This window comes from Pontivivens nitratireducens (genome assembly GCF_011290545.1).
Classification (GTDB): Bacteria; Pseudomonadota; Alphaproteobacteria; order Rhodobacterales; family Rhodobacteraceae; genus Pontivivens; species Pontivivens nitratireducens.
Map to the genome: position 1 here is coordinate 2,476,057 of NZ_CP049811.1, position 57,671 is coordinate 2,533,727.

At 61.0% G+C, this 57,671-nt stretch carries 45 protein-coding genes and 4 pseudogenes (1 of these 49 running past the window's edge); 22 read left to right on the forward strand and 27 right to left on the reverse strand.

The window, feature by feature from the left end; genetic code table 11:
• Positions 1-22 precede the first annotated feature (22 nt).
• Positions 23-1,151 (forward strand): annotated as a pseudogene (locus G8E03_RS12255) (IS3 family transposase).
• A 92-nt stretch (positions 1,152-1,243) separates the two neighbouring features.
• Here G8E03_RS12255 and G8E03_RS12260 read toward each other — a convergent pair.
• Positions 1,244-3,946 carry a cation-translocating P-type ATPase gene (locus G8E03_RS12260; protein ID WP_166192325.1) on the reverse strand — a complete coding sequence of 901 codons (2,703 nt, stop codon included), beginning with the start codon at positions 3,944-3,946 and terminating at the stop codon, positions 1,244-1,246.
• A gap of 306 nt (positions 3,947-4,252) precedes the next feature.
• Between G8E03_RS12260 and G8E03_RS12265 the strand changes: the two genes are divergently transcribed.
• From G8E03_RS12265 to G8E03_RS12285, 5 genes are all read left to right on the forward strand, one after another.
• Positions 4,253-5,968 carry a PHA/PHB synthase family protein gene (locus G8E03_RS12265; protein ID WP_240910342.1) on the forward strand — a complete coding sequence of 572 codons (1,716 nt, stop codon included), beginning with the start codon at positions 4,253-4,255 and terminating at the stop codon, positions 5,966-5,968.
• 193 nt (positions 5,969-6,161) lie between these two features.
• Entirely contained in the window at positions 6,162-7,559 is a 1,398-nt protein-coding gene (locus tag G8E03_RS12270; RefSeq protein ID WP_166192330.1) for a bifunctional enoyl-CoA hydratase/phosphate acetyltransferase, read from the forward strand.
• Entirely contained in the window at positions 7,556-8,740 is a 1,185-nt protein-coding gene (locus G8E03_RS12275; protein WP_166192333.1) for an acetate/propionate family kinase, read from the forward strand. Before G8E03_RS12270 ends, G8E03_RS12275 begins: the two co-directional genes overlap by 4 nt.
• 182 nt (positions 8,741-8,922) lie before the next feature.
• A complete protein-coding gene (locus G8E03_RS12280) occupies positions 8,923-9,351 on the forward strand; it encodes a hypothetical protein (RefSeq protein ID WP_166192336.1) in 429 nt (142 codons plus the stop codon).
• Between the two features lie 98 nt (positions 9,352-9,449).
• Positions 9,450-10,304 (forward strand): universal stress protein, encoded by an 855-nt coding sequence (locus G8E03_RS12285; protein WP_166192339.1) that lies wholly within the window; start codon positions 9,450-9,452, stop codon positions 10,302-10,304.
• 146 nt (positions 10,305-10,450) lie between these two features.
• On the opposite strand, the gene G8E03_RS12290 is transcribed toward G8E03_RS12285, so the two are convergent.
• Genes G8E03_RS12290 through G8E03_RS12330 form a run of 9 tightly spaced genes read right to left on the reverse strand, consistent with a single transcriptional unit; the run spans position 10,451 to position 17,360 of the window.
• Entirely contained in the window at positions 10,451-10,849 is a 399-nt protein-coding gene (locus tag G8E03_RS12290) for a CBS domain-containing protein (protein WP_166192342.1), read from the reverse strand.
• Positions 10,846-11,013: a (Na+)-NQR maturation NqrM gene (locus G8E03_RS12295; RefSeq protein WP_166192345.1), complete on the reverse strand. Its 168-nt coding sequence runs from the start codon at positions 11,011-11,013 to the stop codon at positions 10,846-10,848. Before G8E03_RS12295 ends, G8E03_RS12290 begins: the two co-directional genes overlap by 4 nt.
• A 10-nt stretch (positions 11,014-11,023) precedes the next feature.
• The gene (locus tag G8E03_RS12300; protein ID WP_166192348.1) at positions 11,024-12,028 is read right to left on the reverse strand and encodes an FAD:protein FMN transferase; all 1,005 of its coding nucleotides are present in this window, start codon (positions 12,026-12,028) and stop codon (positions 11,024-11,026) included.
• 2 nt (positions 12,029-12,030) lie between these two features.
• Positions 12,031-13,248 (reverse strand): NADH:ubiquinone reductase (Na(+)-transporting) subunit F, encoded by a 1,218-nt coding sequence (gene nqrF / locus G8E03_RS12305; protein ID WP_166192351.1) that lies wholly within the window; start codon positions 13,246-13,248, stop codon positions 12,031-12,033.
• Positions 13,245-13,844, reverse strand: coding sequence for an NADH:ubiquinone reductase (Na(+)-transporting) subunit E (gene nqrE / locus G8E03_RS12310; protein ID WP_166192354.1), 600 nt, complete (start codon positions 13,842-13,844; stop codon positions 13,245-13,247). Before nqrE ends, nqrF begins: the two co-directional genes overlap by 4 nt.
• Positions 13,841-14,494 carry an NADH:ubiquinone reductase (Na(+)-transporting) subunit D gene (locus tag G8E03_RS12315; RefSeq protein WP_166192357.1) on the reverse strand — a complete coding sequence of 218 codons (654 nt, stop codon included), beginning with the start codon at positions 14,492-14,494 and terminating at the stop codon, positions 13,841-13,843. Before G8E03_RS12315 ends, nqrE begins: the two co-directional genes overlap by 4 nt.
• A gap of 1 nt (position 14,495) precedes the next feature.
• Complete coding sequence (gene nqrC / locus G8E03_RS12320; protein ID WP_166192360.1) at positions 14,496-15,296, reverse strand: NADH:ubiquinone reductase (Na(+)-transporting) subunit C; 801 nt, start codon at positions 15,294-15,296, stop codon at positions 14,496-14,498.
• Entirely contained in the window at positions 15,289-16,137 is an 849-nt protein-coding gene (locus tag G8E03_RS12325; protein WP_166192363.1) for an RnfABCDGE type electron transport complex subunit D, read from the reverse strand. The genes nqrC and G8E03_RS12325 overlap by 8 nt, the downstream gene beginning before the upstream one ends.
• On the reverse strand, positions 16,134-17,360 hold the full coding sequence (locus G8E03_RS12330; protein WP_166192366.1) for a hypothetical protein: 1,227 nt from the start codon (positions 17,358-17,360) through the stop codon (positions 16,134-16,136). Before G8E03_RS12330 ends, G8E03_RS12325 begins: the two co-directional genes overlap by 4 nt.
• Positions 17,361-17,525: 165 nt before the next feature.
• Here G8E03_RS12330 and G8E03_RS12335 point away from each other — a divergent pair, with 165 nt between their 5' ends.
• Positions 17,526-18,629: a polyheme membrane-associated cytochrome C gene (locus tag G8E03_RS12335; RefSeq protein WP_205793103.1), complete on the forward strand. Its 1,104-nt coding sequence runs from the start codon at positions 17,526-17,528 to the stop codon at positions 18,627-18,629.
• Between the two features lie 55 nt (positions 18,630-18,684).
• Here the strand turns inward: G8E03_RS12335 and G8E03_RS12340 are convergent, their stop codons facing one another.
• From G8E03_RS12340 to G8E03_RS12360, 5 genes are all read right to left on the reverse strand, one after another.
• The gene (locus tag G8E03_RS12340) at positions 18,685-19,632 is read right to left on the reverse strand and encodes a 1-phosphofructokinase family hexose kinase (RefSeq protein WP_166192369.1); all 948 of its coding nucleotides are present in this window, start codon (positions 19,630-19,632) and stop codon (positions 18,685-18,687) included.
• Positions 19,633-19,699: 67 nt separating this feature from the next.
• On the reverse strand, positions 19,700-20,941 hold the full coding sequence (locus G8E03_RS12345) for an ABC transporter permease (protein WP_166192372.1): 1,242 nt from the start codon (positions 20,939-20,941) through the stop codon (positions 19,700-19,702).
• Complete coding sequence (locus tag G8E03_RS12350; RefSeq protein ID WP_166192375.1) at positions 20,938-22,050, reverse strand: ABC transporter permease; 1,113 nt, start codon at positions 22,048-22,050, stop codon at positions 20,938-20,940. Before G8E03_RS12350 ends, G8E03_RS12345 begins: the two co-directional genes overlap by 4 nt.
• A gap of 8 nt (positions 22,051-22,058) precedes the next feature.
• Positions 22,059-23,570: an ABC transporter ATP-binding protein gene (locus tag G8E03_RS12355; RefSeq protein WP_166192378.1), complete on the reverse strand. Its 1,512-nt coding sequence runs from the start codon at positions 23,568-23,570 to the stop codon at positions 22,059-22,061.
• A 9-nt stretch (positions 23,571-23,579) separates the two neighbouring features.
• Entirely contained in the window at positions 23,580-24,605 is a 1,026-nt protein-coding gene (locus G8E03_RS12360) for a BMP family lipoprotein (protein ID WP_166192384.1), read from the reverse strand.
• Positions 24,606-24,705: 100 nt separating this feature from the next.
• On the opposite strand from G8E03_RS12360, the gene G8E03_RS12365 reads away from it, so the two are divergent.
• From G8E03_RS12365 to G8E03_RS12380, 4 genes are all read left to right on the forward strand, one after another.
• Positions 24,706-25,974, forward strand: a complete 1,269-nt coding sequence (locus G8E03_RS12365; protein WP_240910343.1) for a cation:proton antiporter — start codon at positions 24,706-24,708, stop codon at positions 25,972-25,974.
• A 126-nt stretch (positions 25,975-26,100) separates the two neighbouring features.
• Entirely contained in the window at positions 26,101-26,817 is a 717-nt protein-coding gene (locus tag G8E03_RS12370) for a VIT1/CCC1 transporter family protein (RefSeq protein WP_166192387.1), read from the forward strand.
• An 82-nt stretch (positions 26,818-26,899) separates the two neighbouring features.
• Positions 26,900-28,036, forward strand: coding sequence for a site-2 protease family protein (locus G8E03_RS12375; protein ID WP_240910344.1), 1,137 nt, complete (start codon positions 26,900-26,902; stop codon positions 28,034-28,036).
• Positions 28,037-28,132: 96 nt separating this feature from the next.
• Positions 28,133-29,629: a PAS domain-containing hybrid sensor histidine kinase/response regulator gene (locus G8E03_RS12380; RefSeq protein ID WP_240910345.1), complete on the forward strand. Its 1,497-nt coding sequence runs from the start codon at positions 28,133-28,135 to the stop codon at positions 29,627-29,629.
• Here the strand turns inward: G8E03_RS12380 and G8E03_RS12385 are convergent.
• A complete protein-coding gene (locus G8E03_RS12385) occupies positions 29,596-30,345 on the reverse strand; it encodes a response regulator (protein WP_166192399.1) in 750 nt (249 codons plus the stop codon). The genes G8E03_RS12380 and G8E03_RS12385 overlap by 34 nt on opposite strands.
• A gap of 164 nt (positions 30,346-30,509) precedes the next feature.
• Between G8E03_RS12385 and G8E03_RS12390 the strand changes: the two genes are divergently transcribed.
• Complete coding sequence (locus G8E03_RS12390) at positions 30,510-31,184, forward strand: helix-turn-helix domain-containing protein (protein ID WP_166192402.1); 675 nt, start codon at positions 30,510-30,512, stop codon at positions 31,182-31,184.
• 80 nt (positions 31,185-31,264) lie between these two features.
• Here G8E03_RS12390 and G8E03_RS12395 read toward each other — a convergent pair whose 3' ends face one another.
• From G8E03_RS12395 to G8E03_RS12410, 4 genes are all read right to left on the reverse strand, one after another.
• A complete protein-coding gene (locus G8E03_RS12395) occupies positions 31,265-32,035 on the reverse strand; it encodes an SDR family NAD(P)-dependent oxidoreductase (protein ID WP_166192405.1) in 771 nt (256 codons plus the stop codon).
• A 99-nt stretch (positions 32,036-32,134) separates the two neighbouring features.
• Positions 32,135-32,857 carry a DUF5765 domain-containing protein gene (locus G8E03_RS12400; protein ID WP_166192408.1) on the reverse strand — a complete coding sequence of 241 codons (723 nt, stop codon included), beginning with the start codon at positions 32,855-32,857 and terminating at the stop codon, positions 32,135-32,137.
• Between the two features lie 3 nt (positions 32,858-32,860).
• Positions 32,861-33,160, reverse strand: a complete 300-nt coding sequence (locus tag G8E03_RS12405; protein ID WP_166192411.1) for a chaperone modulator CbpM — start codon at positions 33,158-33,160, stop codon at positions 32,861-32,863.
• A gap of 3 nt (positions 33,161-33,163) precedes the next feature.
• Positions 33,164-34,093, reverse strand: a complete 930-nt coding sequence (locus G8E03_RS12410; protein WP_166192415.1) for a DnaJ C-terminal domain-containing protein — start codon at positions 34,091-34,093, stop codon at positions 33,164-33,166.
• Positions 34,094-34,427: 334 nt separating this feature from the next.
• Between G8E03_RS12410 and G8E03_RS12415 the strand changes: the two genes are divergently transcribed.
• The 4 genes from G8E03_RS12415 (at position 34,428) to G8E03_RS12430 (ending at position 39,955) form a co-directional block, all read left to right on the forward strand.
• A complete protein-coding gene (locus G8E03_RS12415) occupies positions 34,428-34,946 on the forward strand; it encodes an HdeD family acid-resistance protein (RefSeq protein WP_205793105.1) in 519 nt (172 codons plus the stop codon).
• A gap of 96 nt (positions 34,947-35,042) precedes the next feature.
• Positions 35,043-36,110, forward strand: a complete 1,068-nt coding sequence (locus tag G8E03_RS12420) for an HlyD family secretion protein (protein ID WP_166192421.1) — start codon at positions 35,043-35,045, stop codon at positions 36,108-36,110.
• The gene (gene rbbA / locus G8E03_RS12425; RefSeq protein ID WP_166192424.1) at positions 36,107-38,848 is read left to right on the forward strand and encodes a ribosome-associated ATPase/putative transporter RbbA; all 2,742 of its coding nucleotides are present in this window, start codon (positions 36,107-36,109) and stop codon (positions 38,846-38,848) included. Before G8E03_RS12420 ends, rbbA begins: the two co-directional genes overlap by 4 nt.
• 3 nt (positions 38,849-38,851) lie before the next feature.
• Positions 38,852-39,955: an ABC transporter permease gene (locus G8E03_RS12430; RefSeq protein WP_166192427.1), complete on the forward strand. Its 1,104-nt coding sequence runs from the start codon at positions 38,852-38,854 to the stop codon at positions 39,953-39,955.
• Positions 39,956-40,083: 128 nt separating this feature from the next.
• On the opposite strand, the gene G8E03_RS12435 is transcribed toward G8E03_RS12430, so the two are convergent.
• The gene (locus G8E03_RS12435; protein ID WP_166192430.1) at positions 40,084-43,173 is read right to left on the reverse strand and encodes an efflux RND transporter permease subunit; all 3,090 of its coding nucleotides are present in this window, start codon (positions 43,171-43,173) and stop codon (positions 40,084-40,086) included.
• Positions 43,170-44,357, reverse strand: a complete 1,188-nt coding sequence (locus tag G8E03_RS12440; protein WP_166192433.1) for an efflux RND transporter periplasmic adaptor subunit — start codon at positions 44,355-44,357, stop codon at positions 43,170-43,172. The genes G8E03_RS12435 and G8E03_RS12440 overlap by 4 nt, the downstream gene beginning before the upstream one ends.
• A 416-nt stretch (positions 44,358-44,773) precedes the next feature.
• Here G8E03_RS12440 and G8E03_RS12445 point away from each other — a divergent pair, with 416 nt between their 5' ends.
• From G8E03_RS12445 to G8E03_RS12465, 5 genes and pseudogenes are all read left to right on the forward strand, one after another.
• Entirely contained in the window at positions 44,774-45,232 is a 459-nt protein-coding gene (locus tag G8E03_RS12445; protein WP_166192436.1) for a (2Fe-2S)-binding protein, read from the forward strand.
• 4 nt (positions 45,233-45,236) lie between these two features.
• The gene (locus G8E03_RS12450; protein WP_166192439.1) at positions 45,237-47,411 is read left to right on the forward strand and encodes a xanthine dehydrogenase family protein molybdopterin-binding subunit; all 2,175 of its coding nucleotides are present in this window, start codon (positions 45,237-45,239) and stop codon (positions 47,409-47,411) included.
• Entirely contained in the window at positions 47,408-48,022 is a 615-nt protein-coding gene (locus tag G8E03_RS12455) for an Isoquinoline 1-oxidoreductase subunit (protein WP_430693161.1), read from the forward strand. The genes G8E03_RS12450 and G8E03_RS12455 overlap by 4 nt, the downstream gene beginning before the upstream one ends.
• A 425-nt stretch (positions 48,023-48,447) precedes the next feature.
• A pseudogene (locus G8E03_RS12460) lies at positions 48,448-49,788 on the forward strand (IS3 family transposase).
• A gap of 60 nt (positions 49,789-49,848) precedes the next feature.
• Positions 49,849-50,153: pseudogene (locus tag G8E03_RS12465) on the forward strand (DDE-type integrase/transposase/recombinase); the annotation flags it as partial.
• A gap of 439 nt (positions 50,154-50,592) precedes the next feature.
• Here G8E03_RS12465 and G8E03_RS12470 read toward each other — a convergent pair.
• Positions 50,593-51,721: pseudogene (locus G8E03_RS12470) on the reverse strand (IS3 family transposase).
• 1,522 nt (positions 51,722-53,243) lie between these two features.
• On the opposite strand from G8E03_RS12470, the gene G8E03_RS12475 reads away from it, so the two are divergent.
• Entirely contained in the window at positions 53,244-54,578 is a 1,335-nt protein-coding gene (locus G8E03_RS12475) for a DUF6538 domain-containing protein (protein ID WP_205793106.1), read from the forward strand.
• On the opposite strand, the gene G8E03_RS12480 is transcribed toward G8E03_RS12475, so the two are convergent.
• The 4 genes from G8E03_RS12480 to G8E03_RS12495 form a co-directional block, all read right to left on the reverse strand.
• Positions 54,553-54,783 (reverse strand): hypothetical protein, encoded by a 231-nt coding sequence (locus G8E03_RS12480; protein WP_166192445.1) that lies wholly within the window; start codon positions 54,781-54,783, stop codon positions 54,553-54,555. The two genes, G8E03_RS12475 and G8E03_RS12480, sit on opposite strands and share 26 nt — an antisense overlap.
• A 609-nt stretch (positions 54,784-55,392) precedes the next feature.
• The gene (locus tag G8E03_RS12485) at positions 55,393-55,668 is read right to left on the reverse strand and encodes a hypothetical protein (protein ID WP_166192448.1); all 276 of its coding nucleotides are present in this window, start codon (positions 55,666-55,668) and stop codon (positions 55,393-55,395) included.
• 816 nt (positions 55,669-56,484) lie between these two features.
• Complete coding sequence (locus tag G8E03_RS12490) at positions 56,485-56,793, reverse strand: hypothetical protein (protein ID WP_166192451.1); 309 nt, start codon at positions 56,791-56,793, stop codon at positions 56,485-56,487.
• A gap of 385 nt (positions 56,794-57,178) precedes the next feature.
• On the reverse strand, positions 57,179-57,671 hold the end of the coding sequence (locus G8E03_RS12495; protein ID WP_166192454.1) for an error-prone DNA polymerase. The gene runs 2,837 nt beyond the window's last position; 493 of the gene's 3,330 nt are visible here — the last part of the coding sequence; its start codon lies off the right edge, out of view — the gene reads right to left on this strand; its stop codon occupies positions 57,179-57,181.

Below are 57,671 nucleotides of genomic sequence, written 5' to 3' on the forward strand. Positions count from 1 at the left end.
GAACCTTTGAAGGGATACGAGAATGGCGAAGCGCCGGAAGTTTACAGACCAGTTTAAGGCCAAGATCGCGTTGGAAGCGCTGCGTGTCGACAAGACGATCCAGGAGATCGCCGCGAAGCATCAGTTGCATCCGAACCAGATCAGCACGTGGAAGCGTCAGGCTGTCGAAGGCATGGCCGATGTGTTTGCGCGTGGCGGCAGGCCGGAAGGGCCGACAGAAGCAGAAATCAAGGAGCTCCATGCCAAGATCGGGAGGCTGGCCGTCGAGAACGATTTTTTGTCCGAAGGGCTGAAGCGGTGAGCCCGGAGAAGAAACGCGCGATGATCAAACGGGATCATCCTGAACTGAGCATAAGCCAGCAGTGCAAACTGGTGCGGCTGAGCCGGTCGGCCTTCTACTACACGCCGGTCGGTGTTGATGCGGACACGCTGGGATGATGAAAGAGATCGACCGGATATTCACCAAATACCCGTTCTTCGGCAGCCGCCAGATCGCTGCCTACATGCGGCGGGAAGGAACCATTGTCGGACGTCATCGCATCAGGCGGCTGATGGCCAAGATGGGCCTGCAAGCGATTTACAAACGCCCTCGGACCAGCCAGCCCCATCCTCAGCACCCGGTCTATCCGTACCTGCTCAGAGAGATGCAGATCGACCGGCCCAACCAGGTCTGGTGCGCCGACATTACCTTCATGCCGGTGCGAAACGGGTTCTTGTATCTGGTCGCCATCATGGATTGGGCGTCGCGCAAGGTTCTGAGCTGGCGCTTGTCGAACACAATGCACGCCGACTTCTGTGTGGAGGCCCTGCACGAGGCCATCGCCAAACACGGCCCTCCCGAGATCATGAATACCGATCAGGGCAGCCAGTTCACCGGTTCGGCCTGGATCACGACGCTGACCGAAGCGGGCATACGTATCTCAATGGACGGTCGCGGTAGATACCTCGACAACATCTTCATTGAGCGCCTGTGGCGGAGCTTGAAACAGGAAGCGATCTACCTCGAAGAGATCAATGACGGCTTCCAGGCCCGAAAGGTCGTCAAAAACTGGATGGCATTCTACAACAGCGAACGCCCCCATTCCGCGCGTGATCGGCTGACGCCCGAGGACGCATATTGGGCAGGCTTGGAAGAGCAAAGAGCAGCATGAAATCTAAACCCGATACACCTTAGAAAAGCTGCAAAACTGTCCGAAAAGGTGGGACCACTTCAGTATCCAAGCTCACAGGACCGCCGGTCGGATTACTTCTCTTCTATCATGTGCCGGCCTCGCATCCAGAAGAGGAAGAGCTGGCCGATCACCAAGGGTGCCAGGCTTGCGCCCATGGCCAACAGCAATCCGGCCTGGCCCGGATTCGGCAGTTTCAGGATGTCCGTCAGACCCGGCAGCCAAAGTGCGGCGGCGATCAGCAGGAGACAGAATGCAATGGCCCCCCAAACCCAGGGATTGCGTGTCACCTCGTTCCTCAAGACATGCGCTTCCGCGGCGCGCACGTTGAAAACATTCCACAGTTGCGCCAGCGCCAGCGTCACGAAAGCGACAGTGACCGAGGGGCCATTCCCCAAATTCAGCCAATCAAGCGCCAGCCAGAATGCGGTGAGCGTGGCCAGAGTAATCGCGCCGCCCAGAACGCCGATGGAAATCCACCGCTCACGGTCGATGATTTGCCCGGCCGGGTCGCGCGGAGGTTGGCGCATGACGGTTTCATCGGCGCCGCCAAGCCCGAGGGCAAATGCCGGGAAAACATCCGTTACAAGGTTCAGGAACAGGATTTGCAGCGGCAACAGCGGCATCGGCAGACCCGCACCAACCGCCAAGCCGACGATCAGCACTTCGCTGACATTGCACGACATCAGATAGATGACGAATTTGCGGATATTGGCGAAGATCACGCGGCCCTGGCGCATGGCAGCGATGATTGTGCCGAAGGAATCGTCTTGCAGCACCATACGCGCGGCTTCACGCGCGACCTCGGTGCCGCGCTGGCCCATCGCGATGCCGATATCGGCTTTTTTCAAGGCCGGGGCATCGTTGACGCCATCCCCGGTCATCGCCACGATGTGCCCGTTGTCTTGATAGAGCGTGGCGAGTTTCAGCTTGGTTGCCGGGGCGACACGGGCAAAAACGTCGGCGTCCAGGATGCGCTCAGATAGCGGGCGATCAATGGTTTCGGGGTCGAAATCGGTCAGTTCGCTGCCCTCGATCACCGTCAGATGGCCGTCATCGGCCCCCAATCCGGCCTGCCGCGCGATAGCAGCGGCGGTGTCGGCATGATCACCGGTCATCATGATCACCCGGACCCCTGCGGCGCGGGCGGCGGCGATGGCCCCGGCGACATCGCTGCGCAACGGATCGCGCAGACAGACGATCCCGACAAGCGTCAAACCTGCGTAAGGTGCTGCCCCATCGTGGTCAGTCCGCTTCATCGCAAGGGCCAGAAGGCGCAAGCCCTCGCCAGCGGCTTTGCCGCACCGGTCCCGCCACGCGGCGCGTGCGGGGGCGTCCATTTCCTGCATGCCATTCTGGTCGAGAACGTGGGTGCAAGCGTCGATCACCGCTTCGGGGGCACCCTTGACGGCATAGAGGAATCCCTCGCCGTCGCGATGCACGCTTGCCATCATCTTGGTGTCCTGGTCAAAGGCGTGTTCGCGGACCTGTTCCCAATCGGTCAGCAGCGTTTCGCGCCCCATTCCAGCCTGTCGTGCGACGCGCAGCAGCGCCAGCTCCATCGGATCGCCCGAAGGTGGCTCATCCCCCTGCCCCAGCGAAGCGCCGTTACATAGCGCCCCGATCCGCAGCAAGGCTTGCAGCCGGGGCTCCTGTTCCGGATCCACCATGCGGCCATCGCGGTCGAATTCCACAGTTTCACCCCGATTGTTCAGATCCAGACTCGCGTCCGAGGTGAGATAGCCCGCAACCGCCATGCGGTTTTCGGTAAGGGTTCCGGTCTTGTCGGTCAGGATCACCGTGGTCGCGCCCAGAGTCTCCACTGACGACAGGTTCGAGATGATTGCATTGCGCGCGGCCATGCGCCACATGCCCCGCGCCAGACTTAATGTGGCGACGACCGGCAAGCCTTCGGGGACTGCCGCAACCGCCAGCGCCACGCCGGTCTGGATCATTGATGCGACCTCGTGCCCGCGCAGGATCCCCGCACCGATCACCAAAGCGGCGAGCGCCAGCGTCAGCCAGACCAGCCGGTGCCCCAAACGGTCGAGACGTTTCTCAAGCGGTGAGGCCGCGGCATCGGCGGTCTGCACCAGATGACTGATATGGCCGAGTTCGGTTGCCATCCCGATCGCGGTCACAACGCCGGTCGCCGTGCCTTGCGTGATGGCCGTCCCCTTGAAGACCATGCAGGACCGGTCCCCGATCGCCGCCTGCGGTGAAACCGGGTCGGTCTGCTTGGGCACCGGAACGGATTCCCCGGTCAGCACGGATTCATCGGATTGCAGGTTCGACGCCTCGATAAGCCGCAGATCAGCGGTAACCATGTCGCCCGCGTCCAGCAGAACCACATCGCCCGGCACCAGATCCTGCGCGTCTATATGCAACGCCCGCCCATCGCGCCTGACGCGCGTGGTGACGGAGGCGATGTCCAGCAGCGCCTCCATTGAGCGGGCGGCGCGCAGTTCCGTGACAAATCCGATCACGGCATTGATAACCAGAACGATGACAATCGCGATGCCCTCGGCAATGTCGCCAAAGTAGAACGACAGGCCCGCCGCGAAGGCCAGCAGCCAGACGATCACGCCCTTGAACTGATGCGCCAGTATGGCAACGACGCTTTGCTTGGCATGGGCGCGCAACTGGTTGGGGCCATGAAGCTTTCGCCGCGTGGTTACTTCGCTTTCGTTCAGACCGTGTTCGGGATCAACCGCCAGATCCTGAGCCACGATTTCAGGACGTTTGGCAAACGCTGCGGTTTCGTTGAGTTCTGTCATGCGCGCTTTCGCTTTTCTGGTGCGGGTCATGCGATCTTGTCTGCCGACAGGTTATCAGTTCGTCCGCAAATCGAAAATTGACGAGGGTCAATCGGTGAAAAATCTGTAGGCGTAGCTAGGGGCTATACGCGACCCGATCGCGCATCTGATAATTTTCGGAAAGTCCCCCTCATGACCCGCGCCACGCCACTGCACGCCCAGTCACCCCGGCATTCTTCACCCCAGCATCCTTCACCCCAGCAATCTTCACAGTGGTCCAGAACCCGCGAGCAATATGCGCCGCCGGCGATCGATACGCATACCACCATGGAGGAGGCCCTCGACAAGGAGCTGAAAGCCGCGATTGCCAAGACGACGGCAGGGCTGTCACCCATCGCGCTTGCCGCTGCCTACTCGGACTGGGCCCTGCACCTTGCCACCGCCCCGGGAAAGCAGCTTCAACTTGTTGAGAAGGCGGCCAGGAAATCGTGGAAACTGGCCAGCTACGCAACCACCTGCGCCACGCATCCGGACCCGCCGCAACCCTGTATCGAGCCATTGCCACAGGACAGGCGGTTCAGCAGCGAGGCCTGGCAGTCCTGGCCCTGGAACGTGATCCATCAGGGCTTCCTGCTGAACCAGCAATGGTGGCACAACGCCACCACCGGGATCGAGGGCATGACCCAGCAGCATGAGAACGTCATGGAGTTCGTCTCACGCCAGATTCTCGATGTCTTTTCGCCATCCAATTCCATCCTGACCAACCCTGATGTGCAGCAGGAGACAGCCCGGCAAGGGGGCTGGAACCTCGTTCGCGGCTGGCAGAACTTCGTCGAGGACGCCACCCGACTGGGCAGCGGCCAGAAGCCCGTCGGTGCCGAGGCTTTCCAGGTCGGTCAGAACCTCGCCACCGCGCCGGGCAAGGTCGTGCACCGCAATCGGCTGATCGAACTGATCCAATATGCCCCGACCACCGACGAGGTATGTCCCGAGCCGATCCTGATAGTGCCGGCATGGATCATGAAATACTACATCCTCGATCTGGGAGAGACGAATTCCATGGTTCGGTTCCTGACCGATCAGGGCTTTACCGTTTTCATGGTCTCCTGGATGAACCCGGATGCTGGGGACCGCGATCTGGGCATGGACGATTACATGTCGCACGGCGTGATGGCGGCACTAGACGCGGTTCAGGCGATCACGCAGCGCAACAAGGTGCACGCCATCGGTTATTGCCTGGGCGGCACGCTCCTGTCGATTGCGGCCGCCGCGATGGCCCGCGACGGCGATGCGCGGCTGAAGACGCTGACGCTGTTGGCCGCACAGACGGATTTCACAGAAGCGGGCGAGTTGCAGCTATTCATCAATGACAGCCAGCTCACCTTTCTGGAGGACATGATGTGGAAGCAGGGCTATCTGGACACGAGCCAGATGGCCGGGACGTTTCAGTTGCTCCGCTCCAACGACCTGATCTGGTCGCGCATGATCCATGATTACCTGATGGGTGAACGCACCCCGATGATCGACCTGATGGCGTGGAATGCGGACGCCACGCGGATGCCCTACCGGATGCATTCCGAATACCTGCGAAGGCTGTACCTCAACAACGATTTCGCGGAAGGACGCTATCGGGTGGGGGATCGCCCGGTCACTGTGTCCGACATTCGCGCACCTGTGTTTCTGGTCGGAACCGAACGGGATCACGTGGCGCCGTGGCATTCGGTCTACAAGTTCAACCTGCTGTCGGACACCGATGTCACCTTCGTTCTGACCAGCGGCGGACACAATGCGGGCATCGTGTCGGAACCCGGCCATCCGCGCCGCCACTACCGGATCGCCTTCCGGGCCAAGGACGCGAACTATATCGGCCCGGATCGGTGGATGGCGAATACCAGCCCCGTCGAGGGATCATGGTGGCCCGCGCTGAGCGACTGGCTGACCAAACATTCGGGAGAGGCGACATCGCCCCCGCCACTCGGCTCGAACGAAAACGGGTATCCCCCGCTTTGCGATGCGCCCGGCACTTACGTGTTTCAGAAGTGACGACCGGTGAAATCGCTGCGCAGCCCATGGAGCCACGCGCACAGTCAGAAATCCGCGAAATTCCATTCCTCAGCAGGCAGAACGGCCTATGTGATCGACAACAAGTCATTGTCCGATAAGTCAGTCCGATAAGTCATGTCCGATCTCGAGGCCCCGCATCCTGAAGCCTTCTGCAAAAAATTGAGTACTCCACATGCAATTCATAGAAAACAAGACCTTCGATGAGCTTCGGATCGGTGACAGCGCGGAACTGACGCGCAAGCTGACCACACAGGATATCGAGCTGTTCGCCGTCATGTCCGGTGATGTGAACCCCGCCCATGTCGATGAGGCCTTTGCCAAATCCGACATTTTTCACAAGGTTATCGCACATGGCATGTGGGGCGGTGCACTGGTTTCGGCGGTGCTGGGCACGGAACTGCCCGGCCCCGGAACGGTCTATCTCAATCAGAACCTCAGCTTCCTGCGCCCGGTCGGACTGGGCGATACGGTCACGGTCCGGGTCACCGTCAAGGACAAGGCGAGCGAGCATCACCACGTCACGCTCGACTGTCTGTGCCTGAACCAAAGCGGCGAAACCGTGATCGAGGGGGAGGCCGTGGTCATCGCCCCGACGCAAAAGGTCCGCCGCCCGCACGTTGTTCTGCCGGAGGTTCACCTGCACGAGCGCGCCGCCCGGTTCCAGGATCTGATCCATGCGACGGCCTCGCTTCCCGCCGTGCCCACGGCCGTGGTCCATCCCTGCGATCCGCTGTCGCTGCAAGGCGCGCTTGAGGCAGCGTCGCAAGGCATAATCATCCCGATTCTCATCGGCCCCCGCTCCAAAATCGAGGCGATTGCGCAGGAGATCGGACGCCCGCTGACCGACATCAGGATTGTCGATGTTCCCCACAGCCACGCCGCCGCCGAAAAGGCCGTCGCCCTCGCGCGTGCTGGCGAGGTGGGCATGCTGATGAAGGGCAAGATACACACGGATGAACTGCTCGCGCCTGTGGTTGACCGCAAAACCGGCCTGCGCACCGAACGGCGCATCACCCATGTCTTTACACTGGATGTGCCGAATTACCCCAAGCCGCTGATGATCAGCGATGCCGCGATCAATATCTTTCCCGACCTGGCGGCAAAACGCGACATTGTCCAGAACGCCATCGAACTGGGTCAGGCGCTGGGGGTTGCCTGTCCGAAGGTTGCGGTTCTGTCAGCGGTGGAGACCGTCACGCCCAGCATTCCGTCAACCGTCGACGCCGCCGCTTTGTGCAAGATGGCCGCTCGCGGGCAAATCACAGGCGGGGTGCTGGATGGCCCCCTTGCCTTCGACAATGCCATTTCCAGATCAGCGGCACAGTCCAAGGGCATCGTTTCTGACGTGGCGGGCGATGCCGACATCCTGATCGTGCCGGACCTAGAGGCCGGCAACATGATCGCGAAGCAACTGATCTATCTGGCCGGGGCGGATGCGGCGGGCCTGGTTCTGGGCGCGCGGATTCCCATCGTGCTGACCAGCCGGTCTGACGGGGTGATGTCGCGGCTGGCCTCCGCCGCGATGGCGCAGCTTTTCGTTCACCGTCGCGCGGCGGAACTCTCGCTATGACCGGCGATATCCTGACATTGAACGCCGGGTCATCGAGCCTGAAATTCGCGATTTTCGAAGCGGAACAGCCAGACGCGCGCCCCCGCATTTCCGGCAAGATCTCGGGCATCGGGGGCGCGCCCGTCTTTTCGGCGAAAGATGCCGCAGGCATCGCCCTGACCTCGACACAACTTGCGAGGCTCAGCCCGGCTTCCAGCCATGAGGAGCTGATTGCACTGCTGCTAGACTGGGTTGAGCGGCACCTTGGCGGCCGATCCCTCACGATGGTCGGGCATCGGGTCGTGCATGGCGGGCGGCATTTCAGCCAGCCCGTGCGCCTGGACGATAATGTCCTCAGGCAGCTGGATGAGCTTGTGCCGCTCGCCCCCCTGCACCAGCCCCACAACCTTGCGGCAATCCGGGCCGTAGCGAAATGGCTGCCGGACCTTCCCCAGATCGCCTGCTTTGACACCGGGTTTCATCGCACGCAGGACCCGCTGGCGACCCTGTTCGCCCTGCCCCGCGCGCTGAGTGACGAAGGCGTCATCAGATACGGGTTCCACGGCCTGTCCTATGATTACATCGCTAGTGTGCTGCCCGACCATATCGGCGCGAAGGCCGAAGGGCGGGTCATCGTCGCCCATCTGGGCAATGGGGCAAGCATGTGCGCGATGCAAAATCGCAGAAGCGTCGCGACAAGCATGGGCTTCACCGCTCTGGACGGCCTCATGATGGGGCGCCGTTGCGGTGCGCTGGACCCCGGCGTCGTGCTGTACCTGTTGCAGTCCAAGGGCATGGACGCGACGCAGATCGAGGCGCTTCTCTACCAACAGTCCGGTCTGCTTGGCGTGTCCGGGATCAGCAACGACATGAGGGTGCTGGAGGACAGCGACGCGCAATCCGCCCGCGATGCCATCGACCTCTACGTCTATCGCGCGGCCAGCACGCTGGCGGGCCTTGTGCCCGCGATCGGGGGTCTGGATGCCCTCGTGTTCACTGCGGGAATTGGCGAAAACTCCGCACATGTCCGGCGGGCGATCTGTGACCGGCTGCAATGGTTGGGGATCGGTGTGGATGAAGCCGCGAACGACGCCAATGAAATTCGGATCAGTTCGGCGGATTGCGCCATTGATGTTCTGGTGCTGCCCACCGACGAAGAGGCTGTGATTGCCGCCGCCTGCCGGACCCTGATGGAACCTTGAAGACAAAAATCTGACTCTGTCACCCGGCGTCAACCGTCCGGAATTGATGTTTGTCAATCCGCGAGTCTGCGAATCTGCTTTATGGAAGGCAGCGAGACCGGGACCTCTGCAAAACCAGAACCCGCGCCATTGCCGCCGCCCAGTCACACAAAGCCAGCCACACCAGATAGCAGGAGACCGGAATGACAAATCTCAGCAAGACATTCGCGAACATGCAGGACATGGCGAAGTCGACCCCATCCGCATTTGCGGCTCTGCCGGCGTTCGGTCTTCAGAGCACCCACTTCTGGCAGGCGCAGGATACTTTTCTGAAGGAATTCGAAGCCTTCTCCTCCGCCTGGTTCAAGCGGCGTCACGAAGGCACGCAAACCGCGCTTGATGTCAGCAAACAACTGGTTGACGACGCGATGGGAAATCCGACGGCGGCGATTGGCATTCTGACAGGATGGCAATCCCATTCGATGGAACGTTTGGCCGAGGACGCGAAAGACTACATGACGATGCTGACGGCCTGCGCCGCATCCGCCACCGTAAATGAAGTCGAAGCCCTGGAGGAAAGCGTTGAGACTGCAAAGCGCGTAACAAAATCCACCAAGTCGGAGCCGGTTTAAGCGCAGAGCACGCCAATAACGGGCCGACAATTGACAAATGTCAAACGACGCTCCAATCCGTGATCTAGAATGGCGGGGAACGTCAGAGGGAAATCTCCATGAAAAACAGCACGATCCTCATCGCCGTGGGCAAGGACGCCCCCCTGGATGACCTTGCGCGAAAGCTCGAAACAATTCGTGCCATTCCGGCAAAGGTGGATATTCTTCTTGTCGGTGTGGTGCCGCATTTCCCCTATTACGAAATCGGTGCTCCGCCATACGGGACCACCGTCACCCCGCCGGAATGGCAGGATGCCCTGTCCGAAACCAAAACCGCGCTGAAAGCCAAGCAGGAGGAGATCGAAACGCTTCTACAGCAGCATGGTATTGATGGCGGAATCTCGGTTATCTCCGCTGATGCCTCGCAGGTTTCCGACATTATTGCCCCGCGCGCCATGCTCTGCGATATCGCGCTGGTCAGCGAAGATCTGCGCGAGACCGATTTCCTGTTTGCGCAAATCACCCATGGCATTCTGTTTCGATCCCCTGTCGGGATGATATTGAACGCGCCCGACGCACAGGTGCTGGCGCAATCGAAGCGGGTCTTTGTCGCGTGGAATCCCGAATTGCACGCCGCGCGCGCGGTGCATCAGGCACTGCCCATCCTGCGACAGGCCGAGGAGGTCACAATCGGCATGGTGGACCCGGTCATGAGAACATATCGCGCAGGCGAAGATCCCGGCGTGGATCTGGCCAAATGGCTGAGCGGCCATGGCTGCAAGGTCACGATCCAGCAATATCCCAGCGGCGGCCGCGATATCGGACGCTCCATTCTGGACCGGTCCAAGGAGATCGGCGCCGATCTGGTCGTCATGGGCGCCTACAGCCATTCCCGCGCCCGGCAGGCTGTTTTCGGGGGCACGACGCGAACGATGATCGAGCAAACGGAACAAGCGGTCTTTCTCGCGCACTGACCCGTCCCCGCTCGACGGCACACATGGCCGCCCGTCCTGTCTGGGCCGGGCGGCACCTGTTCGGGGGCGTCGCTATTCGCGTGAAAAGCAGCCATGAATTGCGGAATGCTCCGGCATGTTGCGAAGGAAAGCGCGGTCGCGCGGGGTCACTTCCAACTATCCGCCATCGCTCGCAAGACATCGGCGCGGCTGATCTGGCCGACCAGGCGTCCATCCTCCAGCACGGGAAACCGTCGTAGAGAGCCATTCACGAACCTCTCGGCCGCCGTCAGAATGTCCTCTCCGGCCTCCATCGTGGCGACGTCCCTTGTCATGTGCCGGGCGACCGTCGCGCCCCAGTCACGATAATAGCTGGCCTCGATGGCGGCACGCAGACAGTCCTTTTTCGACAGAACACCCACAAGCGAACCCTCGGCATCGACCACGGGCGCGTCCGAGATGCGATGCCGCAAAAGCGTGTGCATGGCTTTATTAATCTCGGTGTCGGGGGACAGGGTGATCAGATCGCGCGTCATGTAATCCGCGACAAGGGCAACGTTCTTCATGTCTTGCCCTCATTCCTGAGGCGACAGGACTTGCAGTCGATTCCCGGATGGCAGGCCAGCCCCCCGCAACTGCCCTTGATCGGCGCGCGCCCGAAAAGGACACCGATGGCAAGGCCCGCGACGGCCAATAGCAGGACAGCAAGGGCAAGGATAAAGGTGTACATCGCAGCTCTCCTAACTCACCACATGGTTGCGAAAACCAGCCGTCATAACCTCGACCGGCTGTGCCGTTGACCCAATGATAAAGAGGGCAGGAATATCCAGCCGTCGCGCCATTTCGATACCGTCCACCGGGCCCGCCGCGCAAAGAGCGGTGGCAAGCACATCCGCCCGCATGGCCGTCGGGGCCAAAACGGAAACCGAACGCAGCATGGGCGATGCCGGCGCGCCCGTTTGCGGGTCGATGATATGGCTGACACTGACCCGGCCCGTCACACCGTTGGCCGCGTGACCGGAGGTGGCAAGCGCCAGCCGTCCCGGCGCGACAATTGTCCAGGCGCGCAGGACAGTGGAGGTCGGATCGGCTATGGCAACGGTCCAGGGTCTGCCTTCGGGGTATTGGCCCAGGGCCCTGACCTCCCCGCCGACGTCCACCAAGGCGTTGCGCATGCCGTGCGCCCTCATCGCCTCGACGATGCGGTCCAGCGCAAACCCCTTGGCAATTCCACACAGATCGAGGGTCAGATCGACCGATGATTTCCGAAGCCGGTCCGCCGCGACCTCGATCCCGGTATAGCTGCCTGCGCCACCGGTAATCGGGCCGAAGCCCAGCCGGGACACGAGCGGGCCGACGGTCGGGTCGAAATGCCCCCCTGTCATCCCGGCAACCTCCAGCGCCTCCCCGGCAACTGTGCAAAGCGCATGGGGCATCTGCTGCCATTCCGTCGTGCGGGCGGCATTGAATTTCGAGATATCCGACTGGGCTATATAGGGGGACATCTGCATGTCGATATCGGCAATTATACCCTGAACCACGCGGTGAAAGCCCGGCAGATCGCCCGAAGCCGCCGTAATCCGCCAGCTGGAACCGAAGGCCAAACCTCCGATTGATTGGCCTCCGATTGATTGGCCTCCGACTGATTGGGCACCCACGTCTTTGCCTGCCGCGAAGGCACCGGAGGGCGTGGCAACCGCAAATCCGATCGAAGACAGCATCATATGTCGTCGTGTCAGCATCATGTTCACACTCCGAAATCATCGTTGAAGATGTGGTCAGGCTCCACGCCGAGATCATCCAGCATCGCCAGAACTGCCTGCGTCATCAGGGGTGGGCCGCAAAGGTAGTATTCACAGCTTTCCGGTGCGGGATGATCTCGCAAGTGGTCCTCATAGACGACCAAATGAACGAATCCCGTGCGTCCGCTCCAGCCCTCCGTGTGCTGCGGATCCGAAATCGCCACGGTCCATTCGAAATTGGGGTATCGGGCCGCCAGCGCGTCCAGCTCGTCTACATAGTAAAGATCGTCCGCGGAACGTGCGCCGTACCAGAACGTGATCTTGCGCGACTGATCCGGCCGCGAAAGCTGCTCGAATATCATCGCGCGCAACGGGGCCATTCCGACGCCGCCGCCTATGAACACCATCTCGCGTTCGGTGTTTTGCACTCGGAACGACCCGTAGGGGCCGGAGGCGCTTATCCGGTCGCCTGATCGGCGTGAAAACAGATATGACGACACCACACCGGGCGGCGCACCCGGCACCGACGGCGGCGGCAGGGCCAGCCGGATGTTGAGGACCAGCAGGCCGGCTTCGGTATCCTCAGGGCGATTGGCGACCGAATAGGCCCGGGTGACTTCGCTTCCGGTTGAAATCGACAGATGGCGCAGCGCGCTCCATTGATCCTCGAAAACCGGCGGCACGTCGATCTGTTGATAATCCAGCGAATAGGGCGGCGCGGTGATCTGCAGGAAAGACCCGGCATGAATGTCCGGCAGACGTCCCGTGGGCATCTGCAGCACGACCTCGCTGATCAGGGGGGTAAGCTGCCGCGTTGACACGACGTTCAGCTCGAACGTCTCCGCCGACAGCAATGCCTCGTCGATCTGCAAGGCCATGTCGTCGCGCAACACGACCTGACAGGCCAGATGCATCCCGGCGCGCGCCTCGCTTCGGGAAAATCGCGCCGCCTCAACCGGCAACAGGTCGGGGCCGTCCGGTATCTGCACACGGCACAGACCGCAGGTCCCTGCCCCGGCACAGGCCGATGGGATCAGGATGCCGTTATCGGTCAACGCGGTCAGCAGCTTTTGCCCGGTCCGGGCCGGGATTGTGGTGTCGCCGTTGACCCTCAATGAGATCGAACGATCCGGCACCAGAGCGGCCCGCGCCGCAACGACAAAGATGGTCTGAAGCAGGATCAGCGTGATCAGAAGCAGACTGCCGACGATGATTTCCGTCATAGCCCGACCCTCGCAAACGCGGCGAAGCCGAGCGACATCAGCCCGGTTACCAGAAAAGCACTGCCCAACCCCTGCAATCCCCGCGGCATGTCACTGTATTCCAACCGCTCGCGGATGGCGGCAAAGGCAATGATCGCCAGCGCCCAGCCCGCACCACTGCCAAAGCCGAAAACGACGGATTCCGCGAAGTCGTATTGCCGCTCGACCATGAACAGGCTGCCGCCCAGAATCGCGCAGTTGACCGTAATCAGCGGCAGGAAAATGCCCAGCGCGCGGTAAAGCGGCGGCACATAGCGATCCAGGAACATCTCCAGCACCTGCACGACGGCGGCGATGGTGCCGATAAAGGCGATCAGCTTGAGAAAGCTCAAATCGACATCCGCCAGACCCAGCCAGCCCCAGGCGCCATCCTGCAAAAGACCGTTGAAAATCAAGTTGTTGATCGGGACGGTCACGGTCTGAACGACGATAACCGCCATGCCCAGTCCAAACGCCGTCTCGAACCGCTGCGATACGGCCAGAAACGTGCAGATGCCCAGGAACGATGTCAGCGCCAGGTTTTGATGAAACAGCGACGCCAGCAAAAGATCGGTCATTGCTCCACCTCGGATCGGAAGAGTTGATGTTGCGGTTTTTCAATCTGTTCCACGCGCACGGACCGAATGGCCCAGATCAGCAGCGCGATGATGAAAAAGCCACTTGGGGCAAGCTGCATGAGGCTCAAAGGTTCGAACCAGCCGCCCTCCGCCCGGGGGAGAAGAAGCGTGTAGCCCAGAAGCGAACCCGTTCCCAGAACCTCCCGGATTGTGCCGACGATGATCAGCACAAGGCTGTATCCCAACCCGTTGCCCAGGGCATCCAGCACCGATGGCCCGATCGGGTTGCGCGTGGCGAAGGCCTCGGCGCGGCCCAGTACCAGACAATTCGTCACGATCAGGCCAACGAAGATCGACAATTGGCGACTGACCTCGAACGCAAAGGCCTGAAGCAATTCGTCAGCGACGACGACCAGCGTTGCGATCACCACGATCTGAACGATAAGCCGAATGGCATTCGGGATATGATTGCGCATCAGACTTATGGTGGCGGAGGACAACACCAGAACAGCAGTCAGCGCGCCTGACATGACAAGAGCCGTCTGAAGCGTCGTGGTCACGGCCAGCGCCGAACAAATACCCAGGATCTGCAACGTCACCGGGTTGTTGGCGATCAGAGGTTCCGTCAGATAGCGAAGCGTAGCGTTCATGTCACATCCCCTCTTCGCGAAGGCGATCAAGGAAGGGGCCGAAACCGTCATCGCCCAGCCAATAGCGCAGCATATTCGCCACGCCGTTGCTGGTGATGGTGGCCCCGCTGATCGCATCGACCTCATGCGGGCCTTTTGCCTGCCCCCGAACGACGTCGATGACGATCTGTCCGGTTTCGTCCGTGACCTCCTTGCCCGCCCACAGGTCTTGCCACTGCGGTGTTTCAACCCGCGCGCCAAGTCCGGGCGTCTCCGCCTGCTCGGTGATGGTCAGGGCCGCGATTGTCGTCAGGTCGGCGTGCAGCGCCAGGGTGGCACGCAATGTGGACTGATAGCCCTTGCCGCTGACCGGAAGCACGACCAGCAAAATATCGCCGTCACGTTCCAGAAGATATACCGGCGCGATCCGTGCTCTGCGGCCCAACCGGGCCAGATCGGCCTCGGGCTGGATTTCCACACTGCGCTCCGGATCGTTTTCGGCTTCGCGCAGATCATAGGTTTCGGCATCCGGCTCCTCGACAAAGGCCCCAGTTTCCAGATCGACGAGCCGGGTCGTCAGCGCATCTACACCTGCCTCGGCCATGATATCGCGCATTCCGGGCAACGTATCGAGCATCTGTTCCATCCGGGCCGCGCGCTCGGCCTCCAGATGTGCGTCTTGCAGGGGCTCCAGCGTGACCGAGGCCACGGTGACCACAACCGCGCTGAACACGGCCGTCAGAAACGCGACGCCAAAGATCTTGACTCGGTCATCATTTGGGCGGGCCAGAAAGCCGCGCCATAGGGATACGGGACTACGCATGTCGCCCACCCCCTTTGTTGCCGGCCCGTCTCTTCCCGCCCCGTTTGTTCCCGCCGTGTCTGCGATAGGCATGTGCGAGAATGACCAGACGATCGAGCAAGGGCGCGAATATGCTGGCAAGAAGAGCCGCGAAAACCATCGCCTCGAACGGCAGAATGGCACCTTGCGAGAAATTGACGAACAGACCGCCCGCCAACACACCGTACAGCCAGCGGCCCGCCCGTGTCGTGCTGGATGCAGTCGGATCGCAAACCAGAAAGACCAGCCCGAATGCCAGGGTCGCGGCAACGGCCCCCGGATCGGTCACGGGCCCGCCGATTGACAGCAAGACACCGGCGGCGACACCCGCCCCAAGCATGACGCGCCAGCAGACCAGACCCATCAAAAGCAGCAGGACAGCGCCCGGCACCGTCGCAAGACCCAGCATTGCCCCCGGTATCGGAAGTTCGACTTGCGGAAACGAGATCATCAGCAACGACAGGACCACCGTCGCCGGGCTGAGAAAACCGAACCCTCGCCCCCCGAACACCTGCTCTGCCAGCACGACGCCAAGCGAGATGGCGAGGATCAGTTGCCAGTACGCAAGGTCAGGCGGACATAGGATCGTGACGATCAGCGCCGTGGTGATCCCGTGAAAGCTGAGCCCCCGCTTGCGCACAAGGCAAAACAGCACCTCCCACGCCAGCGCAACGCCACCCGCGACAAGGAATAGCGCGACGAATTGCAAAGGCGCGTTCCATGCGACCGCGATAGCAGGCAGCATCAGCGCCAGCGTCTGTGACAGCGTCACACCGACGACAGTTCGCGGGGCGGCAATTCGAGGGGTGGGAAAGGTAATCACGCGGCGTCCAACTCCAGCTCATCCAGAACCCGGCGCAGCATCGCGGCATAATCGGTTCCGCTGGTGCATCTGCGCGTCAGGGCGGCGACGTCCTCCTCGATCAGACCCAGACATCCCAGACGTTGTGCCGCGTCACTGTCCCCCACGCTGAGGGCACGCGCCAGGGGGATGGCGTAGGTGTCGGTTGCCACGGCTTTCTCCATCGAGGCGGACGGGATCAGCGGCCTGAATATTGTAGCCCGCCGTGCCTGCCGCGCCGGATCAGCGGCCTGCGGGCGCGGTTCCAGCAAGGTCACCTGATCGTCGAAACGTCCCAGAAACTGCGCATCCCGGCCCGTGATCGGATTGCCCGAAAGGATGCGGACAGCCCCGCCTTCGCTAAGTTCTGCAAGCCGGGCACCAAGTACGCTGCGCACCAGCTTCGGCGTAGTAGCTTGCGGACCCGTGATCGAGACGACGCGCCGCGCCATATAGGTGCCGGTCCCGAACAGATGTCCGATCGCAATGACATCCTGACAACCGATGCTCCACACCGCCCCCCCGAAATCCACGGGGCAAAGCCTGTCGATCTGTGTTCCCGGCAGACCGGCCGCCATCGTGCCGGAAAAGCTGGCATGAATGATGCGCCCCCCCTCCGGGCCGAGCGGCTTGCCGGGGGATTGGCACAGGAAAACATCTGCGGGCGTCAGCTTGCTCAGGACGCTGAGCCCAAGGTGGAAGGCGTCGCGCTGCCCCTCCAGAACAACTGCCGGATCAGGGGCTTGCGGCGATGTGTGAACTGCATTCACGACAATCGCATCCGACACGGCGTCGGGCGCCGGCATGCGGCCAAAGGGGCGTGTCACGAATGCGGGCCACATTCCTCGCGCCTGCAAAATCTCACGCGGCGCAGCATCCGGCATCTTATGGGGTGAAGGCTTTTCATTTTCGGGTGCGACAGTGACAACGCACAGATCCAGCGTTCGGCGTGAACCGTAGGTCAGCTTCGACACGATCCCCGACGCGGGAGAGACAAAGGCGATCCGGGGATGTTTGCGATCTGTGAACAATGTCTGGCCGCAGGTGACGCTCTCCCCTTCGGTGACGACAAAGTGCGGGCGAACCCCTGGGATATCCCGCCCGAGCAAGGCCACTTCGCGGGGCAATCCGATATTCTCAACCTGCTGCGCCGGTGCGGGAGTTTGCGGCGCGGGGTCGCCTTGTCTGATGTGAAAATGTCTCAATCTGCCCATCCTGCTGCCCATTCTGGCGGCATCTGGCAAACGCGCTGCGTCGCCCTGCAATTCGCACCGAAGCTAGATGTGAAACAGGGGGCCGAGATTGATATTTCTCAATCCAAAACCGCACCGTCCGTTTATCACTGTTCATGCGGCAGAAAGGGACGTTCCATGAATCGAAATATCCTCGGAACCATGATGACAGCTAGTGGTGCGGCTTTCGTAAGTGCGGCTTTCGTCGGCGTGGCCGCAATGGCCGAAGGCGAAGCGCCGGATATAGCCGCGATAACAGAAGCTTGGCTTGCATCCCCCCACGCCGACCGGATGTCGGAAGCGTTTACGCATTGGGACGAGGAAGGCGAGATACCGGGCACCTGTGCCGTCTGCCATTCCGGCGAGGGGATCACCGATTACCTCAGCGGACCCATCAGCACACCCGGCCTCATAGATCATCCGGTCAGTCTGGGAACCCCGGTGAATTGCACCGCTTGCCATAGTCCCGGTGCGTCGGAGCTTGAATCTGTTCCATTTCCGTCCGGCGTCACGATCGACACCTTCGGGTCCTCCGCCGTGTGCGCGGTATGCCATCAGGGTCGCAGCTCGACCAACACCGTCGTGGCCGCAACCGATGGTCTGGAGGATGACACCGTCTCAGCGGATCTGGGCTTCGTGAACGTCCACTACGCCCCCTCGGCGGCCACGCTAATGGGTGGCATCGCTCATGGCGGGTTCGAGTATCCGGGGAATATCTACAAGGGCCGCTTCGATCATGTGCCCAACCTGAACACCTGCACGAGCTGCCACAGCCCGCATTCCTTGGAAGTCGAGATCGAGACCTGCACCACATGCCATCAGGGCATCGCAAGTTTCGACGAGATCAGGATCTCACCCACCGATTTCGATGGCGACGGTAACACAGCCGAGGGCATCGCAAATCCCATCGCCGACTTCCACAGACGCCTGGAGGAGGCCATTCAGAAATACGCCACGGAGGTCACGGGCGTTTCTATCGCCTATAACTCGGCAACCTATCCGTATTTCTTTGTCGATACGGATGGTGACGGAACCGCGTCAGAAGCCGAAGCCGTCTTTCCCAACCGGTATCAAGACTGGACGCCCCGCCTGTTGAAAGCCGCCTATAACTATCAACTGGTTGTCAAGGAACCTGCGATCTTCACGCACAACCCCCACTATGCGCTTCAACTGCTGTACGACAGCCTTCAAAACCTGTCCGAAAAGGTCGAGGTCGATATTGCCGGATTGACCCGTCCCTGAGCGAACCGCACGTGCATCACGATGTCCGAAACGCCTACCATGCGCCCCAGGGCGATCAGATCGCCGTGACCTCGCAGCGTTGAAACAACGCCTCGGCCTCGGCGCGGGAACACAGTTCCGTGGCCGGCGTGCTTACCGTCGCACAGGCGGCGGCGACACCACGGCGAAGCGCCTGATCCGGCTGCTCGCCGCGTGCGAATGCCAGGATCATTGCACCGACCAAGGAGTCGCCCGCTCCGATCGTGCTGCGCACCGGCACCTCGACCGCTCGGCAGAAATATCGCGCGTCCCGCGTCACCAATACCGAGCCTTCTGCCCCGCGCCCGGTCACGACGATCCGGGCCACGCCGCGTTCGATCAGATCGGACGCGAAGGTCACGCTGTCCGCGATGGTTTCCATAGCATGACCCGCCGCTGTCTCTGCCTCCTTCCGGTCAATCCTGAGAAGGAAAATCGGATCGACGGGGTTCGCGATCAGATGGGCAAGCGGGGCCTGTGATGTATCGACGATCAACCGGTCAGTCATCCGCGAGATGGTCTGCTGCACGCGTAAGGGGAAGTCGTCGCCCAATCCCGGCGCGACCCCGCCGCTGAGGACCACGAAGTCATCCGGCCCCACGACATCCGATATCGAAGTCAAAAGCCGCGCCCCCTCATCCGTGGTCAGCGTTTCACCCGGAAGGTTGAAGCGATATTGCGCGCCGCTGGTGCCATCGGTCACGGCGAAGCTGAAGCGCGTCTCCCCATGTATGGGCACGGGAACCACCGGAACGCCCTCGACCTTCAGCAGTTGCAACAGCGTTTCACCCATGGCACCGCCGACCGTGACCAGTGCTGTCGCGTCCCCACCCAGCTTTCGAATTGCGCGGGCGACGTTCACACCCCCGCCCCCGGCGTCGAGACTGGGTTGCGCACAATAGAGCTTCGGCCCGGCGACGACCTCATCCACCGACGTGGCAAGATCGACGGCCGAATTCAGCGTGATCGTCAGGATGTTGACCATGAATACCCCTCCTGTTCATGCGCCGCGTGGCAGGCAACGCCAAGTGCGTTCTGTTCCGCACCGGCCCCTATTCCTTGACATAGGGCTTGCCGTCCGCCGCCGGTGCCCGTGCGCGTCCGACCACGCCGGCAACGACGACAATCGTCGCGATATAGGGGGCCATGGCAAGGAACTCCGACGGAATCGGCGTGCCGAGAAGCGCCAGCTTTTGTTGCAAACTATCGGCAAATCCGAAGATCAGCGCAGCCATGAGGGCACCGACCGGATGCCACCGTCCGAAGATCATCGCCGCCAACCCGATGAAACCACGCCCGCCGGTCATCCCCTCGTCGAACCGGCCGACAGAGCCTAGTGTGAACCAGGCCCCGCCAAAGCCCGCGACCATCCCCGCAATGGTAACATTCACGTAGCGCGTGCGATAAACGTCGATCCCGAGTGTATCTGCGGCGCGCGGATGCTCGCCCACCGCGCGGGCGCGCAGGCCATGCCGGGTATGAAACAGATAGTAAGTCGCAAGTCCGGCGAGGATGAAGGCCCCATAGACGAAGATATTCTGGCTGAAGAAGACCGGGCCAAGCACCGGCAGATCGCTCAGCACCGGGATCTCCACCGCGCGAAACACCGGCGCGTTGTTGAGCGCGCGATATTCCTGAAAGACCTGGCTGGAGATGTAGCTGGTCAAACCCAGCACGAACAGGTTGATGAACACGCCCGCGATAATCTGATCCATTCGATACGTCACGACCAGTGCGGCCAGAACGAAACCGAACACACCGCCCACGGCAACCGCCGCGGCAAGCCCTGCAAGCCCCCCGGCCAGCGACCCCACCAGCGCCCCGGTAAAGGCCCCGGCCAGCAACATCCCTTCGATACCTATGTTCACCACAGCGACCCGTTCAGACAAAACGCCCGCCAGTCCACCGAGGGCGATCGGCACCGCGCGCACCAGGCTCGCCTGCAACATGCCGGTCAATGAGAACGACTTGCCCGCCGTCGCCCAGACTAGAAACGCCGCCACCGCGATGATCAGGCCGATGCCCAGAAACCGCGCGCTCCACCTTGCGCCGCCGCGCAGGAACAGGCGCACACCGAAAAAGGCCAGCAGGGCCGAGGCGACATAGACGAAGGCCCCGCCCGGAACGACCAGGTTTGGAACGGGCCAGACATCGGTCGGGCGCGTCAGGCGGAAGGTGGCGACCCCGCTTGCATCGGGGGCGAGGAAAACCGCGATCAAGGCACCGAGAGCGATCAGGATGCCGCCCGTGATGCGGGTTTGCCGTTGTCGCGCTTTATCAAGTAGGACGGTCACGACTTGTTCTCCCTCTTGCCCGCTTTTCTGAACCCCCAGGGAAAGATCGCCTTGACCAGAAGGGGGGCCGCTATAAAGACGATGATCAGTGACTGGATGATACCGATCAGATCTATGCTGACCCCTGCATCCACCTGCATCTGCCGGCCGCCGGCCTCCAGCGCGCCGAACAGCACTCCGGCAAAGAACACGCCGACCGGATGCGATCGACCCAGAAGCGCCACCGCGATGGCGTCGAACCCGATCCCGGCGGAAAAGCCGGGCGTCGCGCGGCCCAGAATGCCAAGCGTCTGGTTGGCCCCTGCCAGCCCCGCCAACGCCCCCGCGACGGCCATGGCCAAAACGATGGTCCAACCCGCGCTCATACCGGCAAAGCGGGCGGCCACGGCGTTTTCACCGCTGGCGCGAAACTCGAACCCCAACTTGCTGCGAAACAGCAGCCAATAGGCAAACGCGACCATGGCCAGCGTCAGAAAAAGGCCGGCATGCAGGCGCAGGTTGGCGTCCAGAAAGGTCAGCAGCTTCGGCAATTCGGCGGCGTCGGGCACGGATTTGGAAATCGGATCGGCGCGGCCTTCCTTCTGAATGAAAGGCGTGCGCAACAGATAGTCGAGCAGCCGGAAGGAAATCAGGTTCAACATGATGGTCGTGATCACCTCATGCGCGCCGGTCGCCGCGCGCAGCCATCCCGCGATACCGGCATAGAATGCACCCGCCGCAGCCCCGGCGAGAAGCGCACCGGGAAGTGCTATGAAAGCCGACATATCGCCAAGGGCCACACCGGCCACCACGGCGGCCAGCCCGCCCACGACGATCTGGCCCTCGGCCCCGATGTTGAACAGCCCGGACCGAAAACCAAGCGCCAGCCCCAGACCCGCCAGAACCAGGGGCAAGGCCGCGGTCAGCGTTTCCGAGATCGCGTTGACCGACCCGACAGAGCCTTTCAGCAACGCCACATAGGATTGCGCAATGGTTGCGGGTGAAACACCCGTGGCGGCCATCACCAGCGCGCCCAGAACGAGCGCCGCGACAAGCGCGAAGAGCGGCACGATCACCATGTCCTCCAGCTGCGTCCGGCCAAATACCCTGCCCTGTGTTGCATCGGTCATTGCATCGCTCATGTCGCCGCCCCCGCCATTGCCAAACCGATCGTTCCCTTATCGACCGGAGCCTCATGCGGCGTGTATTCAGCCACGACGCGGCCCTTGAACATCACCAGAATGCGGTCGGACAACGCCATGATTTCGTCCAGCTCGGACGACACGATCAACACGCCGTCGCCTTCGTCGCGCGCGGCGATCAGGCGTTCATGGATAAAGGCGATGGAGCCGACATCGAGCCCCCGCGTAGGCTGCCCCGCAATGACCAGTCGCGTATCGCGCGACAGTTCCCGGGCCACGACCAGCTTTTGCTGATTGCCCCCCGACAGATGCGCGGCGGCGGACCGCACAGACGGGGTGCGCACGTCATATTCCCTGGCCACGGCTGCGGCATCCTCGTGAACACGGTGCCAGTCGATACCCGGACCCTTCGCGAAGGGGGGGCCATAATAGCTGTCCAGCACCATGTTCTCGGCCACGGAAAAGTTTCCGATCAGCCCGGCGCGCTGGCGATCCTCGGGGATATGCGCGATCCCCATCCGGTGCCGTGCACGCGGCGACGCATTCGTGATGTCGGTGCCGTCGAACCCTACCCGTCCGGCGACCGGGCGGCGCAATCCGGCGAGCGCCTCGATCAGTGCGGATTGCCCGTTCCCCTGAACCCCCGCGATGCCCACGACCTCACCACTGTGCACCTGAAGCGTCAGATCATCGACAGCAACGGCCCCATCGGGACGCAATATGGTCAGTCCCTGAATGTCGAGGATGACTTCACCGGGCGCGAAGGGCGCGCGGGCCACGTCGAGGTCGACCGGATGGCCCACCATCATTTCCGCCAGTTCCGGGCGGGTCAGTTTCTTCGGATCGCCGCTGCCCACGATCTCCCCCCGCCGGATGACGGCGATCCGGTCGGATACCTCCAGGATTTCGTTCAGCTTATGCGTGATGAAGACGATAGCCTTGCCCGCGTCGCAGAGCGAACGAACGATCTGAAAGAACTCATCGACCTCCTGCGGCGTCAGAACCGCCGTCGGTTCGTCCAGGATCAGAACGTCCGCTTCCCGGATCAGGACCTTGATGATCTCCACCCGTTGTTGCACGCCCACCGGAAGCGTCTCGATCGTCGCATCCGGGTCTACCGTAAAGCCGTATTGCGTGCTCAACCTCTCCACCTCGGCGCGGGCCGTCTTCAGGTCGAGGTGATCGAGCTGGCCTACAGGTTCGATGCCCAGGATGACATTTTCGGTCACGGTAAAGACCGGGACCAGCATGAAATGTTGATGCACCATGCCGATGCCCGCACGGATCGCGTCGCCCGGACCCGCGAAGGTCACGGGACGACCGTCAATCAGGATCTCGCCTTCCGTCGGTTCGTAAAGACCGCACAGAACGTTCATCAGGGTCGATTTGCCTGCGCCGTTTTCCCCCAGCAGGCCCAGTACCTCGCCCGGCTCGATGGTCAGATCGACACCCTTGTTGGCGACGACCGGACCGAACCGCTTGGTGATATTCTTCAACTCCACCCGCATGTCAGCATCCTAATCCGACACGGATATGGTGCCGGCGATGATGTCTGCGCGCAGGGCCTCAAGCTCGGCCTTCAACGTGTCCGGCACCATGGCCTCCATGTCGTGGAACGGGGCCAGACCGACGCCGCCGTTTTCCAGGCCGCCGACCAGCACACCCCCATGGAAATCGCCATTCAGCGTGGTTTCGATCACGTCCGCGACGGTGGCATCCATACGTTTGGTGATCGACGTCAGATAGACGTGCTGCCGCTCGGTATCGGTGAAGTAGAGGTCGGCATCCACGCCGATGATCATCAGCTTCTCGACACCAAGTTCATCGGCCAGCGTGGCCGAGCCGAGGCCGACCGGGCCCGCGACCGGCAGCACGATATCGGCGCCCTCATCATACAGGTTCTGGGCATAGGCCCGACCGTCATCGAGGTTGTCGAAATTGTTGGTGAACAGCCCTTCGCGGGTGTCCATGTTCCAGCCGAGCACGGTAACGGCGTCGTTCTTGACCGAATTCCAGTGATCGACGCCCTGAACGAACCCATCCATGAAAATCGTCACCGGCGGGATGTTGATGCCGCCGAATGTGCCAAGGATTTTCGTCTTGCTCATGCCGGCGGCCAGATAGCCTGCCAGAAACGCCGCCTGATCCGTGGCATAGACCTGCCCCAGCACGTTGTCGATTGGCGGATCATATGAGAAATCCACAATGGAAAACGGCTGATCCGGGTTGGCAATTGCCGCCTTTTCGGTCGCGTCCCCTAGGAGGAAACCAACCGTGATGATGATGTCGCAATCGCCATCAACCAGCGAATTTATGTTGGCGTCATAGTCCGTCTCGGCCTGGGATTCGAGGAAACGGCCTTCGACCCCGAGAGTCTCGCTGGCGTCCAGCACACCCTTCCAGGCGGTCTGGTTGAAACTGTTGTCGTCGATACCGCCGGTATCTGTGACCTGACAGGCGGTGAAAGCAAGCGCCGGGCTGGTGAGCGTCGTGGCGATCAGCGCGCCACAGACCATCAAGTCTTTCCGAAAAAGCACTCTCATCTTCCCGCATCCTTTCATGGTTGCCTCCCTCCTTGATTGCCAACCCACCGTTCAAGGCCGGTTGAACACGAACGGGATAGCCTGATCGCCCGGTCGCCGATTGATATTCGTCAAGGCATCGCGCCCCGCGCATTCCATCAACATGCAAGAGCGTGGATTTGGCAGTGAAACAGGTGAGATCGTGGAAATCGAAACAGTGCTTCTGACGCTGGGCGGTATGTTCGTCGTGGGATTGGCCGCTGACCAGATCGGGCGTCGGACATGGGTGCCCCGGGTCACCTTGCTTTTGCTTTGTGGGTTGGTTGCAGGGCAGATGGAGTGGATTCCCCACGCCTTTTCAGACGCCTACGAATACCTTTCCGTCACGGCCCTGACATTCGTGGCCTTTCTGCTGGGCGGATCGCTCAAGGTGGCGGATCTCAGGCAAACGGGGCGTCGGATTCTGAGCGTTTCCATCGCGATTGTTCTCATCACCATCATTGCCGTGTCTTTCGGTCTGATCGCACTGGGCGTCGAACCGGGATTGGCTGTCGTGCTGGGCGGCATCGCCTCTGCCACCGCGCCTGCGGCAACGACCGATGTCATCCGCCAATCGAACATCGACAATGGTTTTACCCGTACTTTGAAAGGCGTCGTGGCCGTCGATGATGCCTGGGGATTGCTGGCGTTCAGCCTGTGTCTGAGCTATGCGCATTCGATCGCGGCGACGACACCGGGCCTGCATGATCTGTCCGTCATGCGCGAAATAGGGGGTGCCGTGCTATTGGGCCTTGCCATAGGTGCGCCCGGTGCGGCGCTGACCGGGCGCATCAGCGCGGGGGAGCCGATCGAGGTCGAGGCACTTGCGCTGGTTTTCCTGACAGCGGGTCTGGCGCTCTGGCTGGAGGTTTCTTTCCTCTTGGCGGGAATGACGGCGGGGGCGGTCATCGTGAACTTTGCATCTCATCACGACCGCGCCTTTCATGAAATCGAGCATATTCAGTGGCCCTTCATGGTGCTTTTCTTCCTGTTGGCGGGGGCGTCGCTTGAATTCGAAGCATTGCGGCAGGTCGGATTTCTGGGTCTGGCGTATATCGTGCTGCGCGTGCTGGCGCGCATTGGCGGCGGGTGGATTGGCGCCGTGATCGGAAATGCCCCCCCGCGCGAGCGGCGCCTCTACGGCGTCGCTCTGCTGCCGCAGGCGGGCGTCGCGGTCGGCATGGCCTTGATCGCTGCGCAGGCATTTCCGGAGCTGGCCGACCGGATCATCGCGCTGACCATTGGCACGACCATTGCGTTCGAGCTTGCAGGCCCGGTCCTGACACTCTGGGCCATCCGCCGCACCGCGAACCCCGGCGACGACACCGATATCAAGGTGCGGAAAACTTGATCGTATCACCCAGCCGCTGCGTGCCAGAGTTGTTTCCGCAAACTGCATCGGCTTGAATGTGCAGCAGTGGCCAGCCCACTTGATCTGGCTCAAAGCCAAGATATTTTCGGAGGTTAGACAGAATCCATGGCGAAAGAACACGGTCACAGCCCAGATGAAATTGCCGACCGTCTGGCGACGGGCGGGCGTGGGGGCAACCTCAAGGACCTGATTTATGGGGCCATCGACGGCACGGTTACCACATTCGCCATCGTCGCAGGCGTCGAGGGGGCCGGGCTGTCCCATGGGGTCATCCTGGCTCTGGGTGCTGCCAACATTCTGGCCGACGGTTTTTCCATGGCCGCCAGCAATTATTCCGGGACCAAGGCCGAGCTCGACGACCGCAATCGCATCGTCGAGATCGAAAAGCAGCACATCGCCTTCCATCGCGACGGTGAGTTGGAGGAGCTGCGCCAAATCCTCGCGCGGCGCGGCCTTGAGGGGGACGTTCTGACAGGGGCTGTCGATGCGATTTCACAAAAGCAGGAAAAGTGGATCGGACTTATGCTGACCGATGAATACGGATTGCCGCGCGAAGAGCCCGATCCCCTGCGGGCCGCTCTGGCCACATTCGGCGCGTTCCTTGCCGCCGGTGCGATCCCGCTCCTGCCGTTCATTCTGGGGCTGACAAGTGCTTTCCAGATTTCCATTGCCGCGACGCTCATCACGTTTTTCCTGATCGGCACCGGGAAAAGCAGATGGTCGCTGTCGCCGTGGTGGGTTTCGGGTCTTGAAACGCTGTTTATCGGGGCCGTGGCCGCCGTGATCGCCTTTTTCGTCGGATCGCTGTTTCAGACCGGCTGACCGTTTTGACCAATATCAAACCGGTGAATCGAAGCCGTGCAATTCTTTGGGATAAACGGGGTCGCAGATGTTCACGAACGCGGTGAAACTTTTCTCAATCGCTGGTTTCGACATAAAGCTCGATCCAAGCTGGCTGATCATAGCTGCAATCATCACCTGGAGCCTGGGCCAGAACTATTTCCCCCATACCTTGCCGGGGGAAAGTCCGGGCATCTACTTTATCATGGCGATTGTCGCGATGATCCTGTTCTTTGCGTCTCTGCTGCTGCACGAACTTGCCCATTCCGTCATTGCGAGGCGCTACGGCCTGAAAATCGGCGGCATCACCTTGTTCCTGTTCGGTGGCGTGGCCGAACTGGAAAGCGAACCACGCCTCGCGATGGAGGAGTTTTGGGTCGCTGTCGCCGGGCCGGTCATGAGCGTTGCCCTCGCATTCGGGTTCTGGGCACTGAGCCTGATTGCCCAGCTTGCCGACAGTCCCGCGGCGGCAGTGGTTGTGTTGTCCTACCTTGCCACGATCAATCTGATTCTGGCGCTGTTCAATCTGGTGCCTGCCTTCCCGCTCGATGGCGGGCGCATTCTGCGGGCATGGCTGTGGCACCGCAGTGGCGACATCCAGCGCGCGACGGGGACGGCCACGAAGGCCGGGGTCGCCTTTGCCTATGTTCTGATGGGTCTTGGGCTTCTGGCGCTGTTCCAGGGCGCGGTGATCAGCGCGATCTGGCAGATCATGATCGGTGGTTTCCTGTTGGTCGCCGCGCGGTCCGCCTATCAGGAACAAATCACGCGCGTGACCTTCTCGGACCGCACGGTCAGCGATCTGATGCGGCGCGAACCGATCACGGTCGGTCCGGATCTCAGGCTGTCGGACCTCGTCGATCAGGTCGTGCTGCGCCACGGTCTCAGCTTTGTTCCCGTCGTCGAGGATGATATTCTTCTGGGGCATATCGACCGTGCGATCCTTTTGAAGATTGACCGGGAGCATTGGTCCAGCACCCGCGTCGGGGATGTCTTCGCGGGGTTGGACGAAACGCCGACCCTCCCGCCCGACACGCCGGTGGAGGACCTTATGAAGTCCATCGCGAAGACTGGTCAGCGCAAATTTCTGGTGGTGGAGGGGCACAGCCTTCTTGGCCTCATCTCCCTCTCGGATATTGTCCGGCATCTGGAGCTTTCGGACCTCGTGGTGGCACGAACACGCTCATCATCCTTGCCTTGACCCTCAGTTTTCCCCAAGACTACGCATAAATTGCGGGGTGCTATGGAAAGCGCGGTTACAGGCAAGGCACTTCTTCACGCCGTTCTCGAAGCGGCCGTGGACGCGATCATCCTGTCGGATCGGCATGGGATCATCATGCGCGCCAACCCGGCCGCCGGCGCAATGTTCGACCACGGGACCGACGACATGATCGGCAAAAACGTGAACATGCTGATGCCCGAAGCCTTGGCAATCAAACACGACGGTTTCATTCAGCACCACATCGAGACCGGCGAAAAGCGTATCATCGGCATCGGGCGTGAAGTCGAAGGCCTGCACAGCGACGGCACCGTCTTCCCGCTGCATCTGTCGGTCGGGCGCGCCGAGGTGGACGGCAGGCTGATGTTCGTCGGCATCCTGCACGATCTGACGAAGCGCGCCCAGACCGAGGCCGCGCTGGCCCGGTCACAGCGCCTCGACGCGATCGGCCGAATGACGGGCGGTATCGCGCATGATTTCAACAATCTGCTGACGGTCATCATAGGCAATCTGGAATTGCTCGACGCGCGCACGCCCGACGATGCGCAGGACGCCCTGATCCGCGATGCGCTGGAGGCAGCGGAGCTGGGCGCTGACCTTACATCACGGCTGATGATCTTCGCGCGGCGCAGCAACCTGAAACCGGTGAAGTCGGACCTGCGCAAGTTGTGCGATTCCACGCTTGTCATCCTGAAACGGACACTCGGCGCACAGATCGGGATCAGGACGGAATATGCGCCAGATATCAGCCTGGTTCTCGTCGATCCGGTGCAGCTTCAATCGGCCCTGATGAACCTTGCCCTGAATGCCCGCGACTCGATGGATGGCAAGGGCGAATTGCTCATCTCCATCGCGGACGTCACCATTGACGACACCTATATGGCGCAGGAAATCGACGTCGAGCCGGGTCACTACGTGCGGTTGTCGGTCAGCGATAACGGCGCGGGCATGACGCCCGAAGCGCAGAAACATGCCTTTGAGCCGTTCTTCACCACGAAATCGGACAGCGGCGGAAACGGGCTTGGCCTGTCGATGGTCTACGGTTTCGTGCGCCAGACAGGCGGGCACATCACCCTTTACAGCGAGGAGGGGCTGGGGACGAGTTTCGGCCTCTATTTCCCATCCCTTTCCGAAAAAAGCGCATCAGCGGAAAGGTCGCATACCGGGCGGTACGCTGCACAGGTGCCTTTCGGCAAGGGGCGAAAGGTGCTGGTGGTCGAGGACAACCCCAATGTACGCAGGCTGTCGGTGACGCGCATTCGCGATCTGGGGTTCGAGGTTGTCGAAGCGGTCAACGGGGACGAAGCGCTCGCCTTGCTTCGGTCAGGCATCCAGATCGACATCGTATTTTCCGATCTGATCATGCCCGGGAGCCTCAGCGGCTATGAGCTTGCCGCGCAAGTGGCGGTGGAATTTCCGCATCTCAAGGTTCTTCTGACGTCGGGCTATGCCAGCGATATCGTCGCCGCGCGAGGGGCCGTCGGGGAAAATCAGGACGTGCTGCACAAGCCCTATCGCCAGTCCGATCTGGTGGCACGGCTTCAGGCGCTCTTGGTCGATGATCCTGAGGGATGAACCACCTCGACCTCGCAGGCCAGCGTGTAGCCGACACCGCGCACGGTCTTGATCAGGCCCGGCTCTGACGGTCTGCGCTCAATCTTCTTGCGCAGGCGCGCGACCTGATTGTCGATGGTCCGGTCGAGCGGGCTCCAGTCCTGACCGCCGGTCAGATCCATCAACTGATCGCGCGACAAGACACGCTTGGGACGTTCCAGAAAGACAGTAAGCAGTTTGAAATCGCCGCTTGTCAGTGAACTGTCATTGCCCTCACGGTCGATGATCTCCAGCCGGTCGGGCACGGCGGTCAATCCGTCGAACAGGTAGCGTTCGCTCTCGTCGCTGTCGTGATGCGTGTCGGGTGTCCCCCCTGTCCTGCGCAACACGCTGCGGACCCGGGCGATCACCTCGCGGACATGGAACGGTTTCGTGATGTAATCATCGGCCCCGATCTCCAACCCGACGACGCGGTCGATGACGTCGTCCTGACCCGTCACCATGATGATCGGCACGGAGGAGACGCGCCGAATTCTTCGGGCCAGATCCAGACCGTTCTCGCGGCCCAACTGGATATCAAGGGTGATCAGGGCGATCGGGCGGGAGGCCAACAGGTCGACCACGCCATCGCCGGATTGCGATTCGATGACCTCATACCCGTCGTTTTCCAGCACATTGCGCAGGAGGGTCCTGATCTTTGCCTCGTCTTCAATGACGAGAATGGATGCTTTTCGCATCGCAACCCCCTGATCTTGACGGTTTTATTCTTCCGAAGCGCAGCATCCGGGCCACGTTTCGATCCTATTCATACAAAAAGATACACTTTCAGACAACTTCAACGCGAATAGAGTTACGCCGCGTAGGCATGTTGACACCCAGATGGAAAAATGGGGGCCACAAGATGTATGTCACGCTATCCGCCGATTATCAGAGCCGCACCGCGGTGCCCAGTATCTCCAGACCCTGCCTTAGCGCACGCGAAGCGCAGATAAAGGCAGGTGCCTATCTGTTCTACGAAGGGGATGAGGTGACCTGGCTTTATCAGGTAACCTCGGGGGTGCTGCGCCTGACGCGCCTTTTGGAGAATGGCCGCCGACAGGTCATCGCGTTCGGCTATCCCGGCGATGTCGTGGGTTTTCCCGCCGGCGGCTGTCACCACACCGATTGCGACGCGCTGGTCGACACGTGCCTGCAACCCTATCGCAAGAGCCTGCTTGAAAACGGTGAGAGCGATATCGAATTGCACGGCGAGCTGTTGCAGGCCGCCTTGAGCGAAATCAGCGCCATGCAGGATCACTTCATGATGCTGGGGCGCAAATCGGCCGTCGAAAAGGTCGCGTCCTTCCTCAACGTGCTGGCAGGTCGGGTCGGGCGCTATGAGAATGGCGTCGGCAAGGTGGATCTGCCGATGCGCCGCGCCGACATCGCTGATTTCCTGGGCCTGACGACCGAGACCGTCAGCCGGACCCTGACCCAGATGCGCAAGAGCGGGATCATCGAGATCGAGAACATCCATACGGTCGTCATCCTGCGACCGACGGCGCTGACATCCCTTGCCCAGGGCGACGAGGACTGAGGCGCGACGACTTGCACACGTCTGACGTGGCCAGGGTGCCGGTTCTGTTCGACCACAACAGGCAGCCTGGCCATCGCCCTTCATTGCGCGACGAAACCGCCATCTACCGGGATGTTGGCTCCGGTCACAAAACTTGCGCCGGGTGAGCAAAGCCAGACGATCAGTTCCGCCACCTCTTGCGGTTTTCCGATCCGGCCGATCGGGTGCAGCGGGCTCATCATCTCGTCGGCAGTTTGCGCGCCCCCCGTTGCTTGCTCGGAAAGTGAATCGAGCATCCGGGTGTCGATCCCACCGGGACAGACCGAATTCACGCGAATTCCGCTTTTCCCGTATTCCAGCGCGGCGTTCTTGGTCAGACCGTTCATGCCATGCTTGGTCGCCACATAGGGCGACAGATTAACAAATCCCACCAGACCCGCTATGGATGCCAGATTGACGATGGCCCCGCCGCCGTTTTCCCGCATCTGTCGTATTTCAGCCTGCATGCAAAGAAACCCACCGCGCAGATTGACCGCGATCACCCGGTCGAAATCCTCCACCTTCTGATCGAGCAACGGGGCGATCCGCCCCTCGATCCCCGCATTGTTGACCGCGCAGTCGAGCCTGCCAAACTTCGCAACAGTCTCTTTGATCAACGCAGCGACCGCTTCGGGCTCCGACACATCGGCGGCCACACTGGCGGCCTCTCCACCCGCGTTCCTGATCATGTCGGCAGTTTCTTCCGCCGCCGCCTGATCAATGTCGCAGACAACGACCTTTGCGCCCTGCTCCGCGAACTTCAGCGCCGTCGCACGACCGATCCCCGCGCCCGAACCGGTTACAAGGGCGACCTTACCATCAACGATACCCATCCTGACCTCCTGCAGTGATTGGATGGTGTCAGCATGAAGCATCGCACCCGCCCGCCTGTTGAGGAATGTCAACGCCCGGCGGGACGAACCAACCGAATGTCAGACCCGAACGCCCCACCAGGTGCGCGAAGAGACGGTCCGGCGCAGGGCGGGGCTCAAACCCACACAAAGGATCATGATCGAGAACAGGCACCAGACCGCCGGCATCTCGTTCGGGTCACTGGTCAGCATCCAGGACAGCACCGGTCCCGCAAAGACGTGCAACAGAACGAAACGCCATGCCCCGTAAAGAAGCGGTAGGACGAATACCGCCACCATATAGGTCGGAAAGCCGGAGCCGAAGCCGAACGCGGATTCAAGCGGCACCAACAGGCCGTTATAAGGAATATCCCACGCGATATGCCACGTGCCCGAAACCGTGCACAGTTGATCGGCGCAAAGCGGTTGGCCCGGGACGCAGCGCCCGAAAGCCTCCACCGGGACAAGTTGCAAGAACATGACCGCCGCGGAAACCCCTGCAAGCCCCAGAACCCAGCCCTGTACCCGCTGCCTGACCTGCGCAGGGACGAGTTGCAGAACGAACAGATTGATCACGATCGGCTGAAACACGATGTGCAGATAGGACAGCAAGGTCACGGCGCGGTTCTGGGGCGTTCCACATTGATCCAGCACCCCGTATCCCGCGACCTGCAAGGCCTCCATCGCCGTAAAATAGCCAAGTGTGCCCCAGATCGCAGCGGGCTGCCCCCGGTGCCAGGCAAGGCCGGTCGCAACCGAACCGAAGCCTACCATCGCGACCGAGGCTTCCACGCTCCAACACATCGCCTAGACGCCTTCGTATCGGGAAAGCCTGCGGATCATCGCCTCACGTTCATCCAGAAGGTCCAGCACCATCGCGATACCGGCCGTGTTGATCCCCAGATCGCGGTTCAGGCGGCGTGCGCGTTTGGCACGTGCGATGCTAACGCCCTCGAACCGCCAGCGCCGGACCGTGGCGCCCATGGGTTCCAGAACGCCCTCATCGACCAATTCGATCACCCAGGCCTCATCCGCCTGGCAAAACCGGCACAGGTCTTCCAATGTCAGGGTGTCGAGGATTTCCGTCTCGGGTGTTGCCTTCTTCATGGCCTATCCTTTCATCTGGGCGCGCGGATCGAAGGGCATTTCCCTCGCCATGCGTTCGAACAATGCGCGCGCTTCATCTGTGGACACGTCGGGATTCACGATCTTCAGCGTGGCGAATATGTCCCCCGGCGACCGCCCCGGCAGCCCCTTGCCCTTCAGCCGGAGTTTCTGGCCGGAGCGGGCGTTTTTCGGGATGCGCAGATCAACCTTGCCGCCGGGCGTGGGCATTATCACATGCCCGCCCAGCGCGGCCTCCCACGGGGCGACGGGCAGCGTCACGTAAAGGTCCGCGCCTTCGGCGTGATAGGTGGGATGCGCCGCGAAGGAGACCTCAAGGAAGAGGTCGCCAGCCTGACCACCGCCAACCGCGGGTCCGCCCTGCCCTTTCAGGCGGATATGCTGACCTTCGCGTATGCCCTTCGGAATGGTGACGGAGATCTTGCGGTCCTCCAAAGACACCTGCCCGGAAGTGTCAACCACCGGCATCCGCAGGTGGAGAACACGGGTCGCGCCGCGAAAGGAATCCTCGATGTCGATCGTAATGCGCGCATGGCTGTCGCGACCCTGGCCCGCATTGAAATCCCCATGCGAGGTCGCGCCGCGCCTGAACAAGGTTTCGAAAAAGTCGCTGAAGCCCTCGCTGTCCTGCGGGCCGGCACCTGTGAATTCGAAACCGCTGTCCCAACCGGGGGGCGGCTGAAACGGGCCGGCCCCCTGCGGCTCCGCTCCCAATTGGTCATATGCCGCCCGCCGTTCGGGATCCTTGAGAACCTCATGCGCCTCGTTCACCGCCTTGAACCGCGACTCGGCATCGGCGTCCTTGTTGATGTCGGGATGATATTTCCGCGCGAGCTTGCGATAGGCCTTGCGGATATCGTCCTGGCTCGCATCCCGCGCCACGCCCAACGTCTTGTAATAATCCTCGAAATCCATGCTGAACCTGTCTTGATTGCAGTTTGACCAAGGATATCGCGGCGACCATGTTCCGCATTGATCAATGTCAGTTCCGCGCCGCCACAGCTGCCCCTGATGACCGTCGCGAGCCTCTCAGATAAAATTACTGACACTTGGAACAGTTTCGCGTTCACCAATTGATGAGCGTCAATTGCCGCCTTGCGCGACCGGATAGACAGCGATCAGAATGCGGGAACCGGACATTGGCCACCGAAGCCCGGTCGTATCAATGTCGGCGCCACCACGCCACTTTTCACGGAGGCAAAGATCTGAAATGGCAGTTACTTCCAATAGATCTCAACCCGAAATCACCTTGGCGCGATTGCGGAAAATCTGGCTCGGGATCGGGATCGCGATGATTGTGCTCGGCATCGGGGCGCTCCTCATGCCGGTGGTCAGTTCGCTGATCCTTGGCATCCTGATCGGCTGGCTGTTGTTCATAAGCGGTGTCGTGGCCGTTGCCTCGTCATTCTCATTTCGCGGTACAGGCCTATTTGGCTGGCAGCTTGCAGGGGGCCTCGTGCCGCTGGTGGCGGGGGCTCTTCTGATCGTGTTTCCCGCGCAAGGTCTGATCGCCCTGACGGTTCTGGTGGGCCTCATTTTCCTGCTGACAGGTGCTGCGCAATCCTCCTTCGCGTTCTGGGCGCGCCCGGCCCGAGGGTGGGGATGGATCCTGGCTTCGGCTTTGATCAGCATCGCGTTGGGTGTGTTTGTCCTCGTGGCCCTGCCGGAGGCGTCAGCGGTCGTCCTTGGCGTGCTATTCGGCATCGATTTTGTCAGCACCGGCATCTCCATGGTCTTGATCGCGATCTCGGCGCGGCACGTCGTTTGAAACTATGCCCCGCCCGGATTGACGGATGTCAAACGCCCGATCGCTCGGTCCATTAGGCAGGATCAAATCCGGCCCCTTACAACAATCGAGCCCAGCATGAAAAATCCCAAATATCTCCTCTACACCGCGATTGCCGTGGTCTGCGCCGTGGTGGGTTTTCTGTTCTGGCAGGACACCGGCAACGGGGCGGTTCCCGAGGGGTTCGCCCATGGCAATGGACGCGTCGAAGCGGTCGAGATCGACGTCGCCTCGAAACTTCCCGGCCGGATTGAGACGATCCTGGTTCGAGAGGGTGAACTGATCGAAGCCGGCCAACCGTTGGCCGTGCTCGACACACGTCAGTTGACCGCCAACCGTCATGAGGCGGAGGCGCAACTGCTCCGCGCCGAAATTTCGGTTGAGAGCGCCCGGCTGACGATCCAGCAGCGTGAGGCCGAAGTGCGCGCCGCCGAGGCGGTTCTGGCCCAGCAGCAATCGGCCCTTGATGCAGCCCAACGCCAGTTCGCCCGTTCCGAGGCGCTGGCGGGCAACAGTGTCGCGTCCGAGCGGCAACTTGATATCGACAGGTCGAACGCGCTCGGCGCCGAGGCCGCAGTCGCCTCGGCGGAGGCGATGCTCGCGGCGGCGCAGATCGGTGTCTCCGCAGCCGAGGCGGCGGTGGTCGGCGCCGAAGTGGCGGTGACGGCGGCCACGGCAATGATAGAAGCGATCGACGTGCAGATCGAGGACAGCACGCTGAAGGCACCCCGGCCGGGGCGGGTACAGTACATCGTTGCCCAGGCGGGTGAAGTGATGGGGGCCGGCGGGCGGGTGATCAACATGATCGACCTCAACGATGTGTACATGACGTTCTTCCTGCAAACCGCTGCGGCAGGGCGTACCGGACCGGGAACCGAGGTTCGCCTGATTCTGGATGCGGCACAGGACATCGTCATTCCCGCCGAGATCTCCTTTGTCTCGGACGTGGCGCAGTTCACGCCCAAAACGGTTGAGACCGAGATCGAGCGCGAAAAGCTGATGTTTCGGGTCCGCGCCCGGATCGCGCCGGAGCTGTTGGGAAAATACCTGGATTACATCAAGACCGGGCTGCCCGGTGTTGCCTGGGTTCGACTGGATCCCACACAGCCCTGGCCGGAGGAAGCTGAAGGCAGGGTGCTGGAATGACGGCCACCGGACCTGTGGTGCGGGCGGAGGAGCTTTCGCTTCTCTATGGCAAGGTCCGGGCGCTCGATGCGGTTTCGATCGACTTGCCGGGCGGCTGCATCGTCGGCCTGATCGGGCCTGACGGGGTGGGAAAATCCAGCCTTCTGGCGCTGATTGCCGGCGCGCGGAAGATGCAGGCCGGGCAGCTTGACGTGCTGGGGGGCGACATGCGCCGCGCGCGGCATCGCGCCCGGATCTGCCCGCGCATCGCCTATATGCCGCAGGGGCTGGGGCGCAATCTCTATCCGACGCTCTCGGTGCGGGAAAATGTGGACTTCTTCGGCAGGCTTTTCGGTGAGAGCCGGCAGGAGCGCGAAAGACGGATTGCCGATCTGCTGGAGGCGACCGATCTGGCCCCCTTCGCCGACCGCCCGGCGGCCAAGCTCTCTGGCGGTATGAAACAGAAGCTGGGTCTGTGCTGCGCGCTGATCCACGACCCCGACCTGTTGATTCTGGACGAACCGACCACCGGGGTCGATCCCTTGTCGCGGCGTGAATTCTGGTCCCTGATCGCGCGCATCCGCGCAACCCGTCCGAGCATGAGCGTGATCGTCGCGAGCGCCTATCTGGAGGAGGCCGCGCAATTTGATCATCTGGTCGCCATGGACGACGGTAAGGTGCTGGCCACCGGCAGCCCCGCCCAGATCATGGATCGCACCGGTACCGCCAACCTTGAGGAAGCTTTCATCTCGCTTCTTCCCGCGGAAAGGCGCGACCGGCACCACGATCTGATCGTCCCGCCGCTGAACCTTTCAGACAGTGAAGGCTACGTGGTCGAGGCCGAAAACCTGACCGTCCGGTTCGGGGATTTCGCAGCGGTCAAGGATGTGAGCTTTCGCATCGCGAAGGGTGAGATTTTCGGTTTTCTCGGCTCAAACGGCTGCGGCAAGACGACGACGATGAAGGCCCTGACGGGGCTTGTCGAACCTGCCGAAGGCACCACGCGGATCAACGGCCGAACGGTTGATGCCCGGGACATGGCCACGCGCAAACGCATTGGCTACATGACGCAATCCTTCTCGCTCTATTCCGAACTGACGGTTCGCCAGAACCTCGACCTTCACGCACGTCTGTTCGACATGGAGCCTGACGGGATCGCGCCACGGATCGCCGAGCTTGCGCAGCGGTTCGATCTTGAGGGGGTCCTCGACAGCTTGCCGCTGCGACTGCCGCTGGGGATCCGGCAGCGGCTGTCGCTGGCCGTGGCACTGATCCACCGACCCGAGGTACTGATTCTGGATGAGCCGACCTCCGGTGTCGATCCGGTCGCGCGCGATATCTTCTGGCAAGCGTTGGTGGACCTGTCGCGGAATGACGGCGTGACGATCTTCATCTCGACCCACTACATGTCCGAGGCGGCGCGATGCGACAGGATTTCGCTCATGCACGAAGGTCGCGTGCTGGTAAGCGACACGCCCGAAGCCATCCGTGAGGGTGCGGGGGCCGCAACGCTGGACGATGCTTTCATTCATCACCTGGAACGCGCGCAAAGCGAGAGCAGCACACCTGCGGCCACGCATCAGGCGGAACTGGTCACCGAAGGGGCGCCCGTCTCACCCCGGAAGCGGGGACGGTTCAGCCTTGCCCGATTGCTGAGTTTTTCATGGCGCGAGTGGCTGGAACTGCGCCGTGATCCGATCCGCCTGACGCTTGCAAGTGTGGGCAGCGTGATCCTGATGATCGTGCTGGGTTACGGCATTTCGATGGATATCGAGGATCTCAAATTCGCGGTTCTGGACTTCGATCAGACCATTACCAGCCAGTCCTATGTCAACGATCTGGCCGGTTCGCGTTATTTCGAGGAGCAGCCCCCCGCTGTCGATCATGCCGATATCGACCGGCGAATGCGCGCGGGCGAAATCGGCCTGGCGCTGGAAATTCCACCCGGTTTTGCCGCCGATATCAAACGAGGCCGCCCCGTGCAGATCGCGGCCTGGTTCGATGGCGCCATGCCAATGCGCGCGAATACGGTGCGTGGCTACATTCAGGGAATGCACGTTCACTGGCTGACCGATCAACTGCGCCAAGTCTATGGCGACGAGGCCGTTAGCGGCAGCTACAGCCTGCAAATGCGCTATCGCTACAACCCGGATGTGGAGAGTCTGGCGGCCATGGTGCCCGCCGTGATCCCGCTTTTGCTGATGCTGATCCCCGCGATGCTCGCCGTTCTGTCCGTCGCGCGGGAGAAGGAAACAGGCTCCATCATGAACCTGTATGTCACCCCGGCCAAGCGGCTGGAATTCCTGCTGGGCAAACAGGTGCCGTATGTGGTGCTGGGCTTTCTCAACTTTCTGTTGCTGCTGGCATTGGCGGTGTTCGTTTTCGGTGTGCCGGTCAAGGGCAGCCTTCTGGCGCTATCGGCGGGGGCACTGGTATATGTCATCCTGTCAACGGGACTGGGGCTGCTGATCTCGGCCTTCACCCGCAGTCAGGTCACGGCATTGTTCTTCACCGCACTAGCCACTCTGATTCCCGCCGCGCAATATGGCGGCATAATCGATCCGGTTTCCTCGCTGGAGGGCATGGGCCGCGTCATCGGTGAGGTTTTCCCAACCAGCCATTTCGTCACCATCTCACGCGGGGTGTTTGCCAAGGCGCTGGACTTCGGCGATCTGGCCGGATCCTTTGCGCCGATGCTGTTGCTGGTGCCGGTGCTAGTGGCGCTCGGGGCGTTTTTCGTGCGCAAGCAGGAGGTCTGAGCGATGCGTCCCAAGCATGTGCTGCACCTTGCGATCAAGGAATTCCGAGGGCTGTTGCGCGATCCGCTGCTTCTGGCACTGGTGCTGTATGCCTTTACCCTGGACATCTACACCCATGCCACCGCCATGCCCGAGGCGCTGAACCGCGCGACAATCGGCATCGTGGATGAGGACGCCTCCCCCCTGTCCCGGCGGCTATCGGACGGGTTCCTGCCTCCCTACTTCGTGACCCCTGACCAGATTGACATGGCCCGGATGGACGCGCGCATGGATGCGGGGATCGATACCTTCTCGCTGGTCATCCCGCCGGGCTTCCAGGGCGACCTCGTCGCGGGCGAACAGCCCGAATTGCAACTGAACGTCGATGCAACACGGGTCAGCCAGGCCTTTACCGGCGCGGGCTATATTCAGGCGATCGTCGATCAGGAAATCACCGGCTGGTCCGGTCAGGAGGCTGCGGTGCCGGTCGAACTGGCCCTGCGCGCCCGCTTCAACCCGGCACTGGACCCCGCATGGTTCGGCGCGCTGACGGCGGTGATCAGCGCCGTGACCATGCTGTCGATCATCCTGTCGGGGGCCGCCCTGATCCGGGAGCGGGAGCATGGTACCGTCGAACACTTGCTGGTCATGCCCGTCAGCGCGGCCGAGATCATGACCAGCAAGGTGCTCAGCATGGGCGGCGTGGTGCTGCTGGCAACGGGTCTGTCGCTGACCTTCATGGTGCAGGGTGTTCTGGGCGTACCTGTGGCCGGCTCCATCACGCTGTTTCTGGTGGGGGCGGCGCTGCATCTGTTCGCCACGACCTCACTGGGAATTCTCTTGGCCACCATCTCCGGCTCGATGCCGCAATTCGCCATGCTGCTGCTGCTGGTGCTGCTGCCGCTGGAGATCCTGTCAGGGGGAATGACCCCACGGGAATCCATGCCCGAGGTGGTGCAATACGTCATGCTGGCGGCACCCAACACTCATTTCATCACGCTGGCACAGGCGGTGTTGTTCCGGGGCGCGGGACTTGCCGTGGTCTGGCCGCAATTGCTGGCACTGGCGATCATTGGGTCGGCAATGTTCGCGTTCGCCTTGCGGCGGTTCCGTGGCTTCCTGCGGTAGCCGCTGCGTTCGCAGACAAAACCCTTTGGCCGCGCGCGGTGACGTGACGGTTGGGTGATCGAAAGCAGCGGGAATTCCCGATACGGCGCACTCAGCCCCGGCGGTGGACATGGACGTCCGGCGCCGGGCTACTCTGCTGGTACAGGCTGGGCGGTATCGCTGCCTGCGCTACCCTCTTCGGCCCGACCATTGCCGCGCGACTTGCTGGCAATGATCGTGTAGAACATCGGCACCACGAACAGCGTGAAGAGCGTGCCGATCATCAGACCGGTGAAGATCACCAGGCCCATCGCCTGACGCGCAGCCGCACCGGCACCTTCGGCCAGCATCAGCGGCACGACGGCCAGTGCAAGGGCAGCCGTGGTCATCAGGATCGGCCGCAGCCGCACCTTGGCCGACTCCACGATGGCATCGCGGATCGACATCCCCTCATCGCGCCGCTGGTTGGCGAACTCGACCAGCAAAATACCATGCTTGGTGATGATGCCGATCAACGTGATCAGCCCCACCTGAGTATAGATGTTCAGCGTCCCCAGCCCCAGATTCAGCGGCAGGATCGCGCCGAAGATCGCCAGCGGGACCGACATCATGATGATGAGCGGATCGCGGAAACTCTCGAACTGCGCGGCCAGCAGCAGATAGATCACCACGACCGCCGCGCCGAAGGCGACGAGGATCGTGTTGCCCTGCGTGACCTCCAGCCGCGACTGACCGGAATACTCGATGAAGAATCCATCGGGCAGCACGCGCTCGGCGATCTCGACGATGACGCCGAGCCCGTCACCCGTGGTCACGCCGGGCAGCGGCAGAGCCGAGATCGTGGCCGAGTTCAGCTGGTTGAACTGCTCGATGGCCGCTGGCGAGGCATTGGTCGAAACCTCGATCAGCGATGATAGCGGGATCATCTCACCCGTGCTCGACCGCAGGAAGTAGTCGCCCAGCCGTTCGGGATTCTCGCGGAAGTTCTGCGGCACCTGGGTGATGACGTCATAGCTCTGCGACTCACGGTCGAACTGGCTGATCGCGCCGCCGCCCACCAGCAGGCCGAGCGTGCGGCCCACCTCGCTCACCGGAACGTTCAGCGCAGCGGCCCGATCGCGGTCGATGGTCACGGTGACCTGCGGCGCATCGAAGGCCAGCGAGTTCTGCACCACGATGAACCGGCCCGTCTGCTGGGCCTCGCGCTGGATTTCGGCGGCAACCTCGTAGACCTGGCTCGGATTGCCGGTGGACTGGATCACCATCGAGATCGGCAAGCCGCCGCCTGCGCCAGGCAGCGACGGCGGCGCGAAGACCAGCGCCTCGACCCCGTCGACACCCGAAATGCGACCCTGAATGTCGGCCTTGATCTCCTCCTGGCTGCGCTCACGCTCGGACCAATCCTTCAGCGCCCAGATCGAGAAGGCGGTATTCGTGGCGCCGCCCACACCGACGATCGAGAACTGTGAGCGCACTTCCTCAATGTCCTCGGTGCGCTCACCGATCTCGGCAGCGTAACCGCTGGTATATTGACTGGTGGCATAACGCGGGGCTGTGATTAGTGAGAACAAGCCGCCCGAGTCCTCCTCGGGGGCGAGCTCGCTGGGCGTGTTGAAGAACATGAAGCCGGTCAGTCCGACGAGGACCAGCACCATCAGCATTGTCACCGGCCGGTAATCGAGTGAACTTCGAACCCGGCGCTCATACCAGTTCGACACCCGGTCCGACGTTCCGTCGACGACCCTCTGAAACCGGGTGTGTCCGCCCGAACTCAGCAACCGCGCCGACATCATCGGCGTGATCGTCAGCGCGACAATGCCCGAGATCAACACCGCGCCGGCCAACGTAAAGGCGAATTCGCGAAACAACGAGCCGGTGAGACCGCCGGTGAAGCCGATCGGGATGAACACAGCGACCAGCGTCAGCGACATCGCGACGATGGGCAGCCAGATCTCCTGCATGCCCTTGATCGACGCCGCCATCGGGGCCATCCCATCCTCGACGTGGCGGTGAATGTTCTCAACCACGATGATCGCGTCATCGACCACCAGGCCGATTGCCAGCACCATCGCCAGCAGCGACAGAAGATTGATCGAGTACCCCATCGCATAGAGGAAGAAGCAGACGCCAACCAGCGACAGCGGGATCGTCACGATCGGCATCAGAACCGAACGAAATGACCCGAGGAACAGCAGGATCACCAGAATTACGATGATCACTGCCTCGGCGATGGTCTTGAAGACCTCCTCGATCGAGGCGCTGATCGTCTCGGTCGAGTCGTAAACCATTGAAACGGTCATGCCCTCCGGCAGGCTCGCCTGAATTGATGGCAGTTCTTCGAGGACCGCGCTCGCCGTATCGAGCGGATTGGCCGACGGCGTTGGGAAGATGCCGATAAACGTGCCGGGCTGTCCGTTGAAACGGACCACCGTATCGGTGCTCTCGGCCGCCAGCTCGATCTCCGCCACGTCTCGCAGTCGCACCACATCATCGCCATCGGAGCGAATCGGGAGGGCCCCGAAGGCCTCGGGCGTCTGGAGCGTCGAATCGAGCGTGATTGAGTATGAGACCAGATCGTTCTTGGTCCGCCCAGGTGCCGACAGGAAGTTCGAGGTGTTGATCGCGTTCAGCACCTCCGTCGCCGTGGCGCCCCGGCTAGCGAGGCGCACCGGGTCGATCCAGACCCGCATCGAATAGTTCGCGGCGCCGAGGATCTGAACCTCGGCCACGCCCTCGATCGTCGACATGCGCGGCCGGACCACCCGTTCGAGGTATTCGGTCAACTGCTCGGGGCTCATGTTCTCGTTCTGAAAGGCAAGATACATGATGGCGAACTGTTGGCCGGTTCCCTTGAGGATCACCGGATCCTCCGCCGCGGTTGGCAGCTCGCCGCGAACCTGTTGCACCTTGGACATCACCTCGGTCAGCGCGATATCCGGGTTGGCGCCGAGCTGCATCTGAACGGTGACGGAGCTGCTGGAGGGGCGGCTCTGCGAGGTGACATAATCCACATTCTCGGTGGTCGAGACCGCCGCCGCGATGGGCGCTGTCACAAAGCCCTGGATCAGGTCGGCACTGGCGCCGGGATAAATCGTGTTGACGGTGATAACCGTCTCTTCAACTTCGGGATACTGACGGACCGGCAGGTTGAACAGGCCTTGGAAACCCAGAAGCATGATCAGGCAGCCCAACACGGTCGACAGGACGGGGCGGCGGGTGAAGAGCTCTGGAAGGCTCATTCGGTAGCCTCCGCCGCGTGGCCCGCGCCGATGAACGCGTTCGTATCGGGATCCTCGTCCCGCTCCGGTTCAGGCGCGGGGTCGGGAGATGCCTCGGATGCCTCCGCGCCAGTCAGCTTGACCGGCAAGCCGTTCGACAGCCGGTTCTGGCCCGCGACCACGATCCGATCGTCTGCGCTGACGCCCTCGACGATCTCGACCAGGTTATCCTGGCGTGAGCCGGTCTGGACGAAAATTTGTTTCGCCATCAGTTGCGGCTCTTCTTCGGTGCTGTTCTCGGCCGGCACGACGGAATAGACGTAATCGCCGTAGAGGCTGGTCACGACCGCTGTCTGCGGCAGCGCCACCACGTTCTCCATGGCTGGCAATGTAACCCTGACCCGAACGAACTGACCGGGGCGGAACGCCTTATCCTCATTCTCAAGCTCGGCCCGTACTTTCACAAGGCGCGTGGCCGGATCGATCCGCGGTTCGATGGCCGTGATGGTGCCCGAGCTGGTCGTCCCCGACTCTCCGGACAGGGTGACCGATTGGCCGATGTCGATCTGCGCCAATTCCTGTTCGGGCAGCGAGAAATCGACCCGCAGCATGTCTGTGTCCTGCAGGGTGGCCACGGTGCTTCCGACGGTCACGAACTGGCCTACCTCGATCTCAGGAATACCGATCTCACCGGCGAACGGTGCTTCGAGCACCTTCTGGTCGAGGATCGCCTCGATGCGATGCATCTGCGCCAGCGCGGAATTCGCGGCGGCTTCGGCCTCCTCGATACTGGCGGTTGCCGTAATGCCCCGGTTCCCCAGGGATTCGGCACGTTCCAGCGTCTGTTGGGCCAGGTGCAGCGAGGCTTGCGCTGCGGCGAGGTCCGCCTGCTGGATCTCGTCGTCGATCCGGACCAGCATCTGGCCCTTCTCGACGCGATCATTCGCCTCAAATCCGATCTCACGGACAACGCCGCCCGTCTCGAATGCGAGATCGATGCCGCGGTGCGAATAGACGGTGCCGATCGCCTCCAGCGTTGGCGTCCACGGACCCGCCTCTGCAACGACCGTGTCCACCGGCAGGGCGGGCGTGGGCCGATTGGCAAAGAAATCCGTGATCGCCTGATCACGAAACTTGTTGAAACCAACGACGCCGCCCACCGCGATTGCAAGGAGCAGGACAGCAATTACTAAGCGTTTTATCATGGATTCGGGTCCCGGTCTTTACAGTCAAATCGGCGACGATGCCTCGTTCGAACGCCAGTCTGCCTACTGTACCGTCCGGTCGGTATTGTCAATAAAGAGGTTCGATGGGCCAGACTTCGCTGCCGGGCTAAACAGGTTGGATGCGCGGGGCGGCATGATAAAAATGGTCGAGAACACGACCTCGTGAAAATCCGTTCCGGCACTTTTCTGAGCTCGATAATCCCGTCGCACGCCTTATATAATGCAACGCGACGCCCCGCTTGATAGCGCGGTGGATTGTCCCAACTTTTAGTGCAGATATGCCATTCCCCAGCCTTGTCGGCCTGTACCGGCGCACTACAATAACGCCAGTTATCGCTCGGATGCGGGGAGCCGATCGGCACGGGAGCTGATCGCCAAGTGAAAGGAACAGCCAGATGTATAATCTCACAGTCAACAACCGAGAGGTTTCCGTCGATGTTCCGGGGGATACGCCTCTCCTGTGGGTGCTGCGCGATGAGTTGCGGCTGACCGGAACGAAGTTCGGCTGCGGCGTGGCGCAATGCGGGGCCTGCACGGTCATGATGGACGGGATGACCCGTCGCTCTTGCGTGACGCCGATCGAGATGGCCGACGGTGCCTTCGTCGAGACGATCGAAGGACTCGACACGCCTGAATCGCAGGCGGTGCAGGCGGCCTGGGTAGCGAACGACGTGCCGCAATGCGGATGGTGTCAGTCGGGCCAGGTGGTCAGCGCGACCGCGCTGCTGACCGAGATCCCGCAGCCGACCGACGATGATATCGACAACGCGATGGCCGGAAACATTTGCCGTTGCGCCACATACCAGCGCATCCGCAAGGCGATCCATGACGCCGCCAGCACGCTGGAGGGATGATCCGATGACCGAACACACACGCCGCCAATTCCTTTCCGCCTCCGCCGGGCTCGTCGTCGCGGTGACGCTGCCGCTCCCCGGTCGGGCGCAGTCGGGCGCCGCCGCCATTCTCGGACAGGATGCGCCCACGCAGGGCGACTTCGCCCCGAACGCCTTCATCCGCGTCGCCCCCGACGACACCGTGACCGTTCTCATCAAGCATATCGAGTTCGGACAGGGCCCCTATACCGGGCTGTCCACGCTGGTGGCCGAGGAGATGGACGCCGACTGGTCACAGATGCGCGCCGAAGCGGCACCGGCGAATGCCGAACTTTATGCCAATCTTTTCTTTGGCATGCAGGGGACCGGCGGCTCCACCGCCATGGCCAATTCCTATATGCAGATGCGCAAGGCAGGTGCTGCGGCGCGTGCGATGCTGGTCGCTGCCGCGGCTGACGAATGGGGCGTGCCCGCCGGTGAGATAGAGGTCGCGCAGGGCGTCGTCCGACACGGGGCTAGTGATCGCAGTGCCCGCTTCGGTGAGCTTGCCGAACGCGCCGCCGGCATGACGGTGCCCGAGGATCCGCCGCTCAAGGATCCGGGGCAGTTCAAACTGATCGGCACCGAGGTCCAGAAGCTCGACACTAAACCTAAATCCACGGGTCAGGCGACCTTCACCCTCGATGTCTACCGCGAGGGGATGGAAACCGTCGTGGTCCGCCACCCCCCCTTCTTCGGCGGGCGCGTGGCGAATTTCGATGCGGCGCCAGCGATGGCGGTTCCGGGTGTCGTTGCGGTTCATGAGATCCCCTCCGGCATCGCGGTCTACGCAACCTCGACCGCTGCGGCGCTCAAGGGGCGCGACGCTCTCGACGTCGAATGGGACGACACCGAGGCCGAGACCCGCTCATCCGAGGAAATGCTTCAGGCATTCTCCGAAGCAACGGCGGCAGAAACGCTCGTTGCCGAGGAAGCCGGCGATGTCGATGCCGCACTCGAAGGCGCCGAGCAGGTGATCGAGACCGAGTTCCGCTTCCCCTACCTCGCCCATGCGCCGCTTGAAACGCTCGACGCGGTGATCGAGATGCGCGACGGCGTTGCCGAGCTGTGGATGGGGTCGCAATTTCCGTCACTCGACAAGCCGACTCTGGCCCAGACGCTGGGTATCGACCCGTCGAATGTGATCATCAACGTCATGTTCGCCGGCGGCAGCTTCGGACGCAGGGCTCAGCCCGACGCGCATCTGGCGGCTGAGATCGCGGCCATCGCAAAGGCGGCGGGACGCAACGGGTCGTGGAAGCTGCTGTGGACACGCGAGGACGACCTGCATGGCGGCTACTACCGCCCCATGACGGTGCACCGGATGCGCGGCGGCATCGATGCGGAGGGCAACATCGTCGGTTGGACCGATGTCCTTGCCAACCAGTCGATCATGGCCGGCGGGCCGATGGAAGCGATGATGGACAAGGGGCTCGACCCCACGGCCTATGAGGGCGCGACCAAGATGCCCTACGACCTGGTCAATTTCCGAACCAGCTGGGCGCGAATGGAAAGCCCGGTTCCGGTGCTGTGGTGGCGTTCGGTCGGACACACCCATACCGGCTACGCGACCGAGGTGTTTCTCGACATGCTGCTCGAAGCGGCGGGCAAGGATCCGGTGCAGGGCAGGCTCGACCTGCTGCGTGCGGATGCCGGGCGTGACCGCGCTGTGCTTGAGCGCGTCGCCGCCATGGCGGGCTGGGATGGCCAGCGCGTGAAGGGCGATCGCGGCTATGGCATTGCTCTGCACGAGAGCTTTAATACCTACGTGGCGCAGATCGCAGAGGTCTCGAACGATAACGGCATGCCGCGCGTTCACCGGGTCTGGTGCGCGGTCGATTGCGGCGTAGCAGTCAATCCCGGTGTGATCCGGGCGCAGATGGAAGGCGGCATCGGCTATGGCCTCACCGCGTTGCTCTACAGCCAGATCACACTGCTGCCGGGCGGGCGCATCGCCGAGAACAATTTCGACGATTACCGGATGCTGCGTATCAACGAGATGCCGGCGGTGGAGGTCGAGATCCTCGACACCGACCACGACCCGAGCGGCGTCGGCGAACCCGGAACGCCACCGATCGGACCGGCCGTCGGCAATGCATGGAGAGCGCTGACCGGCCAGACCGTGACGCGACTGCCTTTCACCGTGGGAGTTCAGTCATGAAAATGTGGAAAGTCTCAACCGTTGCGCTGATCGCAATCCTGTCCGCCGCATCGAGCGGTTGGAGCGAGGAGGTAAACGGCCTGCGCACGGTCGACGAGTTTGACGGGTTCGCAGACGAAACCGCCCGCTCGCAAGCGCTGTTCGAGGAGATGGCGAAGGTCATCCAGCATCCGCGCTGCCTGAACTGCCATCCTGCGGACAACACGCCGCGGCAGGGCATGGAAATGCGCATCCACGAGCCGCCGGTGGTTCGGGGCGACAGCGGGTTCGGTGCCCCGGGAATGCGCTGCAACACCTGTCACGGCAGTGAGAATGTCGATTACGTCTCTGGTGACGGGTCGATCCCCGGCCACTCGCCATGGATGCTGGCCCCGATCGAACAGGCCTGGATCGGCAAAACGGTCGCCGAGATCTGCGCACAGCTCAAGGACCCTGAACGGAACGGCGGGCGAACGCTTGCCGAGTTGCATGAGCACAATGCGCATGACGGGCTGGTCGGCTGGGGCTGGACGCCGGGTGAGGGACGCGAATCCGCACCGGGAACGCAGGAGCTCTTCGGCGAGTTGACAAATGCCTGGATCGAGGCGGGCGCAGCCTGCCCGGAGGGATAACGCGCGCGTTCCATCTACGGCGGGGGGCCCCGGTCATGTAGGCTCGGATTGAGGGGCTGCGGAATTCTGTGAAGAACACCGGTGCCCTGCCCCTTCAGTGAGTATGCCACTGAGCCCAATCCAACCGGACCAAGTGATCGCCGCCAGTAAAGAGCCGGTCGTGCAATTCGTTCGCCTGCCTGACTGCCCTCATGGAGCGACAATCTATCACTTTTGCAAATATACGTATCTCCCATAAATGCTGCTCTGACAAATGCCTGGGCGCCACGACCTCTCTGCCCTCCGATCCGGTGTGTTCAGGCGCACACCGTGACGCTTTCCAAGGTATAGCGATCACAAGTGTCTGACGTCAGCACCCATGGCACAGATTTGTGGATTTGAATAAGGAAGGATTTCTGGTTCATCTTATCGATTAGGAGATCGAGATGACAAAGAAACCCCAGACGTCGAAAGACGCCGCCGAAAAGGTGGTTAAGAACATCCGCCGCAAGACGCGGCAAACCTATTCATCTGAAGAAAAGATCCGCATTGTATTGGCAGGCCTGCGCGGCGAGGAAAGCATCTCGGTGCTATGCCGCAGGGAGGGTATTGCTGAAAGCCTGTATTATAGCTGGTCGAAGGAATTTCTCGAAGCTGGCAAGCGCCGGTTATCTGGCGACACGGCGCGACAGGCCACATCGCCTGAGGTAAAGGATTTGCGTTCTGAGGCTTTGGCCCTGAAAGAATGCGTCGCTGATCTGACCCTTGAAAACCGTCTGCTCAAAAAAAGCATGACAGGGGCTGGGGAGTTCGCGGAATGAGGTACCCTGCATCTGAGAAGCTTGAGATTATCCGCACCGTTGAGGGGTCACATCTGCCAGTCAAGCAGACCCTCGACATGCTGGGTATCCCACGCACAACATTCTATCGATGGTATGATCTCTATGTCGACTTTGGCCTGGATGGGCTGGCTGATAGGTCCCCACGCCCAGGATCGGTCTGGAACCGCATTCCTAATGTCCGTCGTGATGACCTGATTGGAACATGAGGCCCTGACCACACGGGAACTTGCCGTCAAATACACCGATGAGAAGCGGTATTTTATCTCTGAGTCATCGGCTTACCGTATTTTGAAAGCGGCTGATCTAATCACCGCACCGGACTACGTGGTGATCAAGGCCGCTGATGAGTTCACAGACAAAACGACGGCAATCAACGAGATGTGGCAGACTGACTTCACCTACTTCAAGATCATTGGCTGGGGTTGGTATTATCTCAGCACGATCCTGGACGATTACAGCCGCTACATCATCGCCTGGAAGCTCTGCACAAATATGCGGGCCGAAGATGTGACAGACACGATTGAACTGGCTCTGACAGCATCAGGCTGCGACCAGGCCATTGTGCGGCACAAGCCACGTCTGCTCAGCGACAACGGCTCATGCTACATCTCAGCCGATCTGGCCAAGTGGTTGGAGGATCAGAAAATGACGCATGTCCGCGGCGCGCCATTCCACCCGCAGACCCAAGGCAAGATCGAACGCTGGCACCAGACCATGAAGAACAGGGTTCTGCTCGAGAACTACTACCTACCCGGTGATCTCGAACGCCAAATAGGGGCCTTCGTCGATTACTACAACAACCAACGCTACCACGAGAGCCTAAACAACGTCACACCGGCCGACGTCTACTTCGGGCGAGACAAAGCCATTCTAAGGGAAAGGGCAAAGATCAAGAAACAGACAATCCGACAACGCCGCTTGCAACATCAAAAACAAGCAGCATAATCAATCATACAAACGAGCCAGAGCCTCCAATGCTCAAGCCGCTCTGATGTCCCATTTTATATGACGACGGACAATCACAAGTTCAACATAGCCCCCAATCTTCTGGATCATGACTTCATGGCAGATGCGCCGAACCAGAAATAAGCGGGCGATATCAGCTGCGTTTGGACTCGTGAAGGTTGGCTATATTCTCGTTGTAATCCTCGATCAGCATTCGTGGCGGGTCATCGGTTGGGCGATCAGCAATCGTATGAAGCGTGGCGCTCAGTGCATTAAACATGACCATCTCATTCCGTGCACCATCAACGGACTCCACGACTATCAAAAAAATCCTGCGGCAACATGGCTTCAAAATATCGATGTCGAGCTAACGGTGCTGCCAATCCTCGGCTTTTGCGGCGTGGCGGAACTGGCGTGGAGCGATAAACCGGAAAGGGTGAAAGGGTGTTTGACTGATTTGTGTTGCCGCCAGATCGCAAATTTTAGTCGTGTAAAAAGCTTCTATCCAGCTATAGTTGCTCTATTTTCCTGGAGAAGCTTCAATGAAGATCGGCCAATTCGTCAAACGCAACGTTCCTAGAATTTTTCAATACTGTGAAACAATCGATCCTTCTGAGTTTTCCCGCCTTCAGGATTCACAGTATTCAAAAAAACCTTTGATATCAATTATCCTTTCTGCAAACCGGTGTCTCAGATTTCATCTGATGAGCATGTTCGGTTTTACAATATCACGCACAAAGTTTGAAGTGGTCCCACCTTTTCGGACAGTTTTGCAGCTTTTCTAAGGTGTATCGGGTTTAGATTTCATGCTGCTCTTTGCTCTTCCAAGCCTGCCCAATATGCGTCCTCGGGCGTCAGCCGATCACGCGCGGAATGGGGGCGTTCGCTGTTGTAGAATGCCATCCAGTTTTTGACGACCTTTCGGGCCTGGAAGCCGTCATTGATCTCTTCGAGGTAGATCGCTTCCTGTTTCAAGCTCCGCCACAGGCGCTCAATGAAGATGTTGTCGAGGTATCTACCGCGACCGTCCATTGAGATACGTATGCCCGCTTCGGTCAGCGTCGTGATCCAGGCCGAACCGGTGAACTGGCTGCCCTGATCGGTATTCATGATCTCGGGAGGGCCGTGTTTGGCGATGGCCTCGTGCAGGGCCTCCACACAGAAGTCGGCGTGCATTGTGTTCGACAAGCGCCAGCTCAGAACCTTGCGCGACGCCCAATCCATGATGGCGACCAGATACAAGAACCCGTTTCGCACCGGCATGAAGGTAATGTCGGCGCACCAGACCTGGTTGGGCCGGTCGATCTGCATCTCTCTGAGCAGGTACGGATAGACCGGGTGCTGAGGATGGGGCTGGCTGGTCCGAGGGCGTTTGTAAATCGCTTGCAGGCCCATCTTGGCCATCAGCCGCCTGATGCGATGACGTCCGACAATGGTTCCTTCCCGCCGCATGTAGGCAGCGATCTGGCGGCTGCCGAAGAACGGGTATTTGGTGAATATCCGGTCGATCTCTTTCATCATCCCAGCGTGTCCGCATCAACACCGACCGGCGTGTAGTAGAAGGCCGACCGGCTCAGCCGCACCAGTTTGCACTGCTGGCTTATGCTCAGTTCAGGATGATCCCGTTTGATCATCGCGCGTTTCTTCTCCGGGCTCACCGCTTCAGCCCTTCGGACAAAAAATCGTTCTCGACGGCCAGCCTCCCGATCTTGGCATGGAGCTCCTTGATTTCTGCTTCTGTCGGCCCTTCCGGCCTGCCGCCACGCGCAAACACATCGGCCATGCCTTCGACAGCCTGACGCTTCCACGTGCTGATCTGGTTCGGATGCAACTGATGCTTCGCGGCGATCTCCTGGATCGTCTTGTCGCCACGCAGCGCTTCCAACGCGATCTTGGCCTTAAACTGGTCTGTAAACTTCCGGCGCTTCGCCATTCTCGTATCCCTTCAAAGGTTCGGGATACACCTTAGCCAACTGTCCAGTTTTCTGGGACCACTTCAGTGGATCAAGTTCATAGAGGCATGTTGCATAGTAGTGCGACTTACCAGTTAGATGCCCTTTAGCAATCGTTTCATCGAACACGTCGTTTAAGCGCCCGCGAAGATTTTCCAAATGTTCCACTGCATCCATTTTTACACTCTCTCGCTCTTTTAACATTCAGAATTGGTTCTGAAGGCGGCCTAGGCATACTTTTTGTCTAATAGTCTCGCTTGCTTAGTTAGTTTCAGCTTTGAGTTGAAGCGACTTTAGAAAAATTCTGGAGGAAGTCTCTTTGATGATGATACCGAACGGTCTCTTTCACGGCTTGCCCGAGTGTCCTCACTGCACGTGCAGCGAATGGCAGCTTCCCGCCCAAAGCAGCACGACCCCCGAACCGGATCACAACTCCCAGTCAGCACACATTCTAGCGTAATCAGCATTCAAAATAACAATAATAACACCAACAATTACCGCGTTTTTGAAATCACTTTCCCAAACCTCCCCCCCCCTTCCAGATTCAGAACCAAAACTGAACTACGTTACAATTGGTTTGATGTGGAGAATAAATTAAGCATATCAGATCACTAGAGACATCTGCGCACTAGATGTGCCGGAAACGTGTGTCGGATAGCGGTCAAATACCACCGCAGCATATTTGCAGCGCGTCAGGCCCATTATGGACGATGGAAGCAACGGGACACCCTGTTCACTAACTTGAGTCTTTTTGGTTCTTGTCGTGATCGCAAATCCGACGCCCTAACGCCCACTTAACCACACCCTGAACAGTCAGATCAGCCCTTTGCTATCTACTGGGTGTTTTGGGCTGTCCAATATTAGAGGACAACTTCTCAACCGTAACAACACCATGCCTCGACTTCCCGAGCAGGCCTGCACCTTTCGCAAGGGCGCTGGAGATGCCGCCTGAACTGCACTCAACACTCCCTGCTTCACTTACCCACTTGAGGCCAACACAGCCCCCCACAGCCACGACAACACCGCCTAGGCCCAGCGCGTTTCTCGGCATCTAAAGCGTGCAGCTAAGCAATTTGCATGACGACAAGCACAGCGCAGCTCACTTACGCCAAACTCTCTTTGGGGCAGGGGAAGCACGAAACGACATGTAGGCAATTCACAGAAACTCTAGGTTCAGAATAACACTTATGTTAAATAAACAATCTCACTCCTTGAGCTGCCCTTTGCCATTAGGCCTGCTAAAAGAAACATGTGTTGGAAACGTGTGTGGGAAACGTGTGTGGGATAAAATTCTCCGCCCGTCTAAATCTTAGCAATCGCAGTAACTTAGATGCATGAAAGAGCAGTGGCGGAGGCGGTGAGATTCAATCATCTATAATTACTTATCTAAACCACTGATGTTAAACTTATTTATATCTTGACGTCCCTATAAATGTGTAGCATAAAGGGTAGCATACCAGCGACCCTCCCGACACTTATATTCCTTCCCCAGGCACCCCTCAGATGAACAACCTTCACCTTCGCGGATCGACTTGGCATCTCAAGCGTCGCGTGCCGAAGAGGTACGCTGAAGTTGAGTCTCGGGCTGTGATCTGGGAGAGCCTGAGTACCGACTCCAGATCCGTAGCGCTCGGCAAAGCGGAACGGGTTTGGGCCGGATATATCTCGGGGTGGGAGGCAATGCTGGCGGGGCATAGCGAGGACGCGCAGGTACGGTTTCGGGCGGCGCGTGATCTGGCGGATATGCGGGGGTTTGCGTTCTTGTCTGCGGCTACGGTTGCGGAACGGCCGCTGCAGGAAGTGCTGGCGCGGGTCGAAGCAATGCGGGCGCCTGATGGGTGGCCAGATCCCGTTATTGCCAGTGGCGTGCTTGGCGGCGCGAATGAACCCACATTGAGGCTTTCTGACCTGGTTGAGCATGCCGAGACGCTTTCCGTGCAGGACAACCGGTTCAAAAGCGCCGAGCAGATGCGACTTTGGCGTAATCCGCGGGTCCGTGCTGTGCGCAATCTGATCGCAGCACTCGGGGGCGACAGGCCGGTCGTCGAGATCGGTCCTGTGGAGGCGCGGCAGCACCGACGCTGGTGGCAATCGCGGATCGCGGACGAGGGGCAGTCGTCCCAGACGGCGAACAAGGACTTTCATTATATTTCCGGAATGCTTGCCCGGTTTTACGAGGACATCGACCATGCTGATCCGCCACGTCCTTATATGGGCGTATCGATCCGGGATCGTCATGCGAAGGTGCAACGCAAAGACGAAGTGCCTGTCGCCTATATCACTGATCGGTGGTTCGCACCCGGTGCTTTCGACGGACTGAACGACGAGGCCCGTGATATTCTACTGATCGCGCTGGAGACCGGATGTCGCCAAAGCGAGATCCACGACTTGCCTGCATCGGCGTTCCAGCTCGACGCGGATGTCCCGCATCTGTGCGTGCGCAATGAAGCGGCGCACGATCCTGATGCGCGACGCGAGATCAAAAACCGGCACTCCGAGCGGGATGTCCCCCTTGTCGGCGTAGCGCTGGCCGCAGCGCAGCGCCATCCAGCTGGTTTTCCGCGCTATCGCAACAAGCGCAGCTATAGTGCTATCGTGAACAAATATCTCAAAACCCACGATCTGGTTCCGGAGGGCGTCACCGTCGGCGGCCTACGCCATACCTGGGAGAGCCGATTGAAGGCGGCAGGTCTGCACACCGACGATCGTGGCGAGTTGATGGGCCATTCGGTCAAGGCGTTGCGTGGGCGGGAGCATTACGGCGACGAGATGGATCTCGAACGGCGGCAGGCCCTTGCGGCATCTATCGCGTTCACGGTTCCGGATCATCTGGCGTAGCGCGTCCGGTACGACGTGAGCGGGCAGCCAGAATCCTTGTGGCGCGGGAGCGCGCATCTTGTCGCGTGCGGGCGGCCTCCAGCTCCCGCTCCAGCCGCTCGAAGATCGGCAGATAGACGAGGTCGTGCTGGATCAGCAGGGCGACGTCTTCGAGCGCACGTTCGATCCGCGCGACGTCGATCTCTGCGGTGTTGCACTGCCCCATCACGCACCGTCCATCCGGCAGAGCCGGGTCGGTACGAGGATGAGGAGCGCGCTTGGCATTAGGCAATATCTCTCAGGGCGCACAACCAAGAGGTTGCGCGAGGGGTTGTTGGACGGAATGACCGAGTTCAGGTTCTGGTTGAAGTTACTTTACCACGGCGCGCTCTGGTTCGCCTGGCCTCAACTCACTGAAATCGTTATTTTATGTGGATAACTATTGCCTGCGGCAGGCTGATCGTGCGGTTTCGCACATTGATTAGAGCAGGATGCCCGCTGATCGTTACAGCGCGTCGATACAGGGAGGATCACGGTTCGGGCGTATCTTCGCTCATCGGCTTGTCAGAAGGCTCTGGTGCATCAGGTGAGGCGACGGAGTCAGAACCCCACGCGACGCCGTATTGGGCGCGCGCAAGATCAGCGAAACGCAAATTCGTCGCTGATCCCGAGATGCTTGGCGGATCGAACGCGCGGTCCGAAAACGAAAACCTGACTGGGTCTTCGCCATCGAGGCGCAAAAGCAGGCTGTCGGTCTCCAGATCGACCCGATGGCGAAGCGCGATCGCGTGCTGTCGCGCGAGGCTGATAAACCGGAAAATCCAGCGGCCCCGGCTTACGAACCCTCGATCAGGAAATTGAGCTTTGCGTTGATGTCGCGGACCTCGGTGCGCAGGGCGTGGAACGCTTCGGCCTGGTTCTGGTAGCCCTCGTCGATCTGTTGCATGAAGGCCAGCAGCCGTTCCGCGAAGCTGGTCATCTGGTCTGGGTTGGTCGGCTCCAGCAGGTTCAGCAGGGGCATAAGCTTGCGGATATCCACGCGCATCTCGTCGATCTTCGAGGTCAGAACTTCGGCGTCCGATTTCAGGGCGGTCGGTTGAGGTTGGGTCATTCGCAGAGTCCTTCTTCAGGGTTGGAATAGCTTCGGGTGGAATGAGCCGGGCAAGCTGTCGCAGCACCATCGCCGCGCGCCCGACGCGCAGACGCAGCGCAAGGCGCATCCGGGCTCTGAGACTGGCGGACTTGAACGCATGGCCTGCGGCCTTGGGATTGATGTCCTCGCCGGTCTGTCCGTGGCGTGGAACCAAAAGGCCGGGCCGCGTTGGCGAGGGCGCGACGCTCCACCAGCTGTCGACAGCGATCAGTGCGTCGTTGAGCTCGGCGAGCGTGGTCGGCAGGTGATGATCGAAGGCCCTGTTCACGTCATTCGCAAAACAGGCGGCAGGCTCCAATACGCCCTTTCGCACGTGGCCGGTCAGAACCAGATCCGGAGTCGCGCACCAATGCGGCTCCGGCAGACCCAGCCGGTGGGCCAGATCGACGGCAAGGGCATCTGTCGCACGCTGCGAGGTCCGGACCTCGAACGACCGTCCCGTCCACGCCTGACGCGCCGCGACGATATGGACATGCTCGCAATTGGACACATGCCCGCCCCAGGCAAACCACGGCACGAGGTCGGGAGGGGTGCCGCTGCGCTCCAGAACCCGGGTCGTGATTGCATGCCAATCCGCATCGGACAGATGCAGGTCCGGCGGCAGCGACAGCGTCGTGTGGACGATGCCCAGGCCCTTGGGATAATCATAGCATTCGAACCAGCGCATCAGCCGCCCGGGGTCTGTCTCGGGGATCGATCCGGTCAGCACCCGACCTTCCCGCCCGACATAGTGACCGATCTGCGATGCGCGATCATGGAACACACGGTACGGCCTCAAGGCGTCAGGCTTTCCCGGGCAAGAAGCATCGTTTTGCGCACCTCGCGAAGGGTCTTCTTCACATCATCCGGCTTGATGAGGGAAAGCTCTCCGTTCGCGACCCTCAGCAGCTGATGCAGTGTCGCGCTGACCGGCGCGAGATGGCGGATGATATCATCGGCGCTGCTCTCCGCCCCATAGGCAAGACCCGCCGCTTCTAGATACGCCGCACGCGAGGTGAAGCCATGTTGCGCCCGCAATACGTCGATCTGCGCCAGAGCTTCTGGAGCGATACGGACGGTGAATTTGGTTTGAGCATTGGACATTCGGATACCTCGTTGTGATGTATCCAAAAGCTATCGAGCCCGATCTTCAGCTGTCAGCATCAAAGACGTTCGGCAAGTGGAATATATGTGGATAACCCTCGCACAAGTTCAACGTGGACAGGGATTTGCCCCCCTTGCAGTCCTTCGCGTTTTTCGGGAAAATCCCTCCGGATCATATCTAGCGGGTGGGATGACATATTCTTTTTCCCGAGCGAAACGTTTGTCCGAGCTCCGCGCAATTTCTCAAATGTGGTGGCATGCCCTAGGTACTTTCTACGAGAAACCGTCCCTGATGTTGTTAAACGATCTTGGATCGGGACAGCCCACTTGCGGAACGCGGGCAGTGCCAAAACAGCACTCGACAACAGTGAGCATGGCCAACGCTTCAATGGAAATCCCGAGATTTGGGAATGACACGCACGTTCCGCGGATGGGCGCGAACGCCGACTTGTCCGGGCAGCGGGTTGGTCGGGTGGTCGCCGCGCGTGGTGACGCTAGGCATCGAGTGGGCGGAAAGATCGTCGAGGCGGAGACTGCGGTCCTCCAGATGATCGGCGACGATGTGGATGACGCGGCCATCAGTCTGGACGCGGCCCTGCACGACCAGCAGGCGGGCGGCCATGATGATGGGGCGGTAGGCCTCGAACATCTTTGGCCAGATCACCAGATTGGCGACGCCGGTTTCATCCTCCAGCGTGATGAAGCACACGCCCTTTGCGCTGCCCGGTTTTTGGCGGACCAGCACCAGCCCGGCAAGGGAGACCTTCGCGCCGTGCCGTAGACGGGTCAGATCGTCGGAGCAGGTGAACCCCTGCCTGGTCAGGCTGGCGCGGTAGAAGCTCATGGGGTGAGCTTTCAGCGACAGGCGCAGGGTCTGG

Coding starts and splice junctions, on each gene's coding strand:
- G8E03_RS12260 (WP_166192325.1), bottom strand. CDS start 3,946: ATGACAGAACTCAACGAAACCGCAGCGTTTGCCAAACGTCCTGAAATC.
- G8E03_RS12265 (WP_240910342.1), top strand. CDS start 4,253: ATGGAGGAGGCCCTCGACAAGGAGCTGAAAGCCGCGATTGCCAAGACG.
- G8E03_RS12270 (WP_166192330.1), top strand. CDS start 6,162: ATGCAATTCATAGAAAACAAGACCTTCGATGAGCTTCGGATCGGTGAC.
- G8E03_RS12275 (WP_166192333.1), top strand. CDS start 7,556: ATGACCGGCGATATCCTGACATTGAACGCCGGGTCATCGAGCCTGAAA.
- G8E03_RS12280 (WP_166192336.1), top strand. CDS start 8,923: ATGACAAATCTCAGCAAGACATTCGCGAACATGCAGGACATGGCGAAG.
- G8E03_RS12285 (WP_166192339.1), top strand. CDS start 9,450: ATGAAAAACAGCACGATCCTCATCGCCGTGGGCAAGGACGCCCCCCTG.
- G8E03_RS12290 (WP_166192342.1), bottom strand. CDS start 10,849: ATGAAGAACGTTGCCCTTGTCGCGGATTACATGACGCGCGATCTGATC.
- G8E03_RS12295 (WP_166192345.1), bottom strand. CDS start 11,013: ATGTACACCTTTATCCTTGCCCTTGCTGTCCTGCTATTGGCCGTCGCG.
- G8E03_RS12300 (WP_166192348.1), bottom strand. CDS start 12,028: ATGATGCTGACACGACGACATATGATGCTGTCTTCGATCGGATTTGCG.
- nqrF (WP_166192351.1), bottom strand. CDS start 13,248: ATGACGGAAATCATCGTCGGCAGTCTGCTTCTGATCACGCTGATCCTG.
- nqrE (WP_166192354.1), bottom strand. CDS start 13,844: ATGACCGATCTTTTGCTGGCGTCGCTGTTTCATCAAAACCTGGCGCTG.
- G8E03_RS12315 (WP_166192357.1), bottom strand. CDS start 14,494: ATGAACGCTACGCTTCGCTATCTGACGGAACCTCTGATCGCCAACAAC.
- nqrC (WP_166192360.1), bottom strand. CDS start 15,296: ATGCGTAGTCCCGTATCCCTATGGCGCGGCTTTCTGGCCCGCCCAAAT.
- G8E03_RS12335 (WP_205793103.1), top strand. CDS start 17,526: ATGAATCGAAATATCCTCGGAACCATGATGACAGCTAGTGGTGCGGCT.
- G8E03_RS12340 (WP_166192369.1), bottom strand. CDS start 19,632: ATGGTCAACATCCTGACGATCACGCTGAATTCGGCCGTCGATCTTGCC.
- G8E03_RS12350 (WP_166192375.1), bottom strand. CDS start 22,050: ATGACCGATGCAACACAGGGCAGGGTATTTGGCCGGACGCAGCTGGAG.
- G8E03_RS12355 (WP_166192378.1), bottom strand. CDS start 23,570: ATGCGGGTGGAGTTGAAGAATATCACCAAGCGGTTCGGTCCGGTCGTC.
- G8E03_RS12360 (WP_166192384.1), bottom strand. CDS start 24,605: ATGAGAGTGCTTTTTCGGAAAGACTTGATGGTCTGTGGCGCGCTGATC.
- G8E03_RS12370 (WP_166192387.1), top strand. CDS start 26,101: ATGGCGAAAGAACACGGTCACAGCCCAGATGAAATTGCCGACCGTCTG.
- G8E03_RS12385 (WP_166192399.1), bottom strand. CDS start 30,345: ATGCGAAAAGCATCCATTCTCGTCATTGAAGACGAGGCAAAGATCAGG.
- G8E03_RS12390 (WP_166192402.1), top strand. CDS start 30,510: ATGTATGTCACGCTATCCGCCGATTATCAGAGCCGCACCGCGGTGCCC.
- G8E03_RS12395 (WP_166192405.1), bottom strand. CDS start 32,035: ATGGGTATCGTTGATGGTAAGGTCGCCCTTGTAACCGGTTCGGGCGCG.
- G8E03_RS12400 (WP_166192408.1), bottom strand. CDS start 32,857: ATGTGTTGGAGCGTGGAAGCCTCGGTCGCGATGGTAGGCTTCGGTTCG.
- G8E03_RS12405 (WP_166192411.1), bottom strand. CDS start 33,160: ATGAAGAAGGCAACACCCGAGACGGAAATCCTCGACACCCTGACATTG.
- G8E03_RS12410 (WP_166192415.1), bottom strand. CDS start 34,093: ATGGATTTCGAGGATTATTACAAGACGTTGGGCGTGGCGCGGGATGCG.
- G8E03_RS12420 (WP_166192421.1), top strand. CDS start 35,043: ATGAAAAATCCCAAATATCTCCTCTACACCGCGATTGCCGTGGTCTGC.
- rbbA (WP_166192424.1), top strand. CDS start 36,107: ATGACGGCCACCGGACCTGTGGTGCGGGCGGAGGAGCTTTCGCTTCTC.
- G8E03_RS12430 (WP_166192427.1), top strand. CDS start 38,852: ATGCGTCCCAAGCATGTGCTGCACCTTGCGATCAAGGAATTCCGAGGG.
- G8E03_RS12435 (WP_166192430.1), bottom strand. CDS start 43,173: ATGAGCCTTCCAGAGCTCTTCACCCGCCGCCCCGTCCTGTCGACCGTG.
- G8E03_RS12440 (WP_166192433.1), bottom strand. CDS start 44,357: ATGATAAAACGCTTAGTAATTGCTGTCCTGCTCCTTGCAATCGCGGTG.
- G8E03_RS12445 (WP_166192436.1), top strand. CDS start 44,774: ATGTATAATCTCACAGTCAACAACCGAGAGGTTTCCGTCGATGTTCCG.
- G8E03_RS12450 (WP_166192439.1), top strand. CDS start 45,237: ATGACCGAACACACACGCCGCCAATTCCTTTCCGCCTCCGCCGGGCTC.
- G8E03_RS12455 (WP_430693161.1), top strand. CDS start 47,408: ATGAAAATGTGGAAAGTCTCAACCGTTGCGCTGATCGCAATCCTGTCC.
- G8E03_RS12475 (WP_205793106.1), top strand. CDS start 53,244: ATGAACAACCTTCACCTTCGCGGATCGACTTGGCATCTCAAGCGTCGC.
- G8E03_RS12480 (WP_166192445.1), bottom strand. CDS start 54,783: ATGGGGCAGTGCAACACCGCAGAGATCGACGTCGCGCGGATCGAACGT.
- G8E03_RS12485 (WP_166192448.1), bottom strand. CDS start 55,668: ATGACCCAACCTCAACCGACCGCCCTGAAATCGGACGCCGAAGTTCTG.
- G8E03_RS12490 (WP_166192451.1), bottom strand. CDS start 56,793: ATGTCCAATGCTCAAACCAAATTCACCGTCCGTATCGCTCCAGAAGCT.